General features: G+C 64.3%; 50 protein-coding genes and 1 tRNA gene (2 of these 51 only partly in view). 19 read left to right on the forward strand and 32 right to left on the reverse strand.

All coding sequences use genetic code 11. The features are described 5' to 3' along the window. On the forward strand, positions 1-439 hold the final stretch of the coding sequence (locus tag QAZ22_RS01310; RefSeq protein ID WP_278207760.1) for a polysaccharide biosynthesis/export family protein. The gene continues 752 nt to the left of window position 1, outside the view; only the last 439 of its 1,191 coding nucleotides appear in the window; its start codon lies beyond the left edge, outside the window; it ends in the stop codon at positions 437-439. Positions 440-556: 117 nt separating this feature from the next. Beyond that, on the forward strand, positions 557-1,648 hold the full coding sequence (locus QAZ22_RS01315) for an acyltransferase (RefSeq protein WP_278205165.1): 1,092 nt from the start codon (positions 557-559) through the stop codon (positions 1,646-1,648). A gap of 239 nt (positions 1,649-1,887) precedes the next feature. On the opposite strand, the gene QAZ22_RS01320 is transcribed toward QAZ22_RS01315, so the two are convergent. The 5 genes from QAZ22_RS01320 to QAZ22_RS01340 all read right to left on the reverse strand — a co-directional run bounded on the left by QAZ22_RS01320 (position 1,888) and on the right by QAZ22_RS01340 (position 8,676). Then, positions 1,888-3,171 (reverse strand): O-antigen ligase, encoded by a 1,284-nt coding sequence (locus QAZ22_RS01320; RefSeq protein ID WP_278205166.1) that lies wholly within the window; start codon positions 3,169-3,171, stop codon positions 1,888-1,890. A gap of 208 nt (positions 3,172-3,379) precedes the next feature. Then, positions 3,380-5,470 carry an ABC transporter permease subunit gene (locus QAZ22_RS01325; protein WP_278205167.1) on the reverse strand — a complete coding sequence of 697 codons (2,091 nt, stop codon included), beginning with the start codon at positions 5,468-5,470 and terminating at the stop codon, positions 3,380-3,382. Continuing rightward, positions 5,467-6,528 (reverse strand): betaine/proline/choline family ABC transporter ATP-binding protein, encoded by a 1,062-nt coding sequence (locus tag QAZ22_RS01330; RefSeq protein WP_278205168.1) that lies wholly within the window; start codon positions 6,526-6,528, stop codon positions 5,467-5,469. Before QAZ22_RS01330 ends, QAZ22_RS01325 begins: the two co-directional genes overlap by 4 nt. Positions 6,529-6,615: 87 nt before the next feature. Continuing rightward, entirely contained in the window at positions 6,616-7,545 is a 930-nt protein-coding gene (locus tag QAZ22_RS01335; RefSeq protein WP_278205170.1) for an ABC transporter substrate-binding protein, read from the reverse strand. A gap of 114 nt (positions 7,546-7,659) precedes the next feature. After that, entirely contained in the window at positions 7,660-8,676 is a 1,017-nt protein-coding gene (locus tag QAZ22_RS01340; RefSeq protein ID WP_278205171.1) for an alcohol dehydrogenase catalytic domain-containing protein, read from the reverse strand. A gap of 132 nt (positions 8,677-8,808) precedes the next feature. Here QAZ22_RS01340 and betI point away from each other — a divergent pair, with 132 nt between their 5' ends. After that, positions 8,809-9,447: a transcriptional regulator BetI gene (betI, locus tag QAZ22_RS01345; protein ID WP_278205173.1), complete on the forward strand. Its 639-nt coding sequence runs from the start codon at positions 8,809-8,811 to the stop codon at positions 9,445-9,447. Positions 9,448-9,506: 59 nt separating this feature from the next. Here the strand turns inward: betI and QAZ22_RS01350 are convergent, their stop codons facing one another. Genes QAZ22_RS01350 through QAZ22_RS01370 form a run of 5 tightly spaced genes read right to left on the reverse strand, consistent with a single transcriptional unit; the run spans position 9,507 to position 15,938 of the window. Next, positions 9,507-10,334 (reverse strand): SDR family oxidoreductase, encoded by an 828-nt coding sequence (locus QAZ22_RS01350; RefSeq protein WP_278205174.1) that lies wholly within the window; start codon positions 10,332-10,334, stop codon positions 9,507-9,509. 18 nt (positions 10,335-10,352) lie between these two features. After that, positions 10,353-11,123: a glucose 1-dehydrogenase gene (locus tag QAZ22_RS01355; RefSeq protein WP_278205176.1), complete on the reverse strand. Its 771-nt coding sequence runs from the start codon at positions 11,121-11,123 to the stop codon at positions 10,353-10,355. 7 nt (positions 11,124-11,130) lie between these two features. Beyond that, a complete protein-coding gene (locus QAZ22_RS01360; protein WP_278205177.1) occupies positions 11,131-11,637 on the reverse strand; it encodes an acetone carboxylase subunit gamma in 507 nt (168 codons plus the stop codon). Positions 11,638-11,641: 4 nt separating this feature from the next. Continuing rightward, complete coding sequence (locus tag QAZ22_RS01365; protein WP_278205178.1) at positions 11,642-13,837, reverse strand: hydantoinase B/oxoprolinase family protein; 2,196 nt, start codon at positions 13,835-13,837, stop codon at positions 11,642-11,644. A 13-nt stretch (positions 13,838-13,850) separates the two neighbouring features. Beyond that, entirely contained in the window at positions 13,851-15,938 is a 2,088-nt protein-coding gene (locus QAZ22_RS01370) for a hydantoinase/oxoprolinase family protein (RefSeq protein WP_278207761.1), read from the reverse strand. Positions 15,939-16,102: 164 nt separating this feature from the next. Between QAZ22_RS01370 and QAZ22_RS01375 the strand changes: the two genes are divergently transcribed. Further along, positions 16,103-16,882 carry a helix-turn-helix transcriptional regulator gene (locus QAZ22_RS01375; RefSeq protein ID WP_278205179.1) on the forward strand — a complete coding sequence of 260 codons (780 nt, stop codon included), beginning with the start codon at positions 16,103-16,105 and terminating at the stop codon, positions 16,880-16,882. A gap of 261 nt (positions 16,883-17,143) precedes the next feature. After that, positions 17,144-18,235, forward strand: a complete 1,092-nt coding sequence (locus QAZ22_RS01380; protein ID WP_278207762.1) for a glycosyltransferase — start codon at positions 17,144-17,146, stop codon at positions 18,233-18,235. Positions 18,236-18,262: 27 nt separating this feature from the next. Here QAZ22_RS01380 and QAZ22_RS01385 read toward each other — a convergent pair whose 3' ends face one another. From QAZ22_RS01385 to QAZ22_RS01430, 10 genes are all read right to left on the reverse strand, one after another. Next, positions 18,263-18,844, reverse strand: a complete 582-nt coding sequence (locus tag QAZ22_RS01385) for a DUF1349 domain-containing protein (protein ID WP_278205180.1) — start codon at positions 18,842-18,844, stop codon at positions 18,263-18,265. Between the two features lie 12 nt (positions 18,845-18,856). Further along, positions 18,857-20,296, reverse strand: a complete 1,440-nt coding sequence (locus QAZ22_RS01390) for an aldehyde dehydrogenase family protein (RefSeq protein WP_278205181.1) — start codon at positions 20,294-20,296, stop codon at positions 18,857-18,859. A gap of 194 nt (positions 20,297-20,490) precedes the next feature. After that, positions 20,491-20,976, reverse strand: coding sequence for a hypothetical protein (locus tag QAZ22_RS01395; RefSeq protein ID WP_278205182.1), 486 nt, complete (start codon positions 20,974-20,976; stop codon positions 20,491-20,493). A 71-nt stretch (positions 20,977-21,047) separates the two neighbouring features. Continuing rightward, complete coding sequence (gene ugpC, locus QAZ22_RS01400; RefSeq protein WP_278205184.1) at positions 21,048-22,115, reverse strand: sn-glycerol-3-phosphate ABC transporter ATP-binding protein UgpC; 1,068 nt, start codon at positions 22,113-22,115, stop codon at positions 21,048-21,050. Positions 22,116-22,122: 7 nt separating this feature from the next. Continuing rightward, positions 22,123-22,971, reverse strand: coding sequence for a carbohydrate ABC transporter permease (locus QAZ22_RS01405; protein WP_278205185.1), 849 nt, complete (start codon positions 22,969-22,971; stop codon positions 22,123-22,125). Further along, entirely contained in the window at positions 22,971-23,894 is a 924-nt protein-coding gene (locus QAZ22_RS01410) for a sugar ABC transporter permease (RefSeq protein WP_278205187.1), read from the reverse strand. Before QAZ22_RS01410 ends, QAZ22_RS01405 begins: the two co-directional genes overlap by 1 nt. 215 nt (positions 23,895-24,109) lie before the next feature. Next, positions 24,110-25,387, reverse strand: coding sequence for a sugar ABC transporter substrate-binding protein (locus QAZ22_RS01415; protein ID WP_278205188.1), 1,278 nt, complete (start codon positions 25,385-25,387; stop codon positions 24,110-24,112). A 25-nt stretch (positions 25,388-25,412) separates the two neighbouring features. Continuing rightward, the gene (locus tag QAZ22_RS01420) at positions 25,413-26,615 is read right to left on the reverse strand and encodes a PLP-dependent transferase (protein ID WP_278205189.1); all 1,203 of its coding nucleotides are present in this window, start codon (positions 26,613-26,615) and stop codon (positions 25,413-25,415) included. Further along, a complete protein-coding gene (locus QAZ22_RS01425) occupies positions 26,612-27,343 on the reverse strand; it encodes a FadR/GntR family transcriptional regulator (protein ID WP_278205191.1) in 732 nt (243 codons plus the stop codon). The genes QAZ22_RS01420 and QAZ22_RS01425 overlap by 4 nt, the downstream gene beginning before the upstream one ends. 239 nt (positions 27,344-27,582) lie before the next feature. Beyond that, positions 27,583-28,290 carry a DJ-1/PfpI family protein gene (locus QAZ22_RS01430; protein ID WP_278205192.1) on the reverse strand — a complete coding sequence of 236 codons (708 nt, stop codon included), beginning with the start codon at positions 28,288-28,290 and terminating at the stop codon, positions 27,583-27,585. An 87-nt stretch (positions 28,291-28,377) separates the two neighbouring features. Between QAZ22_RS01430 and QAZ22_RS01435 the strand changes: the two genes are divergently transcribed. Continuing rightward, positions 28,378-29,325 carry a GlxA family transcriptional regulator gene (locus QAZ22_RS01435; protein WP_278205193.1) on the forward strand — a complete coding sequence of 316 codons (948 nt, stop codon included), beginning with the start codon at positions 28,378-28,380 and terminating at the stop codon, positions 29,323-29,325. On the opposite strand, the gene QAZ22_RS01440 is transcribed toward QAZ22_RS01435, so the two are convergent. After that, positions 29,278-30,324, reverse strand: coding sequence for an AraC family transcriptional regulator (locus tag QAZ22_RS01440; protein ID WP_278205194.1), 1,047 nt, complete (start codon positions 30,322-30,324; stop codon positions 29,278-29,280). The two genes, QAZ22_RS01435 and QAZ22_RS01440, sit on opposite strands and share 48 nt — an antisense overlap. A gap of 139 nt (positions 30,325-30,463) precedes the next feature. Here QAZ22_RS01440 and QAZ22_RS01445 point away from each other — a divergent pair, with 139 nt between their 5' ends. Continuing rightward, complete coding sequence (locus tag QAZ22_RS01445) at positions 30,464-31,531, forward strand: alpha/beta hydrolase (RefSeq protein WP_278205195.1); 1,068 nt, start codon at positions 30,464-30,466, stop codon at positions 31,529-31,531. Here QAZ22_RS01445 and QAZ22_RS01450 read toward each other — a convergent pair. From QAZ22_RS01450 to QAZ22_RS01465, 4 genes are all read right to left on the reverse strand, one after another. Continuing rightward, positions 31,454-32,170, reverse strand: a complete 717-nt coding sequence (locus QAZ22_RS01450) for a DUF2161 family putative PD-(D/E)XK-type phosphodiesterase (RefSeq protein ID WP_278205196.1) — start codon at positions 32,168-32,170, stop codon at positions 31,454-31,456. The two genes, QAZ22_RS01445 and QAZ22_RS01450, sit on opposite strands and share 78 nt — an antisense overlap. 280 nt (positions 32,171-32,450) lie before the next feature. Further along, positions 32,451-32,786, reverse strand: a complete 336-nt coding sequence (locus QAZ22_RS01455; protein ID WP_278205197.1) for a hypothetical protein — start codon at positions 32,784-32,786, stop codon at positions 32,451-32,453. Between the two features lie 150 nt (positions 32,787-32,936). Then, a tRNA-Ala gene (locus tag QAZ22_RS01460) sits at positions 32,937-33,012 on the reverse strand. A gap of 165 nt (positions 33,013-33,177) precedes the next feature. Then, positions 33,178-33,573, reverse strand: coding sequence for a TIGR02300 family protein (locus QAZ22_RS01465; protein ID WP_278205199.1), 396 nt, complete (start codon positions 33,571-33,573; stop codon positions 33,178-33,180). Between the two features lie 196 nt (positions 33,574-33,769). On the opposite strand from QAZ22_RS01465, the gene aroA reads away from it, so the two are divergent. The 3 genes from aroA (at position 33,770) to rpsA (ending at position 37,946) form a co-directional block, all read left to right on the forward strand. Then, positions 33,770-35,128 carry a 3-phosphoshikimate 1-carboxyvinyltransferase gene (aroA, locus tag QAZ22_RS01470; protein WP_278205201.1) on the forward strand — a complete coding sequence of 453 codons (1,359 nt, stop codon included), beginning with the start codon at positions 33,770-33,772 and terminating at the stop codon, positions 35,126-35,128. A gap of 265 nt (positions 35,129-35,393) precedes the next feature. Then, positions 35,394-36,044: a (d)CMP kinase gene (cmk, locus tag QAZ22_RS01475; RefSeq protein ID WP_278205202.1), complete on the forward strand. Its 651-nt coding sequence runs from the start codon at positions 35,394-35,396 to the stop codon at positions 36,042-36,044. 204 nt (positions 36,045-36,248) lie between these two features. Next, positions 36,249-37,946: a 30S ribosomal protein S1 gene (gene rpsA / locus QAZ22_RS01480; protein WP_278205203.1), complete on the forward strand. Its 1,698-nt coding sequence runs from the start codon at positions 36,249-36,251 to the stop codon at positions 37,944-37,946. Between the two features lie 78 nt (positions 37,947-38,024). Here the strand turns inward: rpsA and QAZ22_RS01485 are convergent, their stop codons facing one another. From QAZ22_RS01485 to QAZ22_RS01500, 4 genes are all read right to left on the reverse strand, one after another. Next, positions 38,025-38,732: an SDR family NAD(P)-dependent oxidoreductase gene (locus QAZ22_RS01485; protein WP_278205204.1), complete on the reverse strand. Its 708-nt coding sequence runs from the start codon at positions 38,730-38,732 to the stop codon at positions 38,025-38,027. A 181-nt stretch (positions 38,733-38,913) separates the two neighbouring features. Continuing rightward, a complete protein-coding gene (locus QAZ22_RS01490) occupies positions 38,914-40,494 on the reverse strand; it encodes a 5-guanidino-2-oxopentanoate decarboxylase (protein WP_278205205.1) in 1,581 nt (526 codons plus the stop codon). 96 nt (positions 40,495-40,590) lie between these two features. Further along, positions 40,591-41,235, reverse strand: coding sequence for a TetR family transcriptional regulator C-terminal domain-containing protein (locus QAZ22_RS01495; RefSeq protein WP_278205206.1), 645 nt, complete (start codon positions 41,233-41,235; stop codon positions 40,591-40,593). Further along, positions 41,232-42,104 (reverse strand): dimethylarginine dimethylaminohydrolase family protein, encoded by an 873-nt coding sequence (locus QAZ22_RS01500; protein WP_278205207.1) that lies wholly within the window; start codon positions 42,102-42,104, stop codon positions 41,232-41,234. Before QAZ22_RS01500 ends, QAZ22_RS01495 begins: the two co-directional genes overlap by 4 nt. Positions 42,105-42,315: 211 nt before the next feature. On the opposite strand from QAZ22_RS01500, the gene QAZ22_RS01505 reads away from it, so the two are divergent. The 6 genes from QAZ22_RS01505 to QAZ22_RS01530 all read left to right on the forward strand — a co-directional run bounded on the left by QAZ22_RS01505 (position 42,316) and on the right by QAZ22_RS01530 (position 48,292). Then, positions 42,316-43,131, forward strand: a complete 816-nt coding sequence (locus QAZ22_RS01505) for an ABC transporter ATP-binding protein (RefSeq protein WP_278205209.1) — start codon at positions 42,316-42,318, stop codon at positions 43,129-43,131. A gap of 56 nt (positions 43,132-43,187) precedes the next feature. Then, positions 43,188-43,982, forward strand: a complete 795-nt coding sequence (locus QAZ22_RS01510; protein ID WP_278205210.1) for a transporter substrate-binding domain-containing protein — start codon at positions 43,188-43,190, stop codon at positions 43,980-43,982. A gap of 198 nt (positions 43,983-44,180) precedes the next feature. Then, positions 44,181-44,846 (forward strand): ABC transporter permease subunit, encoded by a 666-nt coding sequence (locus tag QAZ22_RS01515; RefSeq protein WP_278207763.1) that lies wholly within the window; start codon positions 44,181-44,183, stop codon positions 44,844-44,846. Continuing rightward, complete coding sequence (locus QAZ22_RS01520; protein WP_278205211.1) at positions 44,846-45,655, forward strand: ABC transporter permease; 810 nt, start codon at positions 44,846-44,848, stop codon at positions 45,653-45,655. The genes QAZ22_RS01515 and QAZ22_RS01520 overlap by 1 nt, the downstream gene beginning before the upstream one ends. A gap of 165 nt (positions 45,656-45,820) precedes the next feature. Then, positions 45,821-46,825: an Ldh family oxidoreductase gene (locus QAZ22_RS01525; RefSeq protein ID WP_278205213.1), complete on the forward strand. Its 1,005-nt coding sequence runs from the start codon at positions 45,821-45,823 to the stop codon at positions 46,823-46,825. Between the two features lie 483 nt (positions 46,826-47,308). Next, entirely contained in the window at positions 47,309-48,292 is a 984-nt protein-coding gene (locus tag QAZ22_RS01530; protein ID WP_278205214.1) for a complex I NDUFA9 subunit family protein, read from the forward strand. 69 nt (positions 48,293-48,361) lie between these two features. Here the strand turns inward: QAZ22_RS01530 and QAZ22_RS01535 are convergent, their stop codons facing one another. Then, the gene (locus QAZ22_RS01535; RefSeq protein ID WP_278205216.1) at positions 48,362-49,732 is read right to left on the reverse strand and encodes a cytochrome P450; all 1,371 of its coding nucleotides are present in this window, start codon (positions 49,730-49,732) and stop codon (positions 48,362-48,364) included. Between the two features lie 104 nt (positions 49,733-49,836). Further along, entirely contained in the window at positions 49,837-50,052 is a 216-nt protein-coding gene (locus QAZ22_RS01540) for a hypothetical protein (RefSeq protein WP_278205218.1), read from the reverse strand. On the opposite strand from QAZ22_RS01540, the gene gyrB reads away from it, so the two are divergent. After that, positions 50,027-52,498, forward strand: coding sequence for a DNA topoisomerase (ATP-hydrolyzing) subunit B (gene gyrB, locus QAZ22_RS01545; protein WP_278205220.1), 2,472 nt, complete (start codon positions 50,027-50,029; stop codon positions 52,496-52,498). The two genes, QAZ22_RS01540 and gyrB, sit on opposite strands and share 26 nt — an antisense overlap. Positions 52,499-52,642: 144 nt before the next feature. Here the strand turns inward: gyrB and QAZ22_RS01550 are convergent, their stop codons facing one another. Beyond that, complete coding sequence (locus QAZ22_RS01550) at positions 52,643-53,479, reverse strand: hypothetical protein (RefSeq protein ID WP_278205221.1); 837 nt, start codon at positions 53,477-53,479, stop codon at positions 52,643-52,645. Positions 53,480-53,867: 388 nt separating this feature from the next. On the opposite strand from QAZ22_RS01550, the gene QAZ22_RS01555 reads away from it, so the two are divergent. Both QAZ22_RS01555 and QAZ22_RS01560 read left to right on the forward strand, forming a co-directional pair. Beyond that, positions 53,868-55,235: a hypothetical protein gene (locus QAZ22_RS01555; protein ID WP_278205222.1), complete on the forward strand. Its 1,368-nt coding sequence runs from the start codon at positions 53,868-53,870 to the stop codon at positions 55,233-55,235. A 66-nt stretch (positions 55,236-55,301) separates the two neighbouring features. Further along, positions 55,302-56,082, forward strand: the 5' portion of a protein-coding gene (locus tag QAZ22_RS01560) for a hypothetical protein (RefSeq protein ID WP_278205223.1). It continues 20 nt past the right edge of the window; only the first 781 of its 801 coding nucleotides appear in the window; the start codon lies at positions 55,302-55,304; the stop codon falls past the right edge of the window.

Here is a 56,082-nt window from a genome sequence, read left to right on the forward strand (position 1 = left end):
CATCGGCCCGCTGGCACAGAAAGGCCTGGTCGCCAATGCGCGGCTGCTCGATTCGAAACAGTCGGTGGCCGACCTGCAGGGCAAGATCCTGGACTATGAAACGGCCATCCTCACCGCCAAGCAGTCGATCAGCAAGGCTGAGCAGGACGCCATCGATGCCCGCAACACGCTCAACTCCAACCTGGCCGCTAGCCGGCAGCAGGCCGAAGCCGACCTGAACGAGGCGACGCTGAGGGTGGCCATGCAGAAGGGTCTGATCGCCCAGGCGTCGGATCCCGCGACGATGGCTTCCATCACCGGCAGCGAGCAACCGACCCTGCTCTACTCGCTGGTGCGCGTTGCCGACGGCAAGACCAGCGAAGTCGACGCCAAGGAAGACACGCCGGTGCTGCCGGGCGACGTGATCAAGGTCAAGCTGGCGCCGACGGCCAGCCAATAGCGTAACCGGCTCGGGCCTTTCAGCACGGCCCGAACGATGGAGGCGGGAGGAACATGTCAGGCTCGTCCGCGCCGAGGTGCGGGCGAGCGATCTGTTTGCACCGCTTGAAGGCATCGAATGCAGCCCGCCGCTCCGCGTCACGTCTACCTCAACCTCGACGCCATTCGCGGCGTGGCCGCGATCAGCGTGATGCTCTATCACTTCTCGCCGTTTTTGGCCGACGGCAAGGTGCTGCCGTCGAGCTATCTCGCGGTCGACCTGTTCTTCCTGCTCAGCGGCTTCGTCATCGCCCACGCTTACGATCGCAAGATCGAGAACGGCATGGGCTTCGGCACGTTCCTGGCCATCCGCCTGATACGCCTCTATCCGCTCTATCTCGCCGGCACGCTGCTCGGCTGCCTCTATCTGCTGATCAAGAACAGGCTGATCCCAACGGAATACATACCCTTGTCCGAAATCGGCACTCAGCTCACGACAGGCATGCTGTTCATTCCGCTGATCGGCGAGGCCTACCATACGATCTTTCCGCTCAATCCCGCCTCGTGGTCGCTGTTCTTCGAGCTGATCGTCAACATCGCCTATGCCGCCGTCTTCTTTCTGTTGTCGAGGCGTGTGCTGACGGTGCTGGTCGCTGCCAGCCTGGTGCTGCTGATCGTCGCCTCGGTGATCGCCGGCACGCTCGATTTCGGCATGACCGGCAAGACCATTATCAGCGGGCTGCCGCGCGTGTCGTTCTCCTTCTTCCTGGGCGTGCTCTTGTGCCGTTCGATGGCGCGCTACCAGGACAGCCTCGGCTTCCTGCGGCGCGGCTGGTGGGTCGAGGCCGCGATCCTGCTCACGCTGATCGTCTTCGCGATTGCACCCGCTGGCAGCGCGCGCGTCGCCTACGATCTCGCCTGCATCGCCGTCGTCTTCCCGATCATGGTGGTGACCGGCGCCGTGGCGTCGACGGCGCCGCGCCTGGCAGGCATCTACGGCTGGCTGGGGCGGATTTCCTACCCGATCTACATCATCCACACGCCGATGCTGATGATCATCGCCGGCGCCGGCAAGGCGATATCAGTGGACCCGTTCGCGCACCATCCCTGGTTCGGCATCGCGATGGCCGTCGCGGTCATCGTCATCGCCGACGTCGCCACCCGTATCTACGACGAGCCGGTGCGCCGCTTCCTGCAGCGGCAGATGCAGCGCTCGCGGGCCGTGGCCTAAGGTCTGTCGATATTCAGGTGAGGCCGGCCTGCGAACGGCGACTTCCTCCGCTTCCGGCCTTCGCCGACCGAAGGCATTCACGAATGGCGCGGCAGCTAAATTAAGGCGGCGCAGGCCGGTTCTCGGAAGCCACCTTTCTCGGCTCGGCCTGACCCGAATCTCGACTGACCTTGCAGCGGCTCAGCTCTTTCCGAACGGAAGACTGGCCCACACTTTTCGCTGGAATTTGCTGCAGCCGGTCAGACCGGAGCCGGCATGTGGCCGGCTGCCGGCTTTTCGTCATGGACCGGGATGGCGACACGCCGACGCCGGGCGACCGGCAGCGGGTTCAGCTTGAACAGGCCGTAATAGACGATGAAGGAGGCCATGAAGTAAGGGCCGAGGATCTCGACCTCGAAGAAGGAGCGGATCAGCATCAGCCCGACAACACCGGCGAGCACCACCGAATCGGCGCTCCAGGCGCCGAACACCACCTTCGATACATGACCGTAGAAGGCGCGCAGAATGATCAGCGCCAGCATGGTGACACCGACGAAGCCGATCTCGACCAGGGTTTCGACATAGGTGTTGTGGAAGTGGAAGCCAGTGCGGGTCGTGATGTAGAATTCCGCCCACAACCTTTCCGGATCCGCGAAGCCTTGCACCCAGTAGGCCGCATAGCCGTAGCCCAGCAGCGGATGCAGCTGCGCCGCCTCCCAGCCCTGCTGCCAGAGATAGGTGCGGCCGGTCAGCGTCGAATCCTTGCCGAAGATGCCGAGCACGACATCCAGCAGGCCAAGGTTCAGCGCGGCCACCACGCCGGCCACCAGCGCGCCGCCGCCGACCACAAACAGCACGCGGCGGTAGCGCCGCGACAGGACCCTGCTCATGGTCAGCAGGATGACGATGCCGAGCACCGCCGGCAGCGAGGCGACGGATGTCGCAGAATGGGCGATCGCCAGCATGTATGCCGACATCAGGATGATCGGCGCGGTCCAGAGGAAGCTCAGCCAGTTGCGCCGGTAGAACATCAGGAAGACGAGGGACAAAAAGATGCCGAGCGACGAGAAGAAACCGACCAGGTTCTTGGAGGTGAAAGCGCCGACGAAATTGAAAGTGCCGTCGATCGTGTCGAGTGCGTAAGCGTTGACTTTCAGTGAATAGAGCAGGACGAAGAAGATGCCGATCAACGAGCCCAGCACCAGCGTGCGGACGCTGATGGTGCGGGCCGCGATATAGGCACAGACGACGTGCGAGGAATACTGCACCGCCGCACGCGCGCTGATGCCGGCGGCCTGCGACCAGAAGACCGACAGGCAGACATAGGCGGCGAAGAGTATCGGCAGCCAGGCGTAGGAGAGCTTCCAGGTGAAGCGCCTGTAGTCGACGAAGAGCAGCGGCAGCCAGACCGCGTAGTAGGCAAGGATCAGGATCTGGCCGAAATTGCTGGAATAGGCAAAGGCAAAGACGGAGACCACCACGGCAAAGGTGCCGTAGGCCTTGTTTGCCTCCGGATCGAGCAGAATGGATTTCGGTATCTTCATGCCGGATTTTTTGTCCGTTCAGCCTTAAGAGCGGTTCAGCAACTGCCAGCCGGCGCAAGCCAATGTTCAGCCCAGCCGGGTCTCATTGTGCACTGCAGCATAATCTATCGCCCTATCGCCGGGGGCTCAACCGGAAATGTTGTCACGGGCAAAATGGGCGGTCATCCAAGCCATGTTGCATAGCGAAAAGGCCGGAATGGGGCGGGCCTCAAGCCAGCGCCGATCGAGCGACGGCCGCCTGGATAAGCCGGTCGGCCAGGATCGCGAGAAAGGCGATAGACAGGCCGGCGATCAAACCCATGCCGGCATCGGCCTTGCCGAGCGCGACATAGACCGCCTGCCCGAGATCGCGGGTGCCGACGAGGGCGGCGATCGCCAGCATCGAGAGCGCCGCCATGATGGTCTGGTTGAGGCCGAGCATGACGACCGGCAGCGCCAGCGGCAGCTTGGCTTGCAGCAGCGTCTGCATCGGCGTCGCGCCCATCTGCTCGACCGCCTCGACGACATCCGCGCGCACATGCCTCAGTCCGTGCTCGACATAGCGGATCGGCGGCACGATGGCGTAGAGCATGATGGCGATCAGCGCGGTGAACTCGCCGACCTTGAAGAACATCAGCGCCGGAATGAGGAAGACGAATTGCGGCATGGTCTGCAGCGCGTCGCAGACCGGCTTCAGGATGCGCGAGACGCGGTCGCTATGCGCCGCCCACGTCCCCAGCGTGCCGCCGACAAGCAGGCAGAGCAGCACCGCCAGCGTGCAGAGATAGAGTGACTGGACGAGTTGCGGCCATAGCCCGTTGACGAGGATCAGCGCGAAGCCGACGAGCGCGAAAAGACCGAGCCGCAGCCCTGCGACCTGTCCGGCAAGGAGTGCTATGGCGAGGATGAAGACCGGCCAGGGCAGACCGAGGAAACCGGTGTAGAGCATGAGGCCCGCAGCCAGCACTGCCAGTGCCGCCCGCCAGCCGAAACTGCGCATCGACAATGCGGCCAACGCCAGAGCCAGGGCGAAATAGGCGACAATCGCCGCCGGCGGCAGCGCAAAGCCCCAGATGGCCGGCGTGGCGGACCCCGAAATGCCGACCCGCATCGGCAGCAGAAGGCAATAGAGGACCGCGTTGCGCACGCCGTCGAAGAACCAGGCATAGTCGCGCACGATCCCAAGCAGCCACTGGTTGACGGCGCCCATTTCCATGCGTAGCCCAGTTTCCGGCAGAAGCGTTGCGCCCGGCGCGGCGAGATGGATGACAATCGCACCGGCAAGCGCGATCGCCAACGACAGCACCAGGCGGCGCGACGTCATCCATTGCATGGCGCCTGTCGGCCCGGCCTCGGGCTCCCTGGCGAAGCCGATGGTGAGCCGGTCGATGAGGATGGCAAGCAGCGCGATCACCAGGCCTGAAAGAATGCTCTGGCCGAACTCGGCCTTGCGCATCGAGGACAGCACCTCCCAGCCGATATCCTCGAAGCCGCCAATGATGGCGGCGACGATGACCATCGACAGCGCCGCCATCGTCGTCTGGTTGAAGCCGACGAGGAGCTGCGGCAGGGTCGTCGGCACCTCGACCTGCCAGAATTGCTGGCGGCGCGTGCAGCCGCTCATCAGCCCGGCCTCGCTGATGGCGGCCGGCACGCGGTCAAGCCCGAGCATGGTGTTGCGCACCATCGGCGGCGTCGCATAGATCGCGGAGGCAATCAGTCCGACAACCGGCCCGAAGCCGAACAGAAGCAATAGCGGGATGAGATAAGCGAAGGCCGGCACGGTCTGCATCAGGTCGAGCGCGCCGAGCAGAACCGGGCGCAGCCGCGGCCGCGCATAACCAAGGACGCCAAGCACAAAGCCGAGCACGGTCGAGATCGGCACCGCCAGCAGCACGAGCGCCAGCGTGTTCATGCTCTGCGGCCAGTAGCCGGCGAAGAGGATATAGGCGAGCGCGAGCAGGGCGAAGATGGCGAGCCGGCCGCCGCTCGACTTCATGGCAAGAGCCGCCACGCAAAGCATCACCGCCGGCCAGGGCAGCCAGGCGAGCGCCAGGCGCGCGCCGCGCATCGGCGCATCGAGGAAGGCCGACAGCGCCCGGAACGCCGGCTGGACAACGGCGACGACGGCGTCGGTCACCGCGTCGACATAGGCGGCCAGCGGCAGCGTCCATTCCTTGGGAAAATTGACCAGCCAGGGGAAGTTCGCCTTCAACAGCAGGCAAAGCGCCGTCAGCACGGCGAGAGCGCACCAGGGAAGGAGGGCCGGATCGACTGCGAACCTCGACGAGGAGCGTAATGTCGCGGCCGGCGCCGTCATGAGTGCGTGCGCCTTGCCTGTTCGCGCTCGAGCACGGCAAGCACCGCGCCAGCGTCGAGCACCGCCGGCGGGCCGTCGCCTGCGCCAGGCACAGTGAAGGCCGCCACACCGGAGGCGAGCTGCGGGATCAGCGCTTCGAGGCTGGTGTCGGCGGCGACGCTCCGTTCGGGCAGCGCCGTTCCGTTGGCGGGCTTGGCGACATCGCCCGCCGTGATGACGCGCAGCAGCGGCATGTCCTCGGTGAACTGAGCGACATAGTCGTCGGCGGGATTGAGCACGATGTCGGCCGGGCGGCCGATCTGGACGATCTTGCCGGCCCGCATGATCGCCAGCCGGTCGGCAAGGCGGAAAGCCTCGGCGATGTCATGGGTGATGAAGATGATGGTCTTCTTCAGCATCTTCTGCAGGCGCAGGAACTCGTCCTGCATCTGGCGGCGGATCAGCGGGTCGAGCGCCGAGAACGGCTCGTCGAGGAACCAGAGTTCCGGCCCGACGGCGAGCGAGCGGGCGATGCCGACGCGCTGCTGCTGGCCGCCGGAAAGCTGATGCGGGAACGAGGCTTCGCGGCCTTCGAGCCCGACCAGCGCGACCATCTCGCGGGCTCGGGCTTCGCGGTCTTTTGCCGGCTTGCCCTGGATCTTCAGCGGGAAGGCGACATTGTCGAGCACGCTCAGATGCGGCAGCAGGCCGAAATTCTGGAACACCATGCCCATGGCATGACGGCGCAGCTCGATCAGTTCCTTGCCGCTGGCCTGGAGCAGGTTCTTGCCGTCGAGCAGGATCTCGCCGGCGCTCGGCTCGACCAGGCGCGACAGGCAGCGGACCAGCGTCGACTTGCCGGAACCGGAGAGACCCATGATGACGAAGATCTCACCGGTCGCCACCTCGAAGCTGGCATCGACCACTGCCGGCAGATGCGCCTCCGCGCGCAGCCGCTCGGCCAGCGCATCGGGATCGATCACATAACCGCGCGAGTCGAAATAGTAGCCGGGGCGCCGGCCGTAGACCTTCCAGACGTTGCGGCAGGCAAGCTTTATCGGGCGCGCGGCGGCGTTCATCGGCAACTGCCCTCGCCTTGCCCGGTCCCGCTTATCGCGGGAGCCAGGCGTTGATTGCCTTCGGCCCTTGCCAGGCACATCGGCGGATTATCCCTTGGCGGCGTCGAGCCAAGGCTTCCACACAGTCTCGTTCTTGTCGATCCATTCCTTGACGACGGCGTCGAGGTCCTTGCCCTGCTTGTCGACGGCCAGCATCATCTTCTCCTGCTCGCCGGCGTCCATCTTGAAAGCCTTGAGGAAGGCATAGGCCGCCGGCCATTTCGCACCGAAGCCCGACCAGACGATCTTGTCGACATCGGGTGGGGTGATGCAGTGCTCGTTGGTCTGCTCCTTGCAGGGCGGCATGGTGACCCAGCCGACGTCGTTTTCGGCGAGCGCATAATGCGGGCCCCAGAACATCATCACCAGCGGCTTCTTGGCGGCCTCCGCCGCCTCGAGCTCGGCCACCAGCGCGCCTTCCGAACCGGCGGGCACGGCGGTGTATTGCATGGAATTGTCGGCAATGATGGTCGCCGCGCGCGAGCCCCAGTCGGCGGGGTAGTCGAGGAAGCGCGCGTTGGGCGCGGTTTCCGGCGTCGACAGCGCCTGGATGCATTCCGGCTTGTTGAGCGCCGTCCAATCCGGCAGGCCGGGGCAGACCTTCTCCATGTATTTCGGATAGATCCAGCCTTCGCGCGTCTTCAGATCGAGCTTGCCGATATCCTCGATCTGCTTGGCGGCAAGCGTCTTGGGGTAGATGTCGCCGACATTGTTCATCCACACTTCCACAGAGGCGCTGAGCGAGCCGTCGGCCAGGCCTGAGAATTGCGGGAAATTGCCGGCGGTGACGTATTCGACCTTGTAGCCGAGCTTTTGCAGAAGCTGCCCGGCGATATGCGTGGAGACGTGCGCGCCCGTCCATTCAAGCATGGCGAGCTTGATCGGCTCGTCCTTGGCGCCGAGATCGGCGGTTTGCCCGGCCGTCGTTGCGGCGAGCACCAGCGCCAGGCCAATTCCGACATTTCTCAGTCTGTTCATTGCGTTCGGCATGATGGTTTCCCCTGTTCTGTTTTGGTTTGAGCTGAATTCCATCGTTGATGGCGAGGCCTCCGCAAACCTCTCGCTGCGCGCCCGGCCGCAGGACACTGTCGATCAGTCGGTGAAGCTTATGACGAACCTGCCTTTCGACTGGCCTCTTTCAAGCGCGGCGAGCGCGTCCGAGACTCCGTCCAGCCTGATGGTCTCGACTAGGGTTTCGAGAGGTTTCTCCGCGTGTATGGCGACCAGCTCGCGCATCTCCTGCCTGGTGCCGACGCTGGTGCCGGTGATGACGACGCCGGTGGCCGTCAGCCATTCCTGGATCAGAGGCACCGGCTGGAAGACCATGGCGGCAGCGATGACCCTGCCGCGAGGGCGGATGCCCGCGAGCATGGCGTCCCAGGTCGCCGTGGTCGGCGCGAAGTTGATGCAGGCGTGATATTTTTCAGCCTTGGCGGCAAGGCGCGAAGAGAGGCCGGAGTCGGCGATTTCGGTTTCCGCCGCACCGTGGCGGCGGGCGATCTCCAGCTTCGCCGGATCACGATCGACCGCGAGCACCCTGACGCCGAGCCGACTGGCGATCTGCACCGCATAGAGGCCGAGGCCGCCGCAGCCGAAGATGACGGCGGTCTCGCCTGCCCTCAGCCCGGCCCGCTTCATCGCGCCGTAAGCGGTGATGCCGGCGCACATCACCGGCGCGGTGGTCACCGGGTCGACGGTCTCGGGCAACGCTACCGCGAACCTGGCGTCGCAAACGACATATTCGGCAAAGGCGCCGGGCACGTTCAGACCATGCGCCCGATGGTGCTGGCAGAAGGACTCGTAGCCATCCAGGCATTCGTCGCAACGGCAGCAGGTGTCGTGGATCCAGGGGACGCCGGCACGATCGCCCAACGCCCAGCCGCTGACGCCGTCGCCGATCGCCTCGACGCGGCCGATGCCCTCGTGGCCCATGACGAAGGGGGAAGGCGCATGCGGCGGGACGCTCTCGCCTCGCCAGATGTGCACGTCGGTGTGGCAGACGCCGCAGGCCTGCAGCCGCACCAGGATCTGACCGGGGCCGGCGACGGGACGAGGCACGCTGGTAACGTCGAGCGGCTCGCCGTACCTGCCCAGGACCGCGGCCCGCATCGTTTGTTGGTGCGACGTCATCGATAGTCCGTAAGGCATCTGCTTGCCTTGGCAGCCTAGGCCTGCCAAAATTATATGACAATAGAAAAATTTGTTAGAGCGTACAAAAATTTCGTCGGATATACGAAACTCATGGCGACCAGGACAAAGAAACAAAGGACCCGCATCGAGGACATCAGGCGGGTCGAGCTGATCGAGGCGGCGCACCGGATCTTCCTGCGCGACGGCCTGAAGGGCCTGACGACCACCCGCATCTGCCACGAGGCCGGCATGTCGCAGGGCATCCTGACCTATTATTTCAAGGACAAGGACCAGGTGCTGTTCGAGATGGTGCGGTACGCCAATCGTGTCCTGATGGACGCGGTGGTGGTCAATCTGCGTCAGGCCGAGACCCGTTGGGATCGCCTGACGGCCATCGTCGACGGCAATTTTCCGGAGGAGAAGTTCGAGCGCAGCACGGCCAATGCCTGGATTTCGTTCTACGCGGAAGCGGCGCACAATCCGCGCTATGCCCGGCTGCAGGAGCTGTTCTACAAGCGGCTGCGGTCGAATATCGGCTCGGCGCTTTCGCCGCTGTGGTCGAGAGAGGAGATCGACCATTTCGTACGCGGCTTTGCCGCGATGCTCGACGGGTTCTGGCTGCGGCGCGGCCATTCCGACGACGCCATCTCGCATCTGGAGGCGAGAGCGCTGCTCGTCGAATATTCGGAAAAGATGCTTGGCGCGGGCATGGTGTCGAAGCTGAAAAGGCTTCAGCTGCGGGCGGCCTGACGTTTTGGAATGCGTCGCCGTCTGCGACCGGTTACACGCTCTTTCTATCGGCGCGGGTTTCACCATAGGGCTCCGCCGGTGATCTGGATATTTTCCATGGTGATCCCCTTGGCGAGATCCGAGCAGAGGAAGACGGCCAGCGCCGCGATCTCGTCGGGCTGCAGCATGCGCCCCTGGGGGTTGGCCTTCCGGAACTCGTCCATCGCGTCCTCGACGCTGCGGCCCTTGCCTTCGCGCTCGACGACCTGCGCCACGTTGCGGCGCATAAGCTCGGTCTCGACCCAGGTCGGGCTGATCATCACGCAGGTGACGCCATGCGGGGCCCCTTCCAAAGCCACGCAGCGGGTCAGCCCAAGCAGGCCGGCCTTGGAGGCGCAATAGGCGGGATTATCCTTCCAGCCGACGGAAGCCGCCGTCGAGCCGATGTTGATGATCCGGCCCCAGCCGCGCTCGATCATGCCGGGCAGCACGGCTCGCGTGGTGCGGAAGGCGCCGGTGAGATTGGTGTCGACGATCTTGTCCCACAACTCGTCGGAATGGCCGCAGACCGGCTGCTCGGCCGTCGTGCCGGCGGCGTTGACGAGGATGCCAGCGGAACCGACGGCCGCCTCGGCCTCGGCAAAGAAGAGGTTGGTGAGCGCGCTGTCGCGGACGTCGAGATGCGCTGCGTGAACCTTGGTGCCGTGCGCCCCGAGTGCCGCGCGGACGCGCTCGATCTCGTCCGCGCCGGGATAATAGGCCGCGTCCGCCCTGCCTGCCTGTGGCGGCGCGACATAGGAGCCGACCGCGACATTGGCGCCTGCCTTGGCGAGCGCCGTCGCGATAGCGAAGCCCATGCCGGAAAAGCCACCGGTGACGATGGCGCTGCGGCCGGTGAGATTGGTCATCGCGGACGGTCTCCATATTCACACTGCAAGATAGCCTCCATCGACGACCATTTCGGAGCCGGTGACGAATTTGGATTCGTCGGAGGCGAGATAAAGGACCATGTAAGCGATATCGGTCGGCTCGCCGAGGAAGCCGATCGGATGGCGCGACAGCGCCTTGGCCTTCTGCTGCTCGAGCGTGCCGAGGTCGCGCAGATAGTTTTCCGTCTGCGGCGTCCAGATATAGCCGGGATGGATGGAGTTGCAGCGGATGCCGTAGCGCTGCTCGGCGCAATGCACGGCTACCGCCTTGGTCAGCGTGCGCACACCGCCCTTGGAGGCGCAATAGGCGGCAAGCTCGGCCTCGCCGATGATGCCGTCGATCGAGGAAAGATTGATGATCGATCCGCCGCCGGACTTCTTCATCAGCCCGATGCCTGCTTGGCAGCCGAGAAAGACGCCGTCGAGATTGACCGCCATGGTGCGCCGCCATTCTTCAAGCGACGTGTCCTCGACGTTTTTGGCGATGGCGATGCCGGCATTGTTGATCAGCACGTCGAGCCGTCCGAACCGCTGCTCGATCGCGGTCATGACGGCGGACCAGTCTTCCGGCTTCGACACGTCATGGCGCAGCGCCAACGCCTCGCCACCCGCCTCGACGATCTCGGCCGCCGTGTTGCCGGCGAGCCCCTCGTCGATGTCGCTGACGAGCAGCTTGGCGCCTTCCGATGCGAGAAGGAGCGACGACGCCCGCCCGAGGCCGAGCCCGGCCCCGGTGACCAAAGCGATCTTGCCCGCGACGCGGCCCATTACGGCATCAGCCTCCCTTGTCAGCTGGCTCCAGCGGCTTGCCCAGCCAGTCGCGATAAAAACCTTCGAGATCGGGTTCGAAATCATGCACGATCGGATAGCCGGGGGCGGCCGCCTCGACCTCGTGAAGCGTGCCGCATTCCGGGCAGATGAACTCGCGGATCTCCATCCATTCCGGATCCGGCAGGTCGCTGTTGGGGTAGATCTCTCGCAACGATTCCTCGCTGTCGCGCACGATGATCGCCGCCTTGAGCTTCCAGTTCTTGCGGTAGTCGCCGAAGGAATGACCGCATTCGCATTTCGTCACCCGCTCGTCGCCGCTCTGGCAGATGAAGAGGTGATCGCCGACGGGAAGCAGGATCGGGTCGCTCCAGCCGACGCGGTCCTGCAGCACCGCGACATATTTGAAGAAGCGGTCGTCGTCCTTGTAGGCGCTCATGATACGGCGCGTCTGCGGCCAGGGCAGCGTGCCGGCAACCAGATCGGCGATGACTTCCTTGCTGTATGAGGTCATGTCCTTACTCCACCCCGAAGGTCGATTTGGCGTCGACGTCCCAGAAGGCCGAAAAGTCTTTTGTGAAGCGCGGCGAAAGCTTGATTGCGCTTGCGTACATCTTCTGCACCTCGGGCGCGAAATCGGCCGCCTTCACCCGTTCGCGCTCCTTGGCGATCCATTCCGAAACCGGCCTGGCGCGCGCCAGGCGTTTTGCCCGCATCTCGGCGCGATGGCGTTTAGTGGCTTCGAGATTGGCGACCGGGAAGCCCTCTTCGTCCTCGTCGAGCACGATGCCGAAGATTCCTTCAGCCGCTTCCTTGGTGAGAAAGCCGTTCTCGACGTCCCAGGCGGTCTTTACGGGATCGCGCTCCAGCACGTCGCCGTAACCGCCGCCGCCATTGTAGGAGTGGGTGAAGACGTCGCCGGTCTTGTGCGGCGCGGTGATGTAGGGCCCTTCCAGCGTCACATGCTCGCCTTCCAGCCGGACCTCGAGTTCGGAGCGGTACGGGTTGGTGCCGGTGTGGTGCGCCAGCGGCGCGCGGTTTTCGGCAAGCTCGAAGATATTGCTGTCGCGGACAGCGCGGTGCTTCTGGCAAGTCGGCGCTGGATAGCCGCCGCACAGGCCGCCATTGTCGAAGACCCGGGAGGAATGCTCGGAGGTCACCAGCCGCAGATGGTCGGTCTTCGAGACCAGCCAGGTCGACAGGAAGGAACAGCCGCCGCGATATTTGCCGGCGCCGCCGGAATTGGGAACGATCGAGCGGCCGATATAGAGCATCGGCATGTTCTGTTCCCATATCTCGATATTGCCCATGTCGGATTCCGGATTCCAGCCGACATAGGCGGTGTCGAGCCCGTCCTTGATGGCCAAGGCGCCGGAGCCGGCGGCGGCGCATTCGAAATGCGCCATGCCGAAGGGCGTGCCGTATTGGCTCTCTCCGCCCATCTCGATCATCGGGCTGTTGACCTGGCCGACAAAGGCCTCCTCGACGAAGCCGCGGGCGATGAAGGAGCGCGACAACAGCCGCTGGAAGACGCCATAGGCAGGGAGCAGCAGCGCCCAGGAGGTGGCGGTCGCCACCATCTCGTTGTCCGGATTGGTCCAGGTGCCCTTGGGCAGCTTCAGCTCCGTCGCCATCCAGGCGCCGTCATTGACCAGGCCCTCGAAGTTCATGTGCTGGGTCAGCGTCACGAACATGCCGCCATCCATGCCGGCCGGCGTGCAGTTCATCGAATGGTAGCCCCAGGGCTGCGTGCCCTCGAAGTCCATGACGATCTTGCCGTCCGAGGTGATCTCCATCTCGATCGGGATGTTGTAGAGCCAGTCGGGATCGCCGAGCGGCTGGTAGCCGGGCTTGCCGGCGGTGACGTGGCCGTAGAATGTGTGGCCGCGATATATGCCCGGAACGGTGAGCTGGCGGGTGCGGGAGAGCTGGGCGCGGCGGCCCTCCTCGATGAACTCCTTCGACACCTGCATCCAGTAGTCGAGGCCGATCTCGTCGATCAGCGCCTTGACGCTTTCGCGCATGTCGATGCAGGAGGCGACCTTGGCCTTCTCGTCCAGCACCCAGTAGATCGGCATGCGGAGATTGCGCTCGCAGCGGATGACGTAATCGCGCCTGAGCTCGTCGTTCTCGCCGACCTTCTCGGCGCAGACGAAGAGGCCCTCGGTGAAACGTTCCTGCGCCAGCGCCACGTCGCCGCCCGGCGTGATGCCGCCGGCCTCCAGTTCGTGACAGACGGCGCCGGCCCAGCCGACCAGCTTGCCCGAGTGGAAGATCGGCACGACGTCCATCACGTCCGGCACCTGCACGGTGCCGATGAAGGCGTCGTTGTTGGCGAAGATGTCGCCATCGCGGATCTGCGGGTTCTCCTCGTAGCCGTTGCGGATCATCCATTTGATGAAGCGGCTCATCGTATGCACGTGCACCATGATGCCGTTGGAGAGCGCGATAGCGTCGCCTTCGGGCGTGTAGATGGCGACGACCATCTCGCCGACCTCACGCACGCCGGGCGAGGCGGAGATGCGGCGGGCCATCTCGCGAGCCGACACGCAGTAGGCGCGCAGCTTGGTGTGCAGCGTCTCGAACTTCAGCGGATCCTGTTTGCGCAGCTCGAGCTCGGTGATGCCGTCATAGCAGCCGGTCTCGTCCATCAGCCGTTCGGATTCGATCAGCCGTTCGCGGATGCGGAGCGCGGAAGCGGGTTTGTCCAGCATGGCGTTCGCCTTCTCAAGCATGGGAGTAGTGGAGCAGCGTCCATTCGTCGACGAAAACGCGGTCCTGCGGATGGACGACGAGCGTCGTCGCCGGATGTTCGATGATGGCCGGGCCGATGACCTCATGGCCGGGCTGAAGCAGGTCCATCTCGTAGAGATTGGCCTTGTGCCAGCGGCCCCCGATATAGGCCTCGCGCATACCCTTGTGAGCCGACGCGGGGTCGGACTTGCCGAGCGGACGCCTGACCAGCATCGGCTTCACCTTGTCGGCGGTGGCGATCAGCCCGAGCTCGGTGATCGAGAAGCCGACCTCGCCATAGCGCGAGACGCGGTGGTTGACCTTGGCATAGACTGCCTCAAACTCGGCGACGACCTTGCGCATGTCCTCGGCCGAATTGATCGCCGACAGGGGCGCCATCACCTCGACGTCCTCGAGCTGGCCGGTGTAGCGCATCATCAGGAACGGCACGGTCTTGATCTTATCAAGCGCATGCCCGTCCGCGACCATCTCGTCGATCGCGGCCCTGGTCAGGTCGTTCCAGACGGCGGTGACCCTGGCACCGAAGGCCTGCAGCTCATCGTCGCTTGCGCGGGCGCCGATGTCGATCTGCGTCGACACCGAATGGCGGCGCATGAAATCGGCGGTGGTGCAGCCGAAGGCCGAGAAGGCGGCGGCGAACTGGAAGGTGATGATATCCTTGAAGCCGATGCCCCTGGAGCAGCCGGCGAGATGCAGCGGGCCGGAGCCGCCATAGGACAGAAGCGTGAATTCGGACGGATGGATTCCTTGTCCGGAGATGACCCGGCGCAGCGCGTTGTTGGCGTCGGCCTCCAGCATGTCGATCATGCCTTCGGCGGCTTCCTCGACGCCGACGCCGAGCACGCGGGCGCATTTCTCCTCGAAGGCTTTTCGCGCTTTCTCGACCTGCAGCACGACCTTGCCGCCGAGGAAATAGTGCGGGTTCAAACGGCCCAGGATGGCGTCGCAGTCGGCGATGGTGGGCTCGGTGCCGCCCTTGGCGAAGCAGATCGGGCCGGGATCGGAGCCGGCGCTCTCCGGCCCGAGCGAGACTTTTCTCGTCAGCGGATCGACCTTCAGGATCATGCCGGCGCCGGCGCCGATGGTGTCGAGATGCAGCGTCGGGACGTTGAGCTTGAAGCGGTCCATCAGCGGCTCGTTCTCGATCCGCGTCTGGCCGCGCGTGATCACGCCCATGTCGAAGGACGTGCCGCCCATATCCGAGCAGATCAGCGAGTCGTTGCCGATCAGCTTGCCGACATAGGCCGCGCCGAGGATACCGCCGATCGGGCCGGAGATCATCGTCTCGTGCAAGCGCGGATGGTTGATCGAGGTCAGGCCACCGAAGGAGAGCAGCGTCTGCACGCCATATTTGAAGCCGTATTTCTTCGAAACGTCCTCGATGCCCTTGAGCTGCCTGCGGCCGCGCGAGGTGGCGTAGGCCTCGATCAGTACCGAGTTCAGTCGCGACTGCTCGCGGATGACCGGACGCACCTCATGGCTGGTGTAGACTAGGATATCGGCGCCGGCGGAGGCGATCTCCTCGCGGCAGATCTCGGCGATGCGCTTCTCATGCGCCGGATTGACGTGAGAGAAGACGGTCATGATGCAGATCGCCTCGACCTTGTCGGCGATCAGCGTCTTGGCGGCGGCATGCACCTCGTGCTCGTAGAGCGGCAGGATGACGTCGCCGAACTGATCGATGCGCTCGGTGACGCCGTGGGTGCGGCGGCGCGGCACCAGCGGATCGGGATGATGGTGGGTGACCGCGTGCAGGCGATCGGCATAGGAATAATCCGCCCAGGCCTGCAGGCCGCGACCCATAAGGATCATGTCCTCGAGGCCCTTGGTGGTGATCAGCCCAAGCTTGCGGCCGGTGCGCGACAAAAGCGTGTTGAGCATGCCGGTGCCGGAATAGAGCACCACGTTGACGCCCGAGAACAGGTCCTGCAGCGAGATGCCCCAGGCGTCCGCCGCGTCCTCGGCCGAGGCGAGAAAACCCTCGGCCTCATTCTTCGGCGTGGTCGCCGACTTGCCGATCTTGAAGTGGCCGTCCTGATCGACAAGGATCGTGTCGGTCATGGTGCCGCCGGCGTCGATGCCGATGACGATGGGGTTGGTGGTGATCTGGTCCACGGGTCGCCTTCCCTTGCCGAGAGTGACCGCAGGCTAGATTCCCAGAACCGGATCGCGCCATATGCCTAAAGACACAATGACCGCGCGGCTGGGTTCGCCGAGAAAAGGGCATGCGTATGGGCAATATCTGGGCGCCGCTGACCAAGGCGATCGCCGCCACCGGCACCGACCGGCATGTCGACTGCCTGATCGACCTGATCGGCACCGACATCGCGCATGATCTGGTGACGGTGACGCGCTATTCGGCGACCAAGACGCCGGAATTCGTCAAGCACCGGCGCTTCTCCGACGAGATGGTGCGGCGCTATCTCGACAATTATTACGTCTTCGATCCCTTCTACGCCTCGTGGCGGCGCGAGCGGCGGCTCGGCATCATGCCGCTCAAGGGCCTTGCCGACGAGGAAGCCAAGCGCGGCCAGTACATAGCCGGCTTCCTGGCGCAGTCGGAGATCTGCGACGAGGTGGGCATCATGCTGGCCGATGGCGGCGACTGGTGCCTCGGCATCTTCCTCGATCGCTCGACCGTGTCGTTCAAGGACAGCGAGATCGCGCTGCTCACCGAACGGCTGCCGGTGTTCGAAGCCCTGCATGCGCTGGACATCAAGGCGCGCGGCAGCGACTTTTCCCGGACCTCGGAGCCGACCGGTCCCGGCGCATCACCGCAGCAGAAACCCAGAATACCGGAAAGCCTGTGGCCCGAGCTTTCATCGCGCGAGCGCGAGCTGGTGCAGCTCATCCTGGCCGGACACCCGACCGCCAACATCGCCGGGCGGCTCGGCATCACCGTCGGCACGGTGAAGAACCACCGTCGCCGCATCTATGAAAAGCTCGACATCACCACCGAGCGAGAGCTGTTCCTGCAATTCTTCCAGCACCGCATGGATGCCTAGACCGCGGGCGCGGAGTGGCGAGGATCGCGCAAGGCCAAGCATCGCGGGCCAAGCATCGCGGGTTGACGGAAATGTCCGGCTAAGGCAGATCGCTGAGAATTGGGCAGGGAACAAGGGCGGATGCAGGCCCGGAGTCGTTTCGACAATGCCGTCCGACGGCTGGAGCGGGGTTAGACTGGCTTGCGACGAACGCTGATTGTCTGCCACGACCCGCCCTTTCCGCCAACGTCCGGCAGCGACCTCAGGAATTTCGGCAATGCCATGGCCGCCGCCGCGTTCGGCCCGGCTTGCCTGGCATCGCTCGTGCCGCGGACCAGCGAGGCACAACCTGACGGTCTGGACATCCGTCTGGTTGAGCTAGGCAACAACTCCGACAAGCGCGCGCCCTCGCTTGGCTGGCGAAGGGTCCGAGGCGAGAGCCGGATATCGCTTCCGATGCTGGCGCGCCTCAAGGCGCTCGTGCAGGACTTTCGCCCGGACACGATCGTCGTCGAAGGCGTTGCGCTGTTCAAGCTTCTCGCACCTCTGCGGCCGATGGCCCGGCAACTCATCCTCGACATGCACAATGTCGAATCGGATCTCGCCGACCAGCTGCCGCGCAAGAAGAGCTGGCGGCCATTTTCCTCCGGTGTCAGGCCGCTCGAGAAAAAGGCTGCCTCCATCGTCGACCGGATCTGGGTCTGCTCGAAGCTGGACGGAGAGCGGCTGGAAGCGGTCGTCCACCCCCGAATTCCCGTCCATGTCGTGCCGAACGGCATCCCGCGCCCCGGCGCGATGCCGAAGTCGCTGCCGCCACAGCCTGCCGTCTCCGACGGCTTTCCGCTTATCCTCTATGTTGGCCATCTGGGCTACGAGCCGAACATCGGCGCGGCCGAACGGTTGGCCCACGCCATCCTCCCGCGCATCCGCGAGAGGCTGCCCATGGCGAAACTCGTTCTCGCCGGCCGTTCGCCCAAGCCGTCCGCTCGTGTCCTGGCAGGGCTGGACGGAGTCAGCCTGATCGAGGACCCCGGCGATGTCAGACCGCTATTGTCCGCCGCTCATCTCACCATCGTCCCGCTCGCCATGGGCGGCGGGACGCGCATCAAGATACTCGAAGCCATGGCCTGGGGGGTCCCGGTCATCGCGACGCCGCTGGCGGTGGAGGGCCTCGGCCTGATCGAGGGCGAAGAGGTGCTGCTGTCCGAGAGTGACGAAGACCTTGCCCGCCTGGCGATCGAGCTCTGCCAGGACCGCGCCCGTATCGTCAGCCTGCGCGCCCGGGCCCATGACGGCGCATGGTCCCGTTTCGGGCCGGAAGCGATCCGCGATGCGGTGCGCCATGGGCTGGGACTGGACGGCGCGGTCCGATGACGAAAGGAAAGCCGACTTTTCGCCTGCTCAGTCGTGCAATTCCCTGGAAATCGGCGGACCAGCCACAAAGTCGGAAAAGCTGGCCTCGAAGCCTTCGCGCTGCGGCGAGCAGCACATCACGCCGATATCGACGCTACGCGAGGACGGGAAATAGGCCAACCGTACCGGTTTCCAATGGCCGTCCGCGACGTCACGATACTGGATGCGGATCGCCTCGGCGTGACGGGTCAGGCGGATCCGGAGACCATCCGGGTCCGCGGGAATGGCGACCAGCGACCAGTCGGACCTGTCATTGGTGACGACGACGGAAAAATAGGCGAGGCCGTCCGTGTATTCGATGCCGGCCTTGATCCAGTGCGTTTCGCTCAGCCGCATCATCAGCCCGGCCTGGTCGTAAAGCACCTTGTAGTCGCCCTTTACGGTGACCTCGGCGCTGAAGTCGCCCGCGACCGGCCGGTAGAGGAAATGGCCGTTGTCGCGCCGGAAGCCGTAGAAGGTCTCGCGCCAGAAATCGGTCTCCCTGCCGGTGCGAACATGGAGCGTCCCGTCACTCAGCGCATGGTGTGGCGGCGGGTTGAGCCAAGTCATTCCGGCAAGATCCGACATCATCGAGCTCGCACGTCAGCCGGCGAACGTGTAGGCCGTCTTCACGGTGGTGTAGAATTCCATGGCGTAACGGCCCTGCTCGCGCGGACCATAGCTCGAGCCCTTGCGGCCGCCGAACGGCACATGGAAGTCGACGCCCGCCGTCGGCAGGTTGACCATCACCATGCCGGCCTCGGAATTGCGCTTGAAATGCGTCGCGTGCTTCAGGCTGGTCGTGCAGATGCCGGAGGTCAAGCCGAACGGCGTGTCGTTGGCGACTGCCAGCGCCTCGTCATAGTCCTTGACGCGGATGACGTTGGCCACCGGACCAAAGATTTCCTCCCGCGAGATGCGCATCGCATTGCTGGAGCCGACAAACAGCGCCGGCTGCAGATAGAAGCCTGGCGTGCCGCGCTCCAGACGCTCACCGCCGAAGGCGAGCTCGGCGCCCTCCTGGCGGCCGATGGCGATATAGTCCTCGTCCTGCTTGAGCTGAGTCTGGTCGACGACCGGACCGATCTGCGTCTTGGCATCCAGCGCGTCGCCGATCACCAGCTTGTCCAGGCGCTCCTTCACGGCGTCGACGAAGCGGTCATGGATGCCTTCGGTGACGATGAGGCGCGAGGACGCCGTGCAGCGCTGTCCGGTCGAGAAATAGGCGCCGTTGACCGCGCAATCGACGGCCACGGCCAGGTCCGCATCGTCGAGCACGACGAGCGGATTCTTGCCGCCCATCTCGAGCTGGAACTTGCGCATGTGCTCGACGCTTGCCGCGGCGACGCGTTTGCCCGTGCCGACCGAGCCGGTGAACGAGACGGCGTTGACGTCGGGGCTGTCGAGCATCGCCTGGCCGACCACCGAGCCCTTGCCCATGACCAGGTTGAGCACGCCCTTGGGCAGGCCGGCGCGATGCAGGATGTCGACGATGGTCCAGGCGCTTTCGGGGACCAGTTCGGCAGGCTTGAAGACGATCGTATTGCCGTAGGCGAGCGCAGGCGCGATCTTCCAGGCGGGAATGGCGATCGGGAAATTCCACGGCGTGATGATGCCGACGACGCCGACTCCCTCGCGCGTCATCTCGACGCCGACGCCGGGCCGCACACTCGGCACCATCTCGCCTGAAAGGCGCAGCGTCTCGCCGGCGAAGAAATCGAAGATCTGCGCCGCACGGATGGTTTCGCCGACGCCTTCGGCGAGCGTCTTGCCTTCCTCGCGGGCGAGAGACCGGCCGATCTCATCCTTGCGTGCCATGATCTCGTCGGAGGTCTTCTTCAGCACGGCGTGGCGGGCCAGCGGCCCGGAGCGCGACCAGGCCGGGAAGGCCGCCTTGGCGGCCGCGATAGCCTGTCTTGCTTCCTCCGGCCGGGCCGAGGCGTATTCGCCGACCACGTCGTTGGTGTTCGACGGGTTGATGTTGCGCGAGCCGGCCTCGCCCAGCCACTCGCCGTCGATCAGGTTCTTGCGGAGCACGGTCATCTTCATTCCTTCGAGATTGGCTTGTTCTTCGAGATCGGCTGGGGCGGCAAGGCGCCGGTCATTTGTCAGACAAATGATATACGCATTGTCCGCTGAAAGGTCTACCCGAGACCTTCGATAAACCTAGGAGCGCGGCGGTGGAAGTCCATCGACCGCGTCCGCGACTACCTGTCACGACGCGGAGCCTGAGGGCGTCAGACGGAAAACGACCAGAACAGGCAGGCCAGCGTCGCCGCGGCGAAGACGACGAAGAACAGGCTTCTGAGCAGGATGTTGCGGCGAAGCTCGTTCATGGTGAGATGCGCTGCGACGATCGCCACGACGAACAGGAAGCGCCAGTTGAGAAGCGCCCAGAGCACGTCATGCTGGCCGAACGCCCAGCGGGCGAGAAGCGAGCCGACGATGGTGGCGAACAGCATGATCGTTGCCCAGAAGATCGCATCGGCGGCGTGGGTGAGCACGACGCCGGCGGCGCGGATGGGCAGGACCATCATCAGCAGCGCGCAGAAGAAATAGATGGCGGCTATGGCGAGGAAGGACGCCGCATCGGCAATGCCGTCGAGGCGCTTCATGCCGAAGGCGCCATACGGATAGCCGTGTCTGGCGACCGCCAGCGAAAGCGCCATCAGCAAGGCGCTCAGAACCGTGACCAATGCGAATGTGCCGAGAGCCTTGCTCATGCCGTTCCCTGTCGAGACGAATCAACGGGAACGATTTTAGCTTACGAGGAAGCCTCGCATCGACCCGGCAGCTAGCCGATCCGGTCGCCGCTCTTCGGGTCGAACAGATGCAGCGCCGCCGGATCGGCGGCGAGCCGGATCGTGTCGCCCGGCTTCACGTCGCTGCGGCCCATGACGAAGACGCAGACCTGCTGGCTGGCCAGCCTGACATAGAACTGCGTCGACAGGCCAAGCGGCTCGACCACCTCGACCTCGGCCTTCAGCGCGCCGTCATCCACCAGCCGGATATGCTCGGGCCGCAGGCCGACGGTGAGCGCGTCGCCGTCCTTCAGCGGCAGGCCGTCCGGCAATCTGAGCTTTTGGCCGTCGGCGAGCATGGCATCGACCTTACCGCCCTTGACGACCTTCGCCGGCAAGAAATTCATGCCCGGCGAGCCGATGAAGCCGGCGACGAAGGTGTTGGCCGGGCGATCGTAGAGCTCCAGCGGATGACCGACCTGCTGCACGTAACCATCATGCATGACGACGATACGGTCGGCCATGGTCATCGCCTCGACCTGGTCGTGCGTGACATAGACCGAAGTGGTCTTGAGCTGCTGGTGCAATGCCTTGATCTCGGCGCGCATATGGACGCGCAGCTTGGCGTCGAGGTTCGACAGCGGCTCGTCGAACAGGAAGACTTTCGGATCGCGCACGATGGCGCGGCCCATGGCGACGCGCTGGCGCTGGCCGCCGGAGAGCTGGCGCGGCAAGCGGCCGAGGAAGCTTTCAAGGCCGAGCCGCTTGGCGGCGGCGCCGACCCTGCCGTCGATCGTCGTCTTCTCGGCCTTCTTCAGCATCAGGCTGAAGCCCATGTTCGAGGAGACGTCCATGTGCGGATAGAGGGCGTAGGACTGGAACACCATGGCGATGTCGCGATCCTTGGGTGCGACATCGTTCACCAGGCGCTCACCGATGCGAATCTCGCCGCCTGTAACCTCCTCAAGTCCGGCGATCATGCGCAAGAGCGTGGACTTGCCGCAGCCGGACGGGCCGACCAGCACGACGAATTCGCCGTCGGCGATCTCGAGATCGACGCCGTGCAGGATGCGCAGCGCGCCATAGTCCTTCTCGACATGTTGCAGCGTGACGGAAGCCATCTTTCTTTTATCCTTTGACCGCGCCGGCGGTGAGGCCGGTGACGAGATAGCGTTGCAGGAAGGCGAAGAAGACGCAGACCGGGATCAGCGCCAGGATGGAGGCGGCCATCATCTGCCCCCAGTCGACGGCGAACTTGCCGATGAAGGTGAGCAGGCCGACGGCGAAGGTCTTCTGCTCGTCGCTGGAGATCAGCATCAGCGCGAACAGCAACTCGCTCCACGCGGCGGTGAAGACGAAGCCGAGCGTCGCGCCCATGCCGGGCAGAGTGAGCGGCACGATGACCCTGCGCATCGCCTGGGCCCGCGTGCAGCCATCGATCATCGCCGCCTCCTCCAGGTCCTTCGGGATGCCGTCGAAGAAGGACTGCATGAGGAAGGTGGCGAAGGCGGTGTTGAAGGCGGTGTAGATGATGATCAGGCCGGTCAGGCTGTTGGTGAGGCCAAGATCGCCCATGATGCGGTAGATCGGCGGGATGACCATGACCAGCGGGAAGGTCTGGGTCAGCAGAAGCAGGATGGCCAAAGTCGCCTTGCCACGGAAGGTGAAGCGCGACATGGCGTAGCCGGCCAGCGTGGCAATGACCGTCACCAGGGCCGCCGTCGACACCGAGACGATGACGCTGTTCAGGAAATAGCGCGGGAAATCGGAGGCTTCGAGCACGGTGGCGAAGTTCTGAAAAGTCATCTCCGACGGCCAGAAGGTGATGCCTTCCGAATAGAGCAGGCGCTCTGGCGTCACCGAGATCTTCAGCGTCCAGAAGATCGGGAACAGCGCGAAGGTCACATAGGCGGCGATCGCGGCGTAAAGGCCGGCGCCGCCGGCGATGCGCGAGGAGGTGGAGCGACCGGCGATCATCAGACATGCCTCACAAGCGTGCGGCGGATGGCGATCAGGCCAATGGCGTAGGCGATCAGCAGGACAAGCAGCAGCACCGCGACGGCGGACGCGTAACCTTTGTCCAGCGACTTGAAGGCGCTGACATAGATGTAGACCGGCACGGTGCTGGTCGAGCCCGCCGGCCCGCCTTCGGTCATGACGAAGATCAGGTCGGCGAAGGTAGCGATCCAGATGGTGCGCAGCATGACGGTGATGACGATGGTCGGCGCCAGGAACGGCAGCGTCACCTTGGTGAAGCGCTGCCAGGGAGAGGCGCCATCGATGGCCGCCGCCTCGTGCAGTTCGGCGGGGATCGACTTCAGCGCCGCGAGCAGCGTGATGGCGAAGAAGGGGACGCCGAACCAGATGTTGGCGACGATCGGTCCCCACATGGCGGTGGCGGGGTCGGACAACACGTTGGTGGGCTCCGCCTTCAGCCCGAGCGCGAAGAGCCAGTGCGGCAGCGGCCCGATGATCGGGTTGAACAGCCAGGCCCAGGTGAGTCCCGACAGAAAGGACGGCACCGCCCAGGGCAGGAACACCACCGCCTGCACTATCCTGCGGCCATAGAAGGGCTTGTCGAGCAGCAGCGCCAGGCCGAGCCCGAGGAAGAACTGGAAGAACAGGCTGGCGACGGTCCACCACAGCGTGTTGATCAGCGCCTGGCCGAGCACGGCGTCGGAGAGCATCGCCTGATACTGGCCGAGCCCGACATATTCCGATTTGAAGGCGGAGAATTTGCGAAAGGAATAGCTGATGCCGATGATCAGCGGCACCAACAGCACCACGACCAGCAGGACGATAGCCGGCGAAAGATAGAGCCAAGGCTCGATCGCCGCCTTGCTCAGCCGCTTCTTGCGCGGCCGGGCGGCAGATCGGATTTCGGACACTGCGTAGGTCATAAGTTTGGCTCTACGGGTGATGGGTGATGCGGCGTAAGCGACAGCCCCTTCGCTCCGTTCAACGGGGAGAAGATGCCGGTTCACCCTCCGTAGCTGCAGCGCAGCTGCCGCGTAGGAGGGCAGGCAGATGAGGGGCGGCGCGAACTTACGAAGGTATGGCGCTGCCCCTCATCGGGCCACCTTCCCCCCGTAAACGGGAGAAGGTAAGGCCGCGCTTACTTCTTGTTCTTGGCCAGCCAGGCCTGCTGCTCCTTAGTCAGGAACGCGGCCCATTCGTCGGCCACCTGCTTGGCCGGCTTCTGGCCGAGCAGCACTTCCTGGAAGTTCTTGATCGCCACCTGGTCGACGAAGTTGCCGAGGTTTTCCAGATGCGTCGGCGGCGTCACCATTTCATATTTGGAGCTGTCGCTGAGCTCGGTGAACCAGCCCTTGAACTGCTCAGTCTTGAAATGGGCGTCCTGGTCGGCGCCGTTGTGGATCGGGATGACGCCGACTTCCTTGGCCCATTCCAGATTGTCCTTGGGCGAGAGCAGCGTCGCCATCAGCTTCCAGGTTTCGTCCTTGTGCTGGGAATTGGCGAACATCGCCCAGCCGGCATAGCCCAGGGTCGGGTAGGATTTGCCGCTCGGGCCCACGGGGAGCGGCGCGACGGCGAAGTCGTCGGCGCTCATCTTGTCGGCGATGCCGAGCAGCGCGTCCGGGTCCTGGTTGAGCATGGCGCAGGTGCCGGAATAGAAGCCGGTCACCGTCTCGTTGAAGCCCCAGCTCACGGCGTCCTTCGGCGCCAGGCCGTTCTTGTACATGTCGGCCAGCATCTGCAGGCCCTTGACCGAGCCCTCGTCGTTGATGGTCGAGGTGCCGTCGTCGCTGAAATAGCCGCCCTTGCCGTCGGCGATGTTCATGAACATGTGCATGCCGTTGAAGGCGCCGGGGCCGCCGCGCAGGCAGTAGCCGTATTTGCCGGGAATGGCCGAAATCTTCTTCGAGAACTCGACGAACTCGTCGAGGGTTGCCGGCGGACGGTCGAGGCCCGCTTCCTTGAACAGCTTCTTGTTCCAGAACAGCGCGTTCACATAGTAGCCGTAAGGGATCATGAACTGGGTATTGTTGACGGTCGAGCCGAACTGCTTGGCGCGGTCGCCCAGCGTCTTGGCGTCGTCCCACTTAGCCATGTAGGGGCCAAGATCCTCGAGCTGGCCGTTATTGGCGTAAAGTCCCATCCAGCGCTCCGGCATCTCGACGACGTCGGGTGTATCGCCTGCCTGCACCATAGTCAGGAATTTTTCGAAGGCCTGGCCCCAGGGCAGCGAGACGAGCTCGACCTTGATGCCGGGATTGGCCTGCTCGAACTCGGCAATCTGCTTCTTCAGGAATTCGGTGCGCGGCGGGCTGGTGATGACCTCGACCATCTTGACGGTGGTGTCGGCGAGCGCGCTGCTGGCAGAGATCGCCAAGCCGGCGACGGCGGCAAGCATGAACGTCAGTCTTTTCATGTTCGGAACTCCCATTTTGAACACCTTATTTTTTTGACTTCTCGAAGGCCTGGGCGATGTCCGCCCAGAGGTCCTCGACATTTTCCAATCCGACATTGAAGCGGATGGTTCGGGGGCTGACGCCGAAGCGCGCCATCGAATTGAGACCCGGCGTCTGCTCGAGCGAGGCCTTTGCCGGCACGACCAGGCTTTCATGGCCGCCCCAGCTGACGCCGATGCGGAAGAGCTTCAGCGCATCGACGAAAGCCGGAATGTCGACATCCTCCGTGACTTCGAAGGAGAACAGCCCGGCATAGCCGGCGAGCGTCTTCTTGCCGGGATGGTTGGAGTAGGCGGGGTGATTGACCCGCTCGACCTGGCCATGCGCCTTGAGCCGCTCGGCAAGGGTCAGACCGCTCTTCATGTGATGCGGCAGTCTCAGCGGCAGCGTGCGCAGGCCGCGCAGCAAAAGCCAGCCTTCGAAGGGCGAGAGCTTGCCGCCGAGCGAGGAGTAGGTCTGCTCGTTGATGTGCCTGATATGTGCGGCGGAGCCCGCCACGACGCCGGCGACGGTGTCGCTGTGGCCGCCGAGATATTTCGAGGCCGAATGCAGCACCAGATCGACACCGTGCGCGATCGGCTTCTGGAACACCGGCGTGGCCCAGGAATTGTCGATGGAAGTGACGATGCCCTGTTCCTTCGCCAGCCGCGTCAAATGCTCAATGTCCTGCAGCTCGAACATCATCGAGGTCGGGCTTTCGAGATAGAGCAGCTTGGCGCCTGGAAGTGCGGCGGCAACCGCGTCCGGATCGGAACCGTCGACATAGTCGACCTTGATGTTGAGACGCGGAAACAGGCGCTCGAACAGACGGTAGGCGTCGCCATAGCAGTTGCGCACGGCAACGATACGCTCGCCGGCGCCGACGAAGGCGAGCACGGTGGCGCTGATCGCCGCCATGCCGCTGGAAAAGCCTCTAGCTGCCTCGGCGCCTTCGAGCGCCGCGACGCGCGCCTCGAATTCCATCACCGTCGGATTGTCGCCGCGGGAATAGATCGGCTGGCGACGGCGGCCGGCGAAGGTGTCGGCCATGTCGGCATAATTGTCGAAGGTGAACAGCGAGGTCTGGTAGATCGGCGGCACCACCGCGCCGCCGGGGAAGGGATCGTCATGCGCCAGAAGCGTCGCCGCCTCGCCGAGATAGTCGCTGGCCAGGGAAGCCGGGTCGAAGCTTGTGGGCTGCTCGTTCATTTGCGGTCCGAAAGTTTGAGGTTGGCAGCACCGCGCTTCAGGTCGTCCTCGACGGTGGCGATGAGCTTCAGTGCCTCGGCGCGGGCTCCCTCCGGGTCGTGCGCGGCGATGCGGTCGAAAATGGTGCGGTGGTAGGGAAAGCTGGCGTGGCCGAAATCGCGCACGCCGAGCGGATGTTCCCAGAAGCGATGGAACAGCTCATACATGGCGGCGATGATCTGTTCGAACAGCGGATTGCCGGAGGCGCGGAAGATCGCCTGGTGGAATTCCCAGTCCTCCTCCGAGGACATGCCGTCGCGGGTGCGGAAGGCCTCTTCCATGATATCGAGCTTGCGCTCGATCTCGACGAGCTCGGCCTTACCGGCGCGAATGGCGCAGAGCGCGGCGGCCTCCGCCTCCAGCGCGCGGCGAATCTCCAGCGTGGACATCAGGCCGGCGAAATCGTTGCCGCGGGCAAGCGTCAGCGGCATGTGCAGCATGTCGGGCGAGACGGCGGCCTTGAGATAGGTGCCGCTGCCCTGCCGCCGCTCGACGAGACCCAGCCCTTCCCAGCGCGTCAGCGCCTCGCGCACCGTGTTGCGGCTGACCTTGAGACGCTCGGCCAGGATACGCTCGGTCGGCAGTTTTTCGCCGGGCCCGAGCGCCTCCTGCCTGACAAAGCCGGCCAACGCCTTCAGCACCGCGTCATCGCGGGCGGTCGTCTGGATGGGCGGGAGGCTGTCTGTCACACCGGCGGGACCTAAAGTGGTTCAATGGTCCAACCAATTTCTGCACAGGCCGAATTGAGAGTCAACAACCGAAATCGGGACAGAACCGAACGGCGCGGAGATGCGCCATTCGGTCCGATCGGCTCAGAGTGGTTCACCGTTCACGGAAACCACTCTATCTCGTCGTTTTGACGCAATTCCGAACGGAGGCTGCGGCGAAGTCGCCGAGCCTGAGCGTTTCATACTTTCCTGGAATTGCTCTAGCCGCGGCTGCGCGCCGGCGTGGCGGCCGTGCGGGCGCCGCGCCAGCGGGCGAACATTTCCTCGCGAGCCCGCCGCGAGGCCGAAAGCCGGTCCTTTGCCTGCGCCAGGACAGCCGGCGGAGCCTCGGCAGGCGTGCCCGACCGGAAAGGAGGAGTCGGGGCATATTCGAGCGAGAGCTGCACCGTTTCGGCTTCGGCCTGGCCGAGGAGCCTCGCAACCAGCGCCAGGCCGAAATCGATCCCCGAGGTGACACCGCCGGCGGTGATCAGCCCGCCGTCCTCCACGATTCGCGCATCGACGGGCACCGCCCCGAACTCTTCAAGGAAGTCATGCGCATACCAATGTGTCGTCGCCCGCTTGCCCTTGAGCAGCCCAGCCGCGCCGAGCACCAGGGCACCGCTACACACCGAAGTGACATAGCGCGCCTGCGCCGCGCGCTCCCGCACGAAATCGAGGACCGCCTGGTCCTCCAACAGCGCGTTGACGCCTCCTCCGCCCGGAACGCACAGCACGTCCAGAGGCGGACAATCGTCGAAGGTCACGGTCGGGTTGATGGCCAGTCGCGTCGACGACATCACCGGATTGCGGTCCTTCCAGATCAAATCCACCTCGGCGCCCTTTGCCGATGCCAGGACTTCGTAAGGGCCGGTGAGGTCGAGCTGTTGGACATTGGGGAACACGAGGATGCCGAAACGAAGGGTCATGGAAATCTCCTTGAGGTTGACTCCAAGCAATCTACGGCATCATGCTTTGGCGCGATCGCCAATCATCCCTCGTTTCAGGCCAAATCAATGCGCCGCATCGAAGTTCTTGCCTACCCCGACGTCCAGCTCCTCGACGTCAGTGGGCCACTTCAGGTCTTCGCCAGCGCCAACGACTTCATGCTGCAGGCCGGTGAGCCAGCGGCGTACGAGGTCGTGGTCGTCGCCGCTTCACCGCGGGTGAGAACGTCGGCGGGTCTCGTGCTCGAGACTGCGGCACTCTCGCCGCCCGATGCCGAGATCGACACGCTGATCGTGCCAGGCGGGTGGGGCGTCAACGCGGCCTGCGAGGATCCTCAACTGGTCCAGTGGATCATCGGCCGCTCGCGCGGCGCCAGGCGAACGGCTTCCGTCTGCAGCGGCGCCATGCTGCTGGCGACGACCGGTCTCCTCGATGGCCGTCGCGCGGTCACCCATTGGGGGCGCTGCGCGGAATTCGCCCGGCGATTTCCTGCGGTCCGCCTCGAACCCGATCCGATCTTCATTCGCGACGGCAATGTCTGGACATCCGCCGGCGTGACGGCGGGAATAGATCTGGCCCTTTCCTTCGTCGAGGCCGACCTTGGTCGGCGCGTGGCGCTTGCGGTGGCGCGCGAGTTGGTCGTCTTCCTGAAACGCCCAGGCGGCCAGGCGCAGTTCAGCCAGACACTCAAGCTGCAGGATGGCGATGGGCGCTTCGACAAGCTGCATGGCTGGATTCTGGAAAACCTGGGCAGCGACCTTTCGCTGCCGAAACTGGCCGAACGCGCCAATATGAGCCCGCGCAGCTTCTCGCGGCACTATCGGGAGGCAACCGGTCGGACACCCGCCCGCGCGGTCGAAGAGATCCGCATCGAGGCCGCACGACGGATGCTGGAACAGGGACTGGCCGTGAACCAGACGGTCCGGCGCTGCGGCTTCGGCTCGGAAGAGACGATGCGACGCGGCTTTCTACGCACCCTCGGCACCAACCCGCGTGATTACCGCGAGCGGTTCTGACCGTGCCTTCTCGCGCCAGCCGGCAGGGCTGGCCGCCGTCACACGCCGGAACTCACGGTTGAAATTCGATTTGGTCTGGAAGCCGGATTCCAACATCACCGCTGTCACCGACATATCGGTATCACGCAGTAGCCGGCAGGCTTCGGCAATGCGGAAATCATTGATGTATCGCGAAACGTTCTTGCCGGCCAGCCGGTTGACCGCGCCGGAAATCTGGCGGGCAGGCACACCGGCGCGGCGTGCCAGCCGCGACAATGTCAGGTTCTCGTCGCGGGAGAGTTTCTGCTCGACCAAAAGCTTGTGGATCCGGTCGAGGACCTGGCGGTCCTGCGCCGTCGCATATGTAGCTGCAGCCTCCACGGCGGCAACGGGCTCGGCCCGCGCGCGAGCGGCGACTATAGCCGTCAGGCCGATGAGGAGCAGGCCGAGAAAATTTGCATTGCTGACCAGGAAGGCTGCGTTCTTGCCCCTGCTCCATTCGAAATCCATGAAGACCGCGAAATCGAAGAAGGCCGATAGACAGAGCGACAAGGCGGCGATGACGAGCGCCCGATGCGCGGCGACCGCACCGTCGAAGCGCGCCTCGTCCAGCGCATCGGGTCCGGCGCGGCCGAGATCGAGCACGGCCAATGCATAGCCGACAAAAATCACGATGAGCGCAGCATCGATCAGCCGCGGGGCCAACGGCAGCAATGCCAGAACGAGAGCAGGCGGAGCCGCATGCAGCCAGCGGAAGCCGTTTGCGTCCCCGGTGCCGCGATGAATCAGGCTGCGAAAACTTGTCAGCACCAAAGGCGGCAGGCAACTTGCCACCACAGGCAGCACATAGCGCAGCGCCGTTATGTCGTAGCCCCAGCGCAGGCCGATGAAGACCGATTGCAGGGCGCACAGGCCAACCAGGGCGAGGAATGGCCGACTTGGCCGCTCGGCGCGCAGCATACGGCCAAGCAGGATCAGCAGCAGCAGGGCAACGACGAAAGGCAGCGGAACGAAAATCACGGCAGTCTCGAGAGCAATCGACTGCCGGGATAATGGCCCAGATCGCGATCAAGAACGACCTCGATCGCGATCCAGGACGCGCAAGAAAGGCGTCATCGGCAAATCATCGCCCGGCCTTTTCGACCAAGCGAGGTTTCCCATGACGCTTTCCCGTATCCTCTCCGCCGCCGCGCTTGTGGTGGCGACCGTCGCACCGGTGCATGCCGCCGAAGTCGGCCTGCGCGAGATTTCGATCGCCGCGCCGGAACGCGGCCGCGATCTCCAGGTGTTCGTCTGGTATCCGGCCGAGGCCGGCGGCGAAGCCATCGTGCTTGGCGACAACAAGGCTTTCAAGGGCGTGCCGGTCTTCAAGAATGCGCCACCGCTCAAGGGGCGCTTTCCCTTGGTCGTGCTGTCGCACGGGTCAGGCGGGCGCGTGCAGGGCATGGCCTGGCTGGCGACGGAACTGGCCAGAGCGGGCTTCATCGTGGCCGGCCCCAATCATCCCGGCACGACCAGCGGCGACTCGACCCCGGCCGACACGCCGAAATTGTGGGAGCGCACCCAGGATCTTTCGGCCGTGATCGACGCGATGACGGCCGACCCGACATGGGGCAGCGTCGTCGACGGCGACAGTATCGGCGTGCTCGGCTTTTCGCTCGGCGGCGCCGCGGCGATGGAAATCGCCGGCGCCCGCGCCAGCCTCGACGCCTATGCCCACTATTGTGACGAATACAAGAAATGGGACTGCGCCTGGTATGCGGGCGGCATCGGCTATCGCAACGACGCGGTCGTGCATGTCGACAAGCTCGACCTGCGGACGATCGACAAGGCACGCTTCGACCAATCAAACCTTGACCCCCGTGTCAAAGCGGCCGTGCTGGTCGATCCCGGCCTTGCGCCGGCCTACGACGCCGCGAGCCTTAAGGCGATCACGATCCCGATGGATTTCATCAATCTCGGCAGTGTCGATACGATCCCCGAGGGGGTGATTGCCGACAAGCTGGCGGCGCTGACGCCGCGAGGAACATATGCCTCCGTCAACGGCGCCATCCATTTCAGCTTCCTGCAGGAATGCAAGCCAGGCGGCGCCGAGCTGCTGAAGGACGCGGGTGAAATCGACCCTATCTGCGCCGACGGCGGCAGCCGGTCACGCGCCGAGCTTCACGCCGAGCTGGTCGGCCTGATACGGAGCGACCTGCAGCGGACCCTCAAGGACCCCATGTGATTGCACGGCGGCCTGGCCGAGCTCGGTCAGCGCGTAGATGCCGCGCTCCGCCCTGGCGAACCAGCCATAGTAGTTGTGCAGCAGGATGCTGGCCGCGCGCGGCGAAAGAGCCTTGAGGTCGCGCGGCCGCTTCGGGCCGTCGGCCATGGCGGCGGCGCAGGCGATGGCCTCCTGCCGGTAGGCGGTCATGATGGGCTTTCGCCGCGTGCTGCCGCCGATGGACGGGTCGCCCTTGCGGCGGTGATGTTCCTCGACCAGGCGCGAGCGGCGCCTCGGGTCGCGCCGGGGCGGCACGGCGGCCGGGCTGAGCAGCAGCTCGACCTTGCCCTTTCCGTCGACCGCCAGCAGGCCGAAGCCAAGCCGCCGGCAGAGCGCGCGAAAACGGCGGTCGTGCTCGCGACCCTTGCCGCGCGCCGACATCCGGGCGGCGAGCCAGACCTCGTCGCAGGCCGCCGCGCGATCGACGCCCTGCAGCACGAGTTCGAGATTGAACTGCAGCTTCAGCTCGCAGATGACGACCACGGGCGGCTCGCCTTCGCGCAGCCCGACGATGTCGCAACCGCCGACTTCTCCCTTGACGGTGAAGTCCAGGCTCTCGAGGAACCGCTTCACCGGGGCATAGAGGGATGTTTCCTGCATGGCAGAGGCATAGCCGATTCGCGGCTGACCGACCCAGTACAGGGAGGTGAGGTTTCCGCCGCTGTTCGGCGGATCCGCTTGCGGACCGACGCCTGACAGACCAAAGCGCGTCGCGATCTTTCAGGTTCGCTCCCTGCGCTTTAGGTTTACGCATGTCTTTGCCCCGAAACCGGTTCCCACTTTCGGGAGACATGCTTTAGCGACGACCAGCTGTTGGAAGAGACGGCATTGGATCGATCCGAGGGGAAGTTCCTGTCGATTGCCGAGCAGGCTCCGTGGATTATTGCCTGGCGAACGAGCCTGAATAGGTCTGGCCGGCAAGCGCATAGGTGGCGGCCAGCGTTCCGTCGGGCTGCATCGTAAAGGTGGCGTCCGCGCCATTCGGCAGGCGCCCAAGCTTCAATGTGTTTCCGACAATCCTGCCGGCGCCGTCGGCAACCCCCGGCTTGTAGTCGGCTACATCACCCCAGGCATAGCTGACCGTCACCTGACCGCCGGAAGAAACCGTCAGCACGGCCAGCTTGCCTTCATACATGCCATCCAGCCGTCCGGCCCATATGCCTGAAAATGCGGCATATCTGGCCGGAACGCCCTTGCCGGGGGGAACGATCGCCACGGTTTTGTCCAAGACAGCCAAATCGGGGGACGCAGGCGCCGCGACGACAGCCGGAGCAGGTTGCGGCGGAGGAGGAGGCGTCGCCTCGGGAGCCGACTGGCAGGCGGCGAGCGCGAATGCCGCGAAGCCGAGCATGAGATAAGGACTGTTTGGTGGAGCCAATCGGAATCGAACCGACGACCTCTTGAATGCCATTCAAGCGCTCTCCCAACTGAGCTATGGCCCCACTCCCGGCAGTCAGCCGGCGCCGTTTCCGGCGAAGAGATCAGGCGCGGCTGGGAACCGCGCCGTCGTTTAGTGCTGGCGGCTTCTAGCGCCGCCTTCGGTCAAGATCAAGCCTTGAAAGGCCGCTTTTTCGTCACAGGCCAAAATGGCCGGCAAACGATCTAAATCAGACCTCGTCCTCGTCGTCGCCGACGCCGATCATGTCGGATACGTCGTCGTCCTCTTCCTCCTCGTCGGCAAGGAAGGTGTCATCGTCATCGTCGCCGAGATCGACATCATCCTCGTCATCGTCGAGATCGGGCAGATCGTCGCCGCCGCCCTTGGTCTCCTCGTCCGCGTCCTCCAGCGAGACGATTTCGGCGCCTTCCTCCTCCTCGGCGTCGATTTCCTTTTCGGCGACGTCCTCATCCTCCTCGATGGCGGAGATCTTGCCCTCATCGAAATAGGAGCGCGGATAGCTCTTGCCGGTATAGGGCGAGACGATCGGGTCCTTGTTCAGGTCGTAGAATTTCCGCCCCGTTTCGGGGTCGACACGCTTTGTGCCAAGTTCAGGTTTTGCCACGGCAAGCCTCGTCAAAAAAAGAATGGTCCCCTTAACCGCAGTTTTCCGTGCTGTCAAAGCCAAAAGACATGTCCCGAAAACCCGCTTTTCAAAGGCCCGCACGAGGGGATGACCATTGCCGCGCGCCGTGATACGAGACCGCCGCAAACATGACGAATTGAGCCGGCCAGCCGGCATTTTCATTTGGAAGACACGAATGTCTCACGCTGCCGCCCCGAAGCCGGCCACGGCCCGCAAATCTCCTGCCCTTGCCGGCACAGCGCGAGTGCCGGGCGACAAGTCGATCTCGCACCGCTCCTTCATGTTCGGCGGCCTCGCCTCCGGCGAGACGCGCATCACCGGCCTGCTCGAGGGCGAAGACGTGATGCGCACGGGTGCTGCCATGAAGGCGATGGGCGCGCATATAGAAAAGACGGGCGCCGAATGGGTGATCCGCGGTACCGGCAACGGCGCGCTGCTTCAACCCGAAGGCCAGCTCGACTTCGGCAATGCCGGCACCGGCTCGCGGCTGACCATGGGCCTGGTCGGCACCTATGACATGGAGACGACCTTCATCGGCGACGCCTCGCTTTCCGGCCGGCCGATGGGCCGCGTGCTGGAGCCGCTGCGCCAGATGGGCGTCCAAGTGCTGAAGGCGGCGCCGGGCGACCGCATGCCGATCACGCTGCGCGGCCCCAAGCGCGCCGCGCCCATCACCTATCGCGTGCCGATGGCCTCCGCACAGGTGAAATCGGCGGTGCTGCTTGCCGGCCTGAACACGCCGGGCATCACCACGGTGATCGAGCCGGTGATGACGCGCGACCACACCGAAAAGATGCTCAAGGGCTTTGGCGCCAATCTTACCGTCGAGACCGACGAGCGCGGCGTGCGCCACATCTTCATCGAGGGCCAGGGCAAGCTCACCGGACAGACGATCGCCGTGCCCGGCGATCCGTCCTCGGCCGGCTTCCCGCTGGTGGCCGCCCTCATCGTGCCGGGTTCGGATATCGTCATCGAGAACGTGCTGATGAACCCGACCCGCACCGGCCTGCTGCTGACCTTGCAGGAAATGGGCGGCCGCATCGACGTGCTCAACCCGCGCAATGCCGGCGGCGAGGACGTGGCGGATCTGCGCGTGCGGTATTCCGACTTGAAGGGTGTTGCCGTACCGCCGGAACGCGCGCCGTCGATGATCGACGAATATCCGGTGCTGGCTGTCGCCGCGAGCTTCGCGGAAGGCGAGACGCTGATGCAGGGTCTGGAGGAGTTGCGGGTCAAGGAATCCGACCGGCTTTCGGCGGTTGCCAACGGGCTCAAGCTCAACGGCGTCGACTGCACAGAGGGCGAAGCTTCGCTCGCCGTGCAGGGCAAGCCAGGCGGCAAGGGGCTGGGAGGGCATCCGAACGGTCAGGACACGACCGTGAAGACGCATCTCGACCATCGCATCGCCATGAGTTTTCTGGTGATGGGGCTGGCGACGGAAAAGCCGGTGACCATCGACGACGCCAACATGATCGCGACGAGCTTTCCGGAATTCATGGGATTGATGAAGGCACTGGGCGCGGAGATCGAGTGAGGGTGATGGCAATCGCAAACTTGGGAGATTGGCACCCAACATCCTTCCCGTCGTCATCCTGGGGCGGAGCAAGGAGCGAAGCGACGTGGCGCAGACCCCAGGATCCATGCCGTGACGCCAACGCGCTGCAACGGTGCAGAATTCTGGCTCGCAGCATTCTTTGGCTAATGTCACGGCATGGATCCCAGGGTCTCCGCTTCGCTCCGCCCTGGGATGACGAAAGGGTGAGGCTTTGTCGCCACGCCAACGAAGCGATGGCCCACCCATGACCCACACCTTCACCATTGCCATCGACGGCCCTGCGGGCGCTGGCAAGGGCACGCTGGCCCGCCGGCTGGCCGACCACTATCGGCTGAACCTGCTCGACACTGGCCTCACCTATCGCGCGGTGGCGCATAAGCTGCTGGAGCTCGGCCTGCCGCTCGACAATGTCTCGGCGGCGGAAACCGCGGCGCGGCAGGTCGACCTCTCGAATCTCGACCGCACGGTGCTTTCGGCGCATTCGGTGGGCGAGGCGGCCTCGAAGGTCGCGGTCATCCCCACCGTTCGGCGCATCCTGGTCGAAAAGCAGCGCGAATTCGCCAAGGCGCCGCCGGGCGCGGTGCTCGACGGTCGCGACATCGGCACCGTCGTGTGCCCGGACGCCGACATCAAGCTCTATGTGACGGCGAGCGCCGAGGTGCGGGCGCAGCGCCGGCTGGCCGAGATCGAGAGCATGGGCGGCAGCGCCGATTTCGCCACGATCCTCGCCGACATCGAGCGCCGCGACGAGCGCGACATGGGCAGAGCCGACTCGCCGCTCAAGCCCGCCGCCGACGCGCACTTGCTTGATACCAGCGAAATGGCTATAGAGGCCGCGTTTCTGGCGGCGATGGCGATCGTTGACGACGTCCTGGCCAAGAGAAACGGGACCTGATCCGGGTTTTTCCTCGTGCTTCCGTTGCCGGAGCCGACGAAAATACCCATATCGGGCACGAACCAGCCTGCCAGCATTCTTCATGCGCCGGACTTGCCGCTAAAAGCGGCCAAGGGCTCTTCAGCCCGGAACGCCGGCAGGCTCTCGCAACGCTAACCCACGGCGCCCGCTTCGCTCGTCATGCGGAGCACTCCAGGAGAAACAATGTCAGCTGCAAATCCCACTCGCGATGATTTCGCGAGCATGCTCGAAGAATCATTCACCGCCGGCCATTCCGGCGAGGGCCAGGTTGTCCGGGGCACGATCACCGCGATCGAAAAGGACATGGCCATCATCGATGTCGGCCTCAAGGTCGAAGGCCGCGTGCCGCTCAAGGAATTCGGCGCCAAGGGCAAGGACTCCTCGCTCAAGATCGGCGACACCGTCGAAGTCTATGTCGAGCGCATCGAGAACGCGCTTGGTGAAGCCATGCTGTCGCGCGAGAAGGCTCGCCGCGAGGAGAGCTGGGTGCGCCTCGAAGAGAAGTTCACCAAGGGCGAGCGCGTCGAAGGCGTCATCTTCAACCAGGTCAAGGGCGGCTTCACCGTCGACCTCGACGGCGCCGTGGCGTTCCTGCCGCGCAGCCAGGTCGACATCCGTCCGATCCGCGACGTCTCGCCGCTGATGCACAACCCGCAGCCCTTCGAGATCCTCAAGATGGATCGCCGCCGCGGCAACATCGTGGTGTCGCGCCGCACCGTGCTCGAGGAGAGCCGCGCCGAACAGCGTTCGGAGATCGTGCAGAACCTCGAGGAAGGCCAGGTGGTCGAAGGCGTGGTCAAGAACATCACCGACTACGGCGCGTTCGTCGACCTCGGCGGCATCGACGGCCTGCTGCATGTCACGGACATGGCATGGCGCCGCGTCAATCATCCGACCGAGATCCTCAACATCGGCCAGACGGTCAAGGTGCAGATCATCCGCATCAACCAGGAAACCCACCGCATCTCGCTCGGCATGAAGCAGCTCGAGTCGGATCCGTGGTCGGATATCGGCACCAAGTTCCCGATCGGCAAGAAGATCAAGGGCACCGTCACCAACATCACCGACTACGGCGCGTTCGTCGAGCTGGAGCCGGGCATCGAGGGCCTCATCCACGTTTCGGAAATGTCGTGGACGAAGAAGAACGTGCACCCCGGCAAGATCCTGTCGACGACGCAGGAAGTCGACGTCGTGGTGCTCGAGGTCGATCCGGCCAAGCGCCGCATCTCGCTCGGTCTCAAGCAGACGCTGGAGAACCCGTGGGAAGCCTTCGCGCGCAACCATCCGGTCGGCAGCCAGGTCGAGGGCGAGGTCAAGAACAAGACCGAGTTCGGCCTGTTCATCGGCCTGGAAGGCGACGTGGACGGCATGGTGCACCTCTCCGACCTCGACTGGACCCGTCCGGGCGAGCAGGTCATCGAAGAGTACAATCGCGGCGACATGGTCAAGGCGCAGGTGCTCGACGTCGACATCGAGAAGGAGCGCATCTCGCTCGGCATCAAGCAGCTGGCCCGCGACACGGTCGGCGAGGCGGCGAGCAGCGGTGAGCTGCGCAAGAACGCCGTCGTCACCTGCGAGGTCATCGCGGTGAAGGATGGCGGTCTGGAAGTGCGGCTGGTCGACAGCGGCCTCGAGACCTTCATCAAGCGCTCCGACCTTTCGCGCGACCGCGACGAGCAGCGCCCAGAGCGCTTCACCGTCGGCCAGAAGGTCGACGCCCGCGTCATCGCCTTCGACAAGAAGACCCGCAAGCTGCAGGTCTCGATCAAGGCGCTGGAAATCGCCGAGGAGAAGGAAGCGGTCGCCCAGTACGGCTCGACCGACTCCGGCGCCTCGCTCGGCGACATCCTGGGCGCGGCGCTGAAGAAGCAGGGCAACTAAGCCGCTTCGTCGACACTGAAAACGAAACCCCGCCGGAGCGATCCGGCGGGGTTTTTCATTGCACGTTGATCCGTGAGGTCAGGCCCGGCCGTAGAGCGGCACCAGCGTGCCGCTCATCGCCTGGTTGGCGGGCGAGGCGAGATAAGCGATCGCTTCGGCGGCTGCCTCCAGGCTGACCCATTTGGTGAAATCGGCATCGGGCATGTCGGCGCGGTTGGCCGGCGTGTCGAGCGTCGAGGGCGCCACGGCGTTGACGAGGATGCCCTTGTGCTTCAGTTCCTCGGCCATGGCCTGCGTCATCGCGGCGACCGCCGCCTTGCTGGCGGCATAGGCGACCATGCCGGCTCCACGCCTGGGATCGAGCCCGGCCCGCGCGGTGACGTTGACGATGCGCCCCGCGGTGCCCGACGTCAGCATCGAGCGTACCGCGGCGCGGCCGCAAAGGAAGGCGGTGCGGGCGTTGGTGTCCATCATCTCGGCGAAAGACGCCGATTCGATCTTTTCCACCGGCGCCATGGTGAAACCGCCGGCGAGGTGGATCGAAGCCCAAAGCTCCGGAACCTGGTGGTAGAAGGCCTCGACCTTGGCGGAGTCCGAGAGATCGACATTATGCGCCAGGTGGACGCTGGCATGGGCCGCGTAGGGAAAATGCGGCGGAGCCGAGGCATGGGCATTGGGCACATGGCAAATCGCTCCCTGCTCAAGCAACCTGCCGACAACCGCGCCGCCGAGCGCCCCAGTGCCGCCCGTCACCACGACATGCCTGCCGTTAAGCGTTTCCGTCATATTTCGACTGCTCCTGTCGTATTCTTATGGTTATGCCGCCCCACCATCGAACGTCGCGCCTTTCACGCTGTCACTCAATTGAAATATCGACATGGCTGCGTCCCTTCTTTGCATGCGTCGGGCCGCCGCGTGTGACGTCACGCCGCTGCGTTCCGATGGATGGAAGGCTGCCGGCAAGTCTTCAGTCGATGGTGATTTCGATGACGCGCGGCTTGCGCGCCGCTCGCGCGCGCTTCAGCGCCTCGGCGAGGCCGCCGACCCCGGTCAGCCGCTCGGCTTCCATGCCATAGGCCCCGGCGAGCTTGCAGAAATCCGGCGGCGCCGGCGACACGCCGACCGGCTCGACGCCGACATCGAGCATCGAAGTCTCGATCTCGCGATAGCCGCGATTGTTCCAGACGACGAAGATCACGGCCGCCCCGGCGTCGAGCGCCGCGCCCAGCTCCGGCAAGGTGAACTGGAAGCCGCCGTCGCCGGTGAGACACACGACCGGCGCCTCGGGCACGGCAAGGGCGGCGCCGATCGCCGCTGGGGGGCCGTAGCCCAACGCGCCGAACCCCGTCGCCGCATTGAACCAGCCGGACGGACGGTCGTGGTCGTAATAGAGGTTGGCGGCGTAGATCGGCTGGGTCGAGTCGCCGACGATGATCGCGCCGGGCAGCGCGTCGCGGATCGCCTCCACCGCTCGTACCTGCGCCACATAGTCGGGCTTCAGCTCGGCGAGCGCCGCCGCTCTCGCCGCTGCGGCGCGGGCCTCGCCGTCCTTCGCGGCGACATGGGCCGGCCCAAGTTCGGTCAGCAGCGCGCCAAGCGCCTCGGCGCAATCGGCCTGGATTCCAACCGTCACCGGGCGGCGGGCGACCTGGTCGGCGCCGATGTCGATGCGGATGAGGTTCGGCGGCAGCACGAAGCCGCCGTCGCCATAGCCGTCATAGTCGGTCGGGCCGAATTCGGTGCCGGCGGCAATCACCAGATCGGCGTCGGCCATCAACGCGCGCACTGCCCTCAGGCTCGGGCTTGCCGGCACGCAGAGCGGGTGGCGATGCAGCAGGCCGCGCGCATTGGCGGTCTCGATGACCGGAGCGCCCAACGCTTCGGCGAAGCGCCTTAGCGCCGCATCGGCCTTCTTGGCGCCACCCCCGGCGAGAATGAGCGGCCGGCGGGATGCCTGGATCAATTTCGCAGCCTCGACGATCGCCGCCGCTGCCGGAGCGGGCGGCGCAGTGTTGCTGAGCACCGGCGCGAGCCCTTCGGCGGGCTTCACCATGACGTCGGTCGGGATCTCGATATGGACCGGACCCGGACGCGAGGAGGAGAAAACGGCGAAGGCACACGCCAGCGCGCCGGGCAGTTCCTCGGCCTCGGTGATGCGTTGAGAGAACAGCGCCACCTTCTCCATCATGCCGCGCTGGTCGGGCAGTTCGTGCAGGAAGCCCAATCCCTTGCCGAGCGTGTCGGTGGCATTGACGCCGGAGATCACCAGCATCGGCACCGAATCGGCGCGCGCCTGGCCCATGGCGGTGATGGTGTTGGTGAGGCCAGGCCCGGTGATGACGAAGGCCACGCCCGGCCGGCCGCTGGCGCGCGCGTAGCCGTCGGCCATGAAGCCGGCGCCCTGCTCGTGGCGCGGCGTGACGTGGCGGATCCTCGAGCGCGCCAGCCCGCGATAGAGCTCGACCGTATGCACGCCGGGAATACCGAAAACGGTGTCGACGCCATGCGCCTCGAGCAAGGTGATCAGCGCTTCGCCGACGGTTGTCATTGCTCTTCTCCCTTTAGGCGGATTACCGTTTAGCAGAAACGGTGATCAGCTCTATCTCTTCGTTTCTTGCGCAATTCCGGACGGAAAAACCGCTTCTCAGTTTTCCTGGAATTGCTCTAGCGGCGCGAGGCCGAGTTCCGCCTCGACGGCCTTGATGCCGATCGCCGCCAATTCGCCGGGCGAGAACATCTCGCCGGCCAGGCAGCCTTCGATCCAGAGCCCGTCGATGATCGCATTGATCGCGATCGCATGGCGGCGCAGCTGGCTTGCATCCGGCTTGCGCCGTTCGGCGGCGAGCACTTCGGCCACGACCGCTTCCACCTCGTTGCGAAAGCCGAGATAGCCTTCGCGGTGGGCGCGGGCGAGCGTCGGATCCGCGCCGGCACGGCCGATGAAGGTCGCCCAGAGCGAAAACACCCGCTGGTCGATGATCGGCGCGTTGAGATTGGCCGTGACGAAGGCCGCAAGACGCTGGCGCGGCGAGGCGTCTTCCATGATCAATGCCGCTTTCGCCTGCTCGGTCATGCGGCCCATCAGTGCGGCATAGGCTTCCTGCAGCAATTCTTCCTTGCCGGGGAAATAATGGCGGATCAGCCCGGCAGTGACGCCGGCGCGCAAGGCGATGGTGCGCAAGGTGGCGCCCTGCAGGCCATATTCCGCCACGCAGTCCAGAGTCGCTTCGATCAGATCCTGCCGCCGCCGCTCCTCGCCCTCGCGACGGAACTTACGGCGCGCATTCATTGGCGCAGGATCGGCCGCGTCAGGCATGTAGGCCCGCCCTCGCAGGCGATGCAGAGCGCATCCGCATCGAATACCTCAACCGTGCAGCCGGCGGCTTCCATCGCGGCTTTGGTCTTGGGAAAGCCTGCAACGGCAATGACCTTGCGAGGGCTGGTCGGCAGCACGTTCAAGCTGAGGCCGTTGGAAGCGGCGAACTCTTCGGCGTCGCCTTCGACCAGCCGGATGCCTCGCGCCTTCAGCATCTGGTAGAACGGGGCCGGCAAAAGCGGCGAATAGACCAGCGCGAGGTCGTCGGCCAGCGGGCTGATCACCGACATCAGATGCAGGCACGCCTCTTCGCCCTGCCACAGCGGCAGATCGAAGCCGTAGACGGAAATGCCCAGCGGCGTCAGCAGGTTGGAAACCTGCTGAATGCCGTGCTGGTTGGAACGGACACCGCGGCCGATCGCCAGCGTGCGGGCATCCACCCATACACAATCACCGCCTTCGACCTGGCCAGGAGCCTCGACGCGGCCGAGGATCGGAATGCCCAGTCTTCTGTAGGTTTCCTCATGCAGGGAAGGCTCCCTGGCGCGCAATGGCTTGCCCATGGACAGGATCAGCGCGCCGCGGTCGGTCATCAGCGACGGGTCGTGCGTGAATACCGAATCCGAAAGGCCATCGGCTTCGTCCTCGATCCATTCGATCTCGGCGCCGGAAGCCGCCACCAGTTCGGCAAGGACGGCATGCTGCAATGCTGCCTTCGCCGGGCTGAACCCGGGGCCATAGTGCCAGGCGGCTCGGTCGGCGTCGCGCATGGCGTTGGCCGCCGACCGCATCAGCACACGCCGCAGCGGCGCCGCCATGGACTGGGATCCGAAAGCGCTCATCGATGCCCTTTTTTGGCTGAAAAAAATCGAAAAAATTTCATGAAAGGCTATTTATACACTTGCGCAACAAGGCCGCAAGTGCCGTAATGAGTGGGATTGACGGGCTCGCGCTGTCGAGTCCATGCTGAAGTCTGGAGCAGGCAGTGCAGCGTATGTTGATTAGCCGGATAGAGGTTCGACGAACTGCCTTCGACCAGATAGAGGTCGCCCGGTGATTGCGGCGGGAGCCGCCGCGGTTCTGTCCGGCGAGGCGCAAAGAGGCGCCGCCGAAGCCATCCATGTCGAGAACCTGCACAAGAAGTTCGGCCAGCTGCATGTGCTGAAGGGCGTCTCGCTGTCGGCGCGCGACGGCGAGGTGATCGCCATCATCGGCGGCTCGGGTTCGGGCAAGTCGACGCTGCTGCGCTGCATCAACTGCCTGGAAAACCCGACCAGCGGCATCATTCGCGTCAACGGCGAGGAGATCAAGCTGAAGGCCGACAGCCACGGCCACACGGTTCCGGCCGACCGTAAGCAGATCGAGCGCATCCGCTCCCGGCTCGGCATGGTGTTCCAGAACTTCAACCTGTGGAGCCACATGACGCTGATCGAGAACGTCATCGAGGTTCCGGTGCACGTGCTCGGCATCAAGCGCGACGAGGCGATCGCCCAGGCCGAGAAGCTGCTTGCCCGCGTCGGGCTGGCGGAAAAACGCGACGTCTATCCGGCGTTCCTGTCGGGCGGCCAGCAGCAGCGCGCGGCGATAGCCCGGGCGCTGGCGATCAATCCGCGCGTCATGCTGTTCGACGAGCCGACCTCGGCGCTCGATCCGGAGCTGGTCGGCGAAGTGCTGAAGGTGATCGGCGACCTGGCGCGCGAGGGGCGCACCATGGTGCTGGTGACGCATGAAATGAAGTTTGCCCGCGAGGTCGCGACGCATGTCGTCTACCTCTACAACGGGCTGGTCGAGGAGGAAGGTCCGCCGGAACAGCTGTTCGGCGCGCCCAAATCCGAAAGGCTCAAACAATTCCTCCGCAACGTCGGCTAAGGCCGGCGTCAAGCGGAGCGAAAAACCGGGAACAACAACAAACTGGGAGTACTGAAATGAAGACTGTTCTCAAGACCTTCGCAGCGGCGCTGCTCTTCGGCGTCGCCGCGATGGGCGCGGCCAAGGCCGATCAGGTCAAGATCGGCGTCGCCGCCGAGCCCTATCCGCCCTTCACCTCGCCGGACGCGACGGGCAAGTGGGTCGGCTGGGAAATCGACTTCATCGACGCCGTCTGCGCCGAGGAGAAGCTCGACTGCGTCATCACGCCCGTAGCCTGGGACGGCATCATTCCGGCGCTGACCACCAAGAAGATCGACCTCATCGTCTCCTCGATGTCGATCACCGACGAACGCAAGAAGACGATCGACTTCTCGGACAAGTATTACAACACGCCGACGGCGATCATCGGACCGAAGGACCAGAAATTCGGCGCCACGCCGGACGACCTCAAGGGCAAGACCATCGGCGTCCAGGTGTCGACGGTGCACGCCGTCTACGCCAAGAAGCACTTCACCGGCGCGCAGGAGATCAAGGAATACCAGACGCAGGACGAGGCCAACAACGATCTGGCGGCCGGCCGCCTCGACGCGGTGCAGGCCGATTCCATCGCGCTCGGCGAATTCCTCAAGACCGATCAGGGCAAGGCCTGCTGCGACCTGAAGGGCATGGTCGCTCCGGACGACGAGGTGCTCGGACCGGGCGTCGGCGCCGGCGTGCGCAAGGAAGACACCGCGCTCAAGGAAAAGATCAACGCCGGCATCAAGGCGATCCGCGCCAACGGCAAGTATGACGAGATCTCGAAGAAATATTTCGACTTCGACATCTACGGCGGCGCCACGCAGTCGAACTAATCTCGCCGAATGAGCTCCGGGCATGGCCGGCGCCATGCCCCTAGCCCAAACCTTGCCACGCGTGCCTGCCGCTGAACGCTGCCGTCGGCGGTTGCCACTAATTCGGGGGCGAAACTGATCGACGCCTTTCTTCCGGCCTCGGCGGCCGGCATCATCGAACTCCTGTCGCCCGTGCCGCCCGGCTGGGGCGGCACCCTGCTGGTCGGATTGCTGCATTCGATCGAGATCGCCATCGGCGCCACCTGCCTTGGCCTTTTGATCGGCACCGGCGGCGCCTGGGGCAAGCTCTATGGCGGTCCGGTGGCCCGCGACCTGCTGGCCGTCTACACCACGGTTGTGCGCGCGGTGCCGGAACTGGTGCTGATCCTTTTGCTCTATTATGCCGGCACCGACCTCATCAATCAGGTGCTCACGGCGATGGGCTACCAGCGCGTCGACATCAGCGGCCTGGCGGCCGGCATCTTCGTACTCGGCGTCGTCCAGGGCGCCTATTCGACGGAAGTCATCCGCGGCGCCATCCTGTCCATCCCGCAAGGCCAGATCGAAGCCGCCCGCGCCTATGGCATGCCGCCCGGCCTGATGCTGCGGCGCATAACGCTGCCGGCAATGCTGCCCTTCGCCATTCCGGGCCTCGCCAATCTCTGGCTGATCGCCACCAAGGACACCGCGTTGCTTGCCGTCGTCGGCTTCTTCGAACTGACGCTCGCGACGCGGCAGGCGGCAGGTGTCACCAAGGCCTATCTGATCTTCTACCTCGCCGCCGGCGCGCTCTATCTGGCGCTGACGCTGTTCTCCAACCTGATCATCGGCCGCGTCGAGGCCTGGTCGCGGCGCGGCATGCCTTCCGTCAAGGAGGCACGCTGATGTCGGCCGAAGCGACCGCGATCAACATGGCGGCGCGTGCCTCGCTCTGGCTCAAGCCGCACCGCATCGTACTGATCCTCATCGCGCTGGCATTGGTCCTCTGCGCGGCCTTCTTCATGCGCTGGGACTGGCTGCCGCAATATTGGCAGATGGGGCTGTTCGGCATCTGGCGATCGCTGTGGATCCTCGTCGTCACCTGCGCGCTGGGCTTCCTGCTGGCGGTGCCGCTCGGCCTGGCGCAGGCCGGCGGCCCGTCCTGGTTCGCGGTACCGGCGAAGGTGTTCTGCACGATCATCCGCGGAACGCCGCTGCTCCTGCAGCTGTGGCTGCTCTATTACGGGCTCGGATCGCTGTTTCCGCAATATCCATGGATCCGCGAGTCCTGGATGTGGCCCTATCTGAGGCAAGCCTGGCCCTATGGCGTGGTGGCGCTGACCTTGTCCTTCGCCGGCTATGAGGGCGAGGTGATGCGCGGCGCCTTCGCCGGCGTTCCGAAAGGACAGTTGGAGGCAGCCCGCGCCTTCGGCATGAGCCGCTTCAAGATCTTCCGCCGCATCTGGCTGCCGCAGGCCTTCTTCCGCGCGCTGCCGACGCTGACCGGCGAAACGGTGCTGCAGCTGAAGTCGACGCCACTGGTGGCGACGATCAGCGTCATCGACATCTTCGCCGTCTCCTCCAAGGTGCGGCAGGACACCTATCTCACCTACGAGCCCTTGCTGCTGCTGGCTTTGATCTACATGACGATCACCGGCATTCTCGTCCTGATCTTCAGCAGGGTCGAGGCGCGGATTCCGGTCAAAATCGGGTAGTAGGGAAGTAGGGGAGTAGGGGAGTAGGGGAGTAGGGGAGTAGGGGAGTAGGGGAGTAGGGGAGTGTTCAGCCACGATCCGCATTCACATTTCCATCCCCATTCGATATTCGCTCCATAATTTCCCCCTACTCCCTTATTCCCCTACTCCCTTGGGACAGCCACAATGCAACTCACTCTCGATCAGGCAACAGGATTGTGCCGCATGGCGGCGCTCGGCGCTGGCGCCAACGAAGAGGCGGCGCAGTCGCTGACCGCTTCCATCATCGCCGCCGAAGCCGAGGGGCTGTCGACGGTCGGGCTCTCGCATTTCATCGACTATCTGGAGGCGCTCGAAGCCGGCCGCATCGATGGCAATGCCGACCCGGTCGTCACCAGGCCGGCGCTCGCCGTCTATCTCTCCGACGCGCGCGGCGGCCTTGCCCATACCGGCTTCGACCGCACGATCGACGATCTCGCCAAGGCAGCAAGGCTGTTCGGCGTCGCCATCTTCTCGCAGAGGAATGCCTATACCTGCGGCGCGCTCGGCTATTTCACCGGGCGGCTCGCTCAGCTCGGCCTGGTCTCCTTCGCCGCCACCAACGGGCCGGCGGTGCTGGCCGGTTCCGGTTCGGTCAAGCCGGTCTATTGCACCAACCCGATGTCCTTTGCGGCGCCCGCCGCGGACGGGCCGCCGCTGATCATCGACCAGTCGTCGAGCGCCACCGCCTTCGTCAACATCCGCAAGGCGGCCGAGGACGGCGAGAAGATTCCGGAAGGCTGGGCGCTGGACGCCAGCGGCAATCCGACTACCGATCCGGCGGCGGCGATGAAGGGCGCGATGCTCGCCTTCGGCGGCCAGCGCGGCGCCAACATCGCCCTGATGGTCGAGGTGCTGGCGGCAGGCATTTCCGGCGCCAACTGGTCGCTCGACGCGCCATGGTTCTCCGGCGGACCGGACAGCCCCGGAACCGGGCTCTTCGTTTTAGCCATCGAGCCCAAGCTGCTCGACCAGGACTTCGAGCAGCGCATGAAGGGCCAGCTCGACCGGCTGCGGCGGCGCTACGGCGTGCACATTCCCGGCCGTGCCCGCGCCGAGGCCGCGGAAAAGGCGACGGCGCGCGGCTTCGACGTTCCCAAGGCGGTCGTCCAGCGCATTTCCGAATTCGCCCAGCGCTATTCGCCAGCCTGACCCAGGCATCGCCCGCAACGAAGCGCGGAATTTCCTGCGCGCCGTTGAACCTTTTCCCGCCCGGCAAACACCCATCGGCGGCACCCCACATCGCAGGCCGCAGAGGGTGGCTTGGGGCAGCGGCTTGCGGTTGGCGGCGCCGCGCCGGGCGTCCAGGGCCGGGGCGGGCGTGAGTGCTTCACGCCGCCTTGATACCGTCTCAGGTCAGGCCGCCTCGTTGGACCCTGTTTCGGCGCGAGCACTGCCCGGAAAACCCCGCTTCGGCGGGGTTTTCTGCGTTCTCTGCTCCGTGCACCGGCCCTGCTCCTCCTCGCCTCCTTGGCGGCAGCTGTCATTCGGCCGATGCATATCGGCAGGGCGTTCCGGCAGCGCTCAAAATTGGAGGCCGACGACACCCGGTCGCCCTTTGCCTTTGGCGCGAAACCGACTATGAACGCCTCTAGCCAAGCCCCATGTCCTCGGGAAAGCGCGCCGGAGCCAGCCATGACCGAAATCCTGCAAACCCCCAAGCTCGTCGTCGTCTTCGGCGGGTCCGGCTTTGTCGGCCGTCATGTCGTGCGGGCGCTCGCCAAGCGCGGCTACCGTATCCGTGTCGCTTGCCGGCGGCCCGATCTTGCCGGCCATGTGCAGCCGCTCGGCAATGTCGGCCAGATCCAGCCGGTGCAGGCCAATGTGCGCGTGCGCTGGTCCATCGACCGCGCCGTGCAGGGCGCCGACCATGTCGTCAACCTGGTCGCCATCCTGCATGAGACTGGCCGGCAGAAATTCGGGTCCTTGCACGAGTTCGGCGCGCGCGCCGTCGCCGAGGCCGCCCGCTCGGTCAGCGCCGGCCTCACCCATGTCTCGGCGCTCGGCGCCGATTTGAACTCACCGTCAGGTTATGCGCGCACCAAGGCGCTCGGCGAGAAAGCGGTGTTCGAGACGATACCCGATGCCGTCATCTTCCGTCCGTCTATCAATTTCGGGCCGGAGGACAGCTTCTTCAACCGGTTCGCCGGCATGGCGCGCTACTCCCCCGTTCTGCCGCTGATTGGCGGCGGGCAGACAAAATTCCAGCCGGTCTATGTCGGCGACGTCGCCGAGGCGATCGCGCGTTCGGTCGACGGCAACGTCAAGGGCGGCCAGATCTATGAGCTCGGCGGCCCGCAGGTGCTGACCTTCAAGGAATGCATGGAGGAGATGCTTGCTGTGATCGACCGCAGGCGGCTCCTGGTGCCGGTGCCGTGGTGGGTGGCGAACCTGCAGGCCTCGATCCTTCAGCTGCTGCCCAATCCGCTGCTGACCAAAGATCAGGTCCTGCAGCTGCGCGAGCACAACGTCGTCTCCGAAACCGCCGCCAAGGCGAACCGGACGCTCGGCGGCCTCGGCATCCAGCCGCAGGCGATCGCGACGATCCTGCCGAGCTATCTCTGGCGCTTCCGGGCGGCCGGTCAATTCCAGCAGCGCCGGCCGATCGCCGATCGATAGCAAACGCGCTACCGTTTGTTTTGCGCAATTCCGGACGGAAAACCGCTACACACTTTTCCTGGAATTGCTCTAGCCGCGTCGGGAAACCTGCATCGGCAGCCCGCCCTGCGGCTGCGTGGTCAGCTTCTGGACCGGCCAGGGCCGGGTTTCGGCCGTCACGTCGAAGCGGAAGCGCGACAACAGGATCGCCAAAGCGATGATCGCCTCCTGCATGGCGAAGCTGGCGCCGATGCAGACGCGCGGCCCGGCGCCGAACGGCAGATATTGGAAGCGGTCGATCCTGTCGCGGTTTTCCGGATGGAAACGCTCCGGCATGAAGGCGTTCGGCCTGTCCCACAGCTTGCGGTGGCGGTGCACGACCCAAGGCATGACCAGCACGGCGGCGTATTTCGGGATATAGAGGCCGTTCCAGGTCTCCGGCTCGATCGGCTCGCGGTTGATCGAAGGCGCCGGCGGATAGAGCCTCAGCGCCTCCTCGAAGGCGGCGCGGGCGAGCGGCATGGCATCCAACCACTTTGTCGGATCTGGCTCCCTTGCCAGCACCGCGTCGATCTCCTGCTCGATCCTGTCGCGCTCCCAGGGCGCCTCTGCGAGGCAATAGATCGTCCAGCCCAGCGCCCGCGCCGTCGTCTCGTGGCCGGCGCCGATGAAGGTGATGATGTTGTCCTCGACTTCCGAGCGAGTCAGGCCCTCCGGCCCCTCGGCTCTCAACAGAAGCGTCAGGAAATCCTGCGGCACGCCGTCGGGATCGCGCTTCAGCCGCTCCTCGCGCATCCTCACCGTGCCGGCGACGATGTTGCGAAAATAGGCCATGGTCTTGCGGCCGCGAATGCGGGTGAAGCGCGGCAGCCATTCCGGCGCGCGCAGCAGGTCGAGCGGATCGACACGGCCCATGGTCTCGAACAGGCGGTCGATCTCCTTGGCGAAGCTGCCGGGCTCGCCCGCGATCTCGCCGGAAAACAGCGTCTCAGCCAGGATGTCATAGGTGAGCAGCGTCATGTCATAGGCAATGTCCGACGTGCCGCCGGCCTCGTAGCGAGTGGCGAATTCCAGCGTGCGCTTCAGCATCGGCTCGGCGAAACCGAAGATGTGGCGCGGCGTGAACACCGGCGCCATGGCCTTGCGCGAGCGCCTCCACACCTCGCCCTCGGCGGTGAGCAGCCCGTCGCGCAGGATCGGGCGCAGGATCAGCTGGCGCACCGTCGCCATCTTGTAGTTTTTGGCATTGTCGATCAGCACATGGCGGATCAGGCCTGGATCGTTGGCGATAACCAGCGGCCCACCGATGCCGGTCACCGATATCCAGGGCTCGTTGTAGGTATGCTCGCCCCAGAGCTCGAGCGGGTTGCGGTAGACGATGCGCATCATCTCCAGCGTCGAAGGCGGCTCAGTGCGCGGCTTGGGTGCGGGCGGCACGAAGGGGGCGGGCTTGGTGTCCATGGGCATGCTCCGCTGGCAGCCAAATGTAATGCGCGGCAAAGCGGGCGTCCATGTGACCGAACGGCAGCCCTTTTGCGCAGACTTTTGCCAGCATCCGCGCGTTTTTATGGCTTCTCCGTCGAACGCGCCGCAAGGCCGGCGAAAGCAATCTCGATCCTGCTTGCCGCCAAGCCGGCAAAATGCCCGTAAACCTTGGAAAAACGGCCATTTGCGCCTATATCTAGGACATCAAAACGGCGCGATTCGGGGCCATTTTCCCGCGCCGGATCAGCAGCATCAATCAAACAGGTTTTCATGAGCGACCAGACCGAAAGCGCCATTGGCGCGGAAGCCGAGTACGGCGCCGATTCCATCAAGGTTTTGAAGGGGTTGGATGCTGTCCGCAAGCGGCCGGGCATGTATATCGGCGACACCGATGACGGCTCGGGCCTGCATCACATGGTCTATGAGGTGGTGGACAACGCCATCGACGAGGCCTTGGCTGGACACGCCGACCTCGTCTCGGTGACGCTCAACCCCGACGGCTCGGTGACGGTGATCGACAATGGCCGCGGGATTCCGACCGACATCCACCCCAGCGAGGGTGTTTCGGCGGCCGAAGTCATCATGACGCAGCTGCATGCCGGCGGCAAATTCGACCAGAACTCCTACAAGGTGTCCGGCGGCCTGCACGGCGTCGGCGTCTCGGTCGTCAATGCGCTGTCAGCATGGCTGAGGCTCAAGATCCGCCGCAATGGTGAGATCTTCGAGATGAGCTTCACGCACGGCAATGCCGACGCCCCGCTGAAGGTGACCGGCAGCTACGAGCAGGAGAAGCGACCGGGCACCTATGAGGGCCGCAGCGGCAGCGAGATCACCTTCTTCCCGTCGGCCGAGACCTTCACCATGGTCGAGTTCGACTACAACACGCTGGAGCACCGGCTGCGCGAGCTCGCCTTCCTCAATTCGGGCGTGCGCATCGTGCTGACCGACGCCCGCCACGCCGACCTCGTGCGCCATGAGCTGCACTATGACGGCGGCCTCGAGGAGTTCGTGAAATATCTCGACCGGGTCAAGAAGCCGCTGATCGAAAAGCCGATCGCGATCCGCGCCGAGCGCGACGGCATCACCGTCGAGGTGGCGATGTGGTGGAACGACAGCTACCACGAGAATGTGCTGGCCTTCACCAACAACATCCCGCAGCGCGACGGCGGCACGCATCTGGCCGGCTTCCGCGCCGCGCTGACCCGGCAGATCACCGGTTATGGCGAGTCTTCCGGCCAGACCAAGAAGGAAAAGGTGTCGCTCACCGGCGACGACTGCCGCGAAGGCCTGACCGCCGTTCTGTCGGTCAAGGTCCCGGACCCGAAATTCTCCTCGCAGACCAAGGACAAGCTGGTCTCATCGGAAGTCCGGCCGGTGGTGGAGAGCCTGGTCAACGAGGCGCTCGGCACCTGGCTGGAAGAGCATCCGACCGAAGGCAAGGTGGTGGTCGAGAAGGTGATCCAGGCGGCCGCTGCGCGCGAAGCCGCGCGCAAGGCGCGCGACATCACCCGCAAGAGCACGCTCGGCGTCACCTCGCTGCCGGGCAAGCTCGCCGACTGCCAGGAACGCGATCCGGCCAAGTCGGAAATCTTCATCGTCGAGGGCGACTCGGCCGGCGGCTCGGCGAAGGGCGGGCGCTCGCGCCAGAACCAGGCCATCCTGCCGCTGCGCGGCAAGATCCTGAACGTCGAGCGCGCGCGCTTCGACCGCATGCTCAGCTCCGACATGATCGGTACGCTGATCACCGCGCTCGGCACCTCGATCGGCAAGGACGAGTTCAATGCCGACAAGCTGCGCTACCACAAGATCATCCTGATGACGGACGCGGACGTCGACGGCGCCCATATCCGCACGCTGCTGCTCACCTTCTTCTTCCGGCAAATGCCGGAGCTGATCGAGCGCGGCCATCTCTACATCGCCCAGCCGCCGCTCTACAAAGTGACACGGGGCAAGAGCTCGCAATACCTCAAGGACGAAGGCGCCTATGAGGAATATCTGATCGATTCCGGGCTGGAAGAGACGTCGCTGACGCTCGGCTCCGGCGAGGTGCGCACCGGGCAGGACCTGCGCAGCGCCGTCGACGACGCGCTGGCGGTGCGGCACCTCATCAACGGGCTGCACACGCGCTACAACCGCGACGTCGTCGAGCAGGCGGCGATCGCCGGCGCGCTCAACGCCGACGTGCTTGCCGATCTCGGCCGCGCCACCGCGATGGCCGAACGCGTCGCCAAGCGGCTCGACATGATCGCCGAGGAGACCGAGCGCGGCTGGACCGGGCGGCTTTCGACCTCCAATGACGGCTCGGGCGGCTATGTGTTCGAGCGCACCGTGCGCGGCGTCAAGGACGCGGTCCAGCTCGATGCCGGGTTGATCAATTCGGCCGATGCGCGCCAGCTCGACCGCTACGCGCCGCGGCTGGCGGAGGTCTATGGCGAGCAGCCGACGTTGCGCCGCAAGGACGCCGCCGAGACCATTTCGGGCCCCCTGACGCTGCTCAACGCTGTGTTCGCCGCCGGCCGCAAGGGGCTCACCATGCAGCGCTACAAGGGCCTTGGCGAGATGAATGCCGAGCAGCTCTGGGAAACCACGCTCGACCCGAACGTGCGCTCGCTGCTGCAGGTCAAGGTGGCGGACGCGACGGACGCCGACAGCTTGTTCTCGCGACTGATGGGCGACGAAGTGGAGCCGCGGCGCGAATTCATCCAGGACAACGCGCTTTCGGTGGCCAATCTCGACATCTGAGCAGGCTGTGATTTGACTCATAAGTCTCGCTATTGACCCATAAGATGAGTCAGACCCGGGCGGCGATCGCCTCGGCGGCTGCATGAAGAAGGACCTGGCAGCGGAGTTCTCTTGCCTGAGAGCAAGCTTGCGATGCTGGAGTACTCAGGCCGCGCCTGGCCACTTCTGCCGGATCGCGTTAACCATCGCTCCGTATATCGCTTCGGGTCCATGGCAGACGACGGTCATGCGGCCGTCGTCCTTGAATTCGTAGAACGCCACCCCCACGAGACATCTGTCGCGGACGCTGTGAAGGTCAGCTCCGAGGTACATCCGCCACAGTCCGCCGCCGCTCGTGCCCTGGTAGCTCCCTGGCCGCTTCTCGGGCGGCAGGGAGTCCCGGAAGTGAAGAACGTCCAGTCCATGTGCCAGGAGCGTAGCGACGACCTTGCCCGAAGTAATGAGCGAGCTCGTTTCGACCACCGGGTCTTGTTCGCTTCCGGCCAGCTTGCGAGTCCTCTCGGCGATGACCCCAATCAGGGCATCGTTATATGGTTCGGCATCCGGAGACGCGAGCATCCTGGTCCGCCGCATCTCGAGGTTGAGAAACCCGTTCATCGCGTCTAGCCAACCTGCGAGGTCTTCGGGGAGCCTGAGGAAACTCAGGTCGGGACCGAGCGCTCCGAAGGGATGCCGCCCAAACGTCAGCCTCTCCGTCTGGTCCATCTCCATCTTCACCTTCTGGGGTTGGTCCGGCCTGTCCGTGATCCTCATCAGTCCGACCTGTCCGCTTTTCGCCAGTTGGTCCAGCACGTGGGATGCGGTCAGTATCCCAGCGACCTTCCCGACGCGGACAAGCGTGCCCGTCCCGGACGGGTCGGCGTCTTCCACGGCCTCGCCTTGCCGTCGGAGCTTCATGAACCCGACGGTCATGCTGCGGGCGGCCGTCTTGAATTCTTCGACGAGCCGATGCTGCGATTCGTCGCTTGGGAACGTGGTCATGGATCGCCTACGGTTTGATAAGCGTGATGTAGTGGGTTCGTACCCGCAAGGCGCACGTTTTCCGGACAAAGGAACTTAACTTGGGCGAGCCTTTCGGAACCCGCCCACAACACAACCTACCAGTTGTCCGAGCGCGAGCATGAACGGAACCTTTCACCTCGATGGCGAACGGGATCGCGCCCCGGTGCACGTGTCTACGCCGATCTCGGCGTAGATGTTCTGGACATGATTGCCGACCGTCTTGGGCGCGAGCCCGAGCGCGGCATCGCGCAGCTCGACGCTGTCACACCCCTTCTTCGAATACAAGTTCGGCTACAAGGAACACCTAGAAATTGCTAAATCACTGATCGACAAGCCCGACGCTTAGGGCGCCGAAGAGATTCGAAGAATGCTGATTTTTTCGAGGCGTACGATACAGAAGCTGATCGACACAGCCGGATCGCGTGTGGCCAGGACACATCTTGAGAGGCTGGCCACGAACGTTGACAGGCACAAAAGAAGCGGCATTCCGGACGTCTGGGAAATCTATTTGCTAGTCGGCCATATCTTGGCCCATGGGGCCGAACACGAGCGACCGCTTAGAGATGGGAAGAAGCCCGACATCCATTTGCCGCGGCATCAGGTGTACACCGACGTCAAAACGATCTCCGACGACAACGCGCATAATGTTTATCCGGTCAACTTCTTCGTGGATACGTTCATGGACCAAGTTGCACGTCGCCTTCCTGTCCTTGGCGATTTCCACATAGATTTCGGATCGAAACTGGAAATGATGGATGGCCAGTCGACCTATGTTCCAGCGCTGCCGGACAAGAGCGAAATTTCGCGCGTCACTAAGGATATCGTGATCGAGTTGCGCCGCCTTGGCGGCGACTTCTCGGCCCCATTTGCGCACGAAGTTCAGTTCGGTGGGGTGACAACCAGAGTATCGTTCAAGCCATCCCGGCCAGGCTTCCCGCTGATCGGGTCGAACTACACTTCCTTCACAACACTTAGGAGCGGCGAGCGCTCGGTCGCCACGCGAGCCCTTGATGAAGGCAGCGACCAGTTGGCGTCAGCGCCCGAGGAATCGCTAAAGGGGGTTTACCTGTGCGACGGAGGCACCGACCTGTGGACCAAGGGAACGTCCTATAGAACCTCCCCCATCCATGGCATCGCCCGAGATTATCTGTCGAAGAGCAGCAAGCTGGATTTCATCGCTCTCTTCACTGTGCAAGAAAGCTATGAAGCCCCCGAGCGTTCGGGCTCGCAGTTCGTTCTGCTCCCTCCGTCGCTGCTGGCCGGGCAGAAGAGGAGGTACATCGTCAGCTACGATGTGATTGCAAAGACCACTTCAACCCGCGATCAGATTGAAGGTCTTGTTCGAGAGGCGCTATCACTTCTCGATCCACCAGTGCAAAACATAGGATCGGCATATGCCAATCGGATGAGAGTGGGCAGTAGCATCGGATTTCGTAACGGTATGGCAACCTATGGCGAAAACATGATTCGGATACCAGCCCGATCGCTGGGCGAAATTCTTGCAGGGGGATCTGCGGCAGAGGTTTTGGATGGAGCGGTAAACTCTCCCCTTCGGGTTTTGGACATGTTCGCGAGGTTCCATAGGGAAGGCAGGACCATCAAAAAAATCGAACTTGTGGATGGGCACCCGCAAGACGATGACTGGATCGACATCACTTTCGGACCGAGAGACCCGGCGGTTTCGCCGCTGAGGGTCGGCACCGACAAAGATGATGCCGCCGACGGAGGGCGATAGATGGCGTGATCTTCGGCGACGAGAACAGCCAGGCCAAAGGTGTCCGTCTGCGAAAGGCGCGCTAGCATGTTGCCGGAAGATGCTTTTCTAAGAAAACTACCCAACACAATTGACGAGGCTCAAGCCATTAAGCTTGAGGGCATGGTTTTTTCCGCCGACGCTGTGGAATTCAGCTTCAACGAGATCAAGAAAATCGCTCTCATCTTTGGCGAGAAGATTCCCGATGCGCCGAGCAGCGTCCGGACGCGAGTTTTCATCCACGCATGGAACATAGTCGACAATCTCCATGTCATCCGACAGGTGATCAAGTCGATGAATGTGGCCGGGGAGCGGACAGATGAATTCCTTGCAAAGTATGAGACGGCAACGCTCATGCGGAACAAAATGGATCACCTCGCCGCAAACGCGTTCAACATCTCAAAGGCCTCCAAACGAAACCCTCTCCACGGCAGCCTCAGCTACGTTTACGTTCCAGAGAGCGAAATAAAGGAAGTCGACGGCAAACACACCATAGGCGGAGCAGGGATAGTCGTTTTCTCGTCCGGTCGATTAGTTCCGAAATCAAGCATAGCTGTCGTCAACCCGGCAGGAATGCTCATTTCTGGCCGCGCTGGGTTGTTCCAACTGGAAGCGTTTGGCTTGATATTAGAGCTTGAAAGCGCAGTCACGGATATGTTGGCCTATATGGCAAAAATTAATGACAGCTTCGAAGAGAATTTTCTCGAAATGGCCACCAACGTTGCCGCTGAAAAAGGCCTTAGTTTCGATGATTTGAAGCACAATACCGCAGCAGGCCTTACCGTCTATCTCACGGTAGGATTCAGCTCGCCTGCCATTGCGGACGAGC

Source organism: Mesorhizobium sp. WSM4906, from assembly GCF_029674625.1.
GTDB lineage: Bacteria > Pseudomonadota > Alphaproteobacteria > Rhizobiales > Rhizobiaceae > Mesorhizobium.

What these genes read in the sequence shown, in the direction of transcription:
- QAZ22_RS01315 (WP_278205165.1), top strand. Translation starts at nt 557, where the DNA reads ATGCAGCCCGCCGCTCCGCGTCACGTCTACCTCAACCTCGACGCCATT.
- QAZ22_RS01320 (WP_278205166.1), bottom strand. Translation starts at nt 3,171, where the DNA reads ATGAAGATACCGAAATCCATTCTGCTCGATCCGGAGGCAAACAAGGCC.
- QAZ22_RS01325 (WP_278205167.1), bottom strand. Translation starts at nt 5,470, where the DNA reads ATGACGGCGCCGGCCGCGACATTACGCTCCTCGTCGAGGTTCGCAGTC.
- QAZ22_RS01330 (WP_278205168.1), bottom strand. Translation starts at nt 6,528, where the DNA reads ATGAACGCCGCCGCGCGCCCGATAAAGCTTGCCTGCCGCAACGTCTGG.
- QAZ22_RS01335 (WP_278205170.1), bottom strand. Translation starts at nt 7,545, where the DNA reads ATGAACAGACTGAGAAATGTCGGAATTGGCCTGGCGCTGGTGCTCGCC.
- QAZ22_RS01340 (WP_278205171.1), bottom strand. Translation starts at nt 8,676, where the DNA reads ATGCGGGCCGCGGTCCTGGGCAGGTACGGCGAGCCGCTCGACGTTACC.
- betI (WP_278205173.1), top strand. Translation starts at nt 8,809, where the DNA reads ATGGCGACCAGGACAAAGAAACAAAGGACCCGCATCGAGGACATCAGG.
- QAZ22_RS01350 (WP_278205174.1), bottom strand. Translation starts at nt 10,334, where the DNA reads ATGACCAATCTCACCGGCCGCAGCGCCATCGTCACCGGTGGCTTTTCC.
- QAZ22_RS01355 (WP_278205176.1), bottom strand. Translation starts at nt 11,123, where the DNA reads ATGGGCCGCGTCGCGGGCAAGATCGCTTTGGTCACCGGGGCCGGGCTC.
- QAZ22_RS01360 (WP_278205177.1), bottom strand. Translation starts at nt 11,637, where the DNA reads ATGACCTCATACAGCAAGGAAGTCATCGCCGATCTGGTTGCCGGCACG.
- QAZ22_RS01365 (WP_278205178.1), bottom strand. Translation starts at nt 13,837, where the DNA reads ATGCTGGACAAACCCGCTTCCGCGCTCCGCATCCGCGAACGGCTGATC.
- QAZ22_RS01370 (WP_278207761.1), bottom strand. Translation starts at nt 15,938, where the DNA reads ATGACCGACACGATCCTTGTCGATCAGGACGGCCACTTCAAGATCGGC.
- QAZ22_RS01375 (WP_278205179.1), top strand. Translation starts at nt 16,103, where the DNA reads ATGCGTATGGGCAATATCTGGGCGCCGCTGACCAAGGCGATCGCCGCC.
- QAZ22_RS01380 (WP_278207762.1), top strand. Translation starts at nt 17,144, where the DNA reads ATGGCCGCCGCCGCGTTCGGCCCGGCTTGCCTGGCATCGCTCGTGCCG.
- QAZ22_RS01385 (WP_278205180.1), bottom strand. Translation starts at nt 18,844, where the DNA reads ATGATGTCGGATCTTGCCGGAATGACTTGGCTCAACCCGCCGCCACAC.
- QAZ22_RS01390 (WP_278205181.1), bottom strand. Translation starts at nt 20,296, where the DNA reads ATGACCGTGCTCCGCAAGAACCTGATCGACGGCGAGTGGCTGGGCGAG.
- QAZ22_RS01395 (WP_278205182.1), bottom strand. Translation starts at nt 20,976, where the DNA reads ATGAGCAAGGCTCTCGGCACATTCGCATTGGTCACGGTTCTGAGCGCC.
- ugpC (WP_278205184.1), bottom strand. Translation starts at nt 22,115, where the DNA reads ATGGCTTCCGTCACGCTGCAACATGTCGAGAAGGACTATGGCGCGCTG.
- QAZ22_RS01405 (WP_278205185.1), bottom strand. Translation starts at nt 22,971, where the DNA reads ATGATCGCCGGTCGCTCCACCTCCTCGCGCATCGCCGGCGGCGCCGGC.
- QAZ22_RS01410 (WP_278205187.1), bottom strand. Translation starts at nt 23,894, where the DNA reads ATGACCTACGCAGTGTCCGAAATCCGATCTGCCGCCCGGCCGCGCAAG.
- QAZ22_RS01415 (WP_278205188.1), bottom strand. Translation starts at nt 25,387, where the DNA reads ATGAAAAGACTGACGTTCATGCTTGCCGCCGTCGCCGGCTTGGCGATC.
- QAZ22_RS01420 (WP_278205189.1), bottom strand. Translation starts at nt 26,615, where the DNA reads ATGAACGAGCAGCCCACAAGCTTCGACCCGGCTTCCCTGGCCAGCGAC.
- QAZ22_RS01430 (WP_278205192.1), bottom strand. Translation starts at nt 28,290, where the DNA reads ATGACCCTTCGTTTCGGCATCCTCGTGTTCCCCAATGTCCAACAGCTC.
- QAZ22_RS01435 (WP_278205193.1), top strand. Translation starts at nt 28,378, where the DNA reads ATGCGCCGCATCGAAGTTCTTGCCTACCCCGACGTCCAGCTCCTCGAC.
- QAZ22_RS01445 (WP_278205195.1), top strand. Translation starts at nt 30,464, where the DNA reads ATGACGCTTTCCCGTATCCTCTCCGCCGCCGCGCTTGTGGTGGCGACC.
- QAZ22_RS01450 (WP_278205196.1), bottom strand. Translation starts at nt 32,170, where the DNA reads ATGCAGGAAACATCCCTCTATGCCCCGGTGAAGCGGTTCCTCGAGAGC.
- aroA (WP_278205201.1), top strand. Translation starts at nt 33,770, where the DNA reads ATGTCTCACGCTGCCGCCCCGAAGCCGGCCACGGCCCGCAAATCTCCT.
- cmk (WP_278205202.1), top strand. Translation starts at nt 35,394, where the DNA reads ATGACCCACACCTTCACCATTGCCATCGACGGCCCTGCGGGCGCTGGC.
- rpsA (WP_278205203.1), top strand. Translation starts at nt 36,249, where the DNA reads ATGTCAGCTGCAAATCCCACTCGCGATGATTTCGCGAGCATGCTCGAA.
- QAZ22_RS01485 (WP_278205204.1), bottom strand. Translation starts at nt 38,732, where the DNA reads ATGACGGAAACGCTTAACGGCAGGCATGTCGTGGTGACGGGCGGCACT.
- QAZ22_RS01490 (WP_278205205.1), bottom strand. Translation starts at nt 40,494, where the DNA reads ATGACAACCGTCGGCGAAGCGCTGATCACCTTGCTCGAGGCGCATGGC.
- QAZ22_RS01495 (WP_278205206.1), bottom strand. Translation starts at nt 41,235, where the DNA reads ATGAATGCGCGCCGTAAGTTCCGTCGCGAGGGCGAGGAGCGGCGGCGG.
- QAZ22_RS01500 (WP_278205207.1), bottom strand. Translation starts at nt 42,104, where the DNA reads ATGAGCGCTTTCGGATCCCAGTCCATGGCGGCGCCGCTGCGGCGTGTG.
- QAZ22_RS01510 (WP_278205210.1), top strand. Translation starts at nt 43,188, where the DNA reads ATGAAGACTGTTCTCAAGACCTTCGCAGCGGCGCTGCTCTTCGGCGTC.
- QAZ22_RS01520 (WP_278205211.1), top strand. Translation starts at nt 44,846, where the DNA reads ATGTCGGCCGAAGCGACCGCGATCAACATGGCGGCGCGTGCCTCGCTC.
- QAZ22_RS01525 (WP_278205213.1), top strand. Translation starts at nt 45,821, where the DNA reads ATGCAACTCACTCTCGATCAGGCAACAGGATTGTGCCGCATGGCGGCG.
- QAZ22_RS01530 (WP_278205214.1), top strand. Translation starts at nt 47,309, where the DNA reads ATGACCGAAATCCTGCAAACCCCCAAGCTCGTCGTCGTCTTCGGCGGG.
- QAZ22_RS01535 (WP_278205216.1), bottom strand. Translation starts at nt 49,732, where the DNA reads ATGGACACCAAGCCCGCCCCCTTCGTGCCGCCCGCACCCAAGCCGCGC.
- gyrB (WP_278205220.1), top strand. Translation starts at nt 50,027, where the DNA reads ATGAGCGACCAGACCGAAAGCGCCATTGGCGCGGAAGCCGAGTACGGC.
- QAZ22_RS01540 (WP_278205218.1), bottom strand. Translation starts at nt 50,052, where the DNA reads ATGGCGCTTTCGGTCTGGTCGCTCATGAAAACCTGTTTGATTGATGCT.
- QAZ22_RS01550 (WP_278205221.1), bottom strand. Translation starts at nt 53,479, where the DNA reads ATGACCACGTTCCCAAGCGACGAATCGCAGCATCGGCTCGTCGAAGAA.
- QAZ22_RS01555 (WP_278205222.1), top strand. Translation starts at nt 53,868, where the DNA reads ATGCTGATTTTTTCGAGGCGTACGATACAGAAGCTGATCGACACAGCC.